General features: G+C 35.7%; 51 protein-coding genes (2 of these 51 cut by a window edge). 31 read left to right on the top strand and 20 right to left on the bottom strand.

Features of this window, described 5'->3' with window-relative positions:
* Positions 1–645, bottom strand: the 5' end (the start) of a protein-coding gene (gene pta, locus KHA98_RS05205; RefSeq protein WP_213255977.1) for a phosphate acetyltransferase. The gene continues 1449 nt to the left of window position 1, outside the view; only the first 645 of its 2094 coding nucleotides appear in the window; its start codon is at positions 643–645; its stop codon lies beyond the left edge, outside the window.
* Between the two features lie 36 nt (positions 646–681).
* On the bottom strand, positions 682–1752 hold the full coding sequence (gene corA, locus KHA98_RS05200) for a magnesium/cobalt transporter CorA (RefSeq protein WP_213255975.1): 1071 nt from the start codon (positions 1750–1752) through the stop codon (positions 682–684).
* A 166-nt stretch (positions 1753–1918) separates the two neighbouring features.
* On the opposite strand from corA, the gene KHA98_RS05195 reads away from it, so the two are divergent.
* Positions 1919–2521 (top strand): hypothetical protein, encoded by a 603-nt coding sequence (locus KHA98_RS05195; protein WP_213255972.1) that lies wholly within the window; start codon positions 1919–1921, stop codon positions 2519–2521.
* A 527-nt stretch (positions 2522–3048) separates the two neighbouring features.
* Here the strand turns inward: KHA98_RS05195 and KHA98_RS05190 are convergent.
* The 4 genes from KHA98_RS05190 to KHA98_RS05175 all read right to left on the bottom strand — a co-directional run bounded on the left by KHA98_RS05190 (position 3049) and on the right by KHA98_RS05175 (position 9688).
* Complete coding sequence (locus KHA98_RS05190) at positions 3049–5286, bottom strand: S8 family peptidase (RefSeq protein WP_213255970.1); 2238 nt, start codon at positions 5284–5286, stop codon at positions 3049–3051.
* Between the two features lie 25 nt (positions 5287–5311).
* Positions 5312–6406, bottom strand: a complete 1095-nt coding sequence (locus tag KHA98_RS05185) for an AAA family ATPase (RefSeq protein ID WP_213255968.1) — start codon at positions 6404–6406, stop codon at positions 5312–5314.
* A gap of 295 nt (positions 6407–6701) precedes the next feature.
* On the bottom strand, positions 6702–7535 hold the full coding sequence (locus KHA98_RS05180) for an HNH endonuclease family protein (protein ID WP_213255966.1): 834 nt from the start codon (positions 7533–7535) through the stop codon (positions 6702–6704).
* Positions 7532–9688 (bottom strand): AAA family ATPase, encoded by a 2157-nt coding sequence (locus KHA98_RS05175; protein WP_213255964.1) that lies wholly within the window; start codon positions 9686–9688, stop codon positions 7532–7534. The genes KHA98_RS05180 and KHA98_RS05175 overlap by 4 nt, the downstream gene beginning before the upstream one ends.
* 388 nt (positions 9689–10076) lie before the next feature.
* Here KHA98_RS05175 and KHA98_RS05170 point away from each other — a divergent pair, with 388 nt between their 5' ends.
* The 4 genes from KHA98_RS05170 to KHA98_RS05155 all read left to right on the top strand — a co-directional run bounded on the left by KHA98_RS05170 (position 10077) and on the right by KHA98_RS05155 (position 14247).
* Complete coding sequence (locus KHA98_RS05170) at positions 10077–11045, top strand: hypothetical protein (RefSeq protein WP_213255962.1); 969 nt, start codon at positions 10077–10079, stop codon at positions 11043–11045.
* Positions 11046–11198: 153 nt separating this feature from the next.
* Entirely contained in the window at positions 11199–13274 is a 2076-nt protein-coding gene (locus KHA98_RS05165) for a hypothetical protein (protein ID WP_213255960.1), read from the top strand.
* 7 nt (positions 13275–13281) lie between these two features.
* Positions 13282–13740, top strand: coding sequence for a hypothetical protein (locus KHA98_RS05160; RefSeq protein WP_213255958.1), 459 nt, complete (start codon positions 13282–13284; stop codon positions 13738–13740).
* 18 nt (positions 13741–13758) lie between these two features.
* Positions 13759–14247 carry a hypothetical protein gene (locus tag KHA98_RS05155; RefSeq protein ID WP_213255956.1) on the top strand — a complete coding sequence of 163 codons (489 nt, stop codon included), beginning with the start codon at positions 13759–13761 and terminating at the stop codon, positions 14245–14247.
* Positions 14248–14305: 58 nt separating this feature from the next.
* Here the strand turns inward: KHA98_RS05155 and KHA98_RS05150 are convergent, their stop codons facing one another.
* From KHA98_RS05150 to KHA98_RS05130, 5 genes are all read right to left on the bottom strand, one after another.
* Complete coding sequence (locus KHA98_RS05150; RefSeq protein WP_213255954.1) at positions 14306–14776, bottom strand: JAB domain-containing protein; 471 nt, start codon at positions 14774–14776, stop codon at positions 14306–14308.
* Between the two features lie 230 nt (positions 14777–15006).
* Complete coding sequence (locus KHA98_RS05145) at positions 15007–16323, bottom strand: PcfJ domain-containing protein (protein ID WP_213255952.1); 1317 nt, start codon at positions 16321–16323, stop codon at positions 15007–15009.
* Complete coding sequence (locus KHA98_RS05140) at positions 16320–16700, bottom strand: PcfK-like family protein (protein ID WP_213255950.1); 381 nt, start codon at positions 16698–16700, stop codon at positions 16320–16322. The genes KHA98_RS05145 and KHA98_RS05140 overlap by 4 nt, the downstream gene beginning before the upstream one ends.
* A 29-nt stretch (positions 16701–16729) precedes the next feature.
* Complete coding sequence (locus KHA98_RS05135; protein WP_213255948.1) at positions 16730–17089, bottom strand: DUF7222 domain-containing protein; 360 nt, start codon at positions 17087–17089, stop codon at positions 16730–16732.
* Positions 17090–17124: 35 nt separating this feature from the next.
* On the bottom strand, positions 17125–17514 hold the full coding sequence (locus KHA98_RS05130; RefSeq protein WP_213255946.1) for a single-stranded DNA-binding protein: 390 nt from the start codon (positions 17512–17514) through the stop codon (positions 17125–17127).
* A gap of 353 nt (positions 17515–17867) precedes the next feature.
* Here KHA98_RS05130 and KHA98_RS05125 point away from each other — a divergent pair, with 353 nt between their 5' ends.
* Genes KHA98_RS05125 through KHA98_RS05115 form a run of 3 tightly spaced genes read left to right on the top strand, consistent with a single transcriptional unit; the run spans position 17868 to position 20368 of the window.
* Complete coding sequence (locus tag KHA98_RS05125) at positions 17868–18995, top strand: FH2 domain-containing protein (RefSeq protein ID WP_213255944.1); 1128 nt, start codon at positions 17868–17870, stop codon at positions 18993–18995.
* Between the two features lie 38 nt (positions 18996–19033).
* Positions 19034–19501 (top strand): hypothetical protein, encoded by a 468-nt coding sequence (locus tag KHA98_RS05120; protein ID WP_213255942.1) that lies wholly within the window; start codon positions 19034–19036, stop codon positions 19499–19501.
* Positions 19502–19537: 36 nt separating this feature from the next.
* Positions 19538–20368 carry a hypothetical protein gene (locus KHA98_RS05115; protein WP_213255940.1) on the top strand — a complete coding sequence of 277 codons (831 nt, stop codon included), beginning with the start codon at positions 19538–19540 and terminating at the stop codon, positions 20366–20368.
* 234 nt (positions 20369–20602) lie between these two features.
* On the opposite strand, the gene KHA98_RS05110 is transcribed toward KHA98_RS05115, so the two are convergent.
* The 4 genes from KHA98_RS05110 to KHA98_RS05095 form a co-directional block, all read right to left on the bottom strand.
* Positions 20603–21892 (bottom strand): competence protein CoiA family protein, encoded by a 1290-nt coding sequence (locus KHA98_RS05110; RefSeq protein WP_213255938.1) that lies wholly within the window; start codon positions 21890–21892, stop codon positions 20603–20605.
* Between the two features lie 202 nt (positions 21893–22094).
* A complete protein-coding gene (mobC, locus tag KHA98_RS05105; protein WP_213256688.1) occupies positions 22095–24071 on the bottom strand; it encodes a conjugal transfer protein MobC in 1977 nt (658 codons plus the stop codon).
* Between the two features lie 18 nt (positions 24072–24089).
* A complete protein-coding gene (locus KHA98_RS05100) occupies positions 24090–25382 on the bottom strand; it encodes a relaxase/mobilization nuclease domain-containing protein (RefSeq protein ID WP_213255936.1) in 1293 nt (430 codons plus the stop codon).
* Positions 25370–25759, bottom strand: coding sequence for a plasmid mobilization protein (locus KHA98_RS05095; RefSeq protein ID WP_213255934.1), 390 nt, complete (start codon positions 25757–25759; stop codon positions 25370–25372). The genes KHA98_RS05100 and KHA98_RS05095 overlap by 13 nt, the downstream gene beginning before the upstream one ends.
* A gap of 362 nt (positions 25760–26121) precedes the next feature.
* Here KHA98_RS05095 and KHA98_RS05090 point away from each other — a divergent pair, with 362 nt between their 5' ends.
* The 3 genes from KHA98_RS05090 to KHA98_RS05080 all read left to right on the top strand — a co-directional run bounded on the left by KHA98_RS05090 (position 26122) and on the right by KHA98_RS05080 (position 28571).
* Entirely contained in the window at positions 26122–26415 is a 294-nt protein-coding gene (locus KHA98_RS05090) for a hypothetical protein (protein ID WP_213255932.1), read from the top strand.
* Between the two features lie 272 nt (positions 26416–26687).
* On the top strand, positions 26688–28205 hold the full coding sequence (locus KHA98_RS05085) for a MauE/DoxX family redox-associated membrane protein (RefSeq protein ID WP_213255930.1): 1518 nt from the start codon (positions 26688–26690) through the stop codon (positions 28203–28205).
* A gap of 105 nt (positions 28206–28310) precedes the next feature.
* Positions 28311–28571 carry a hypothetical protein gene (locus KHA98_RS05080; RefSeq protein WP_213255928.1) on the top strand — a complete coding sequence of 87 codons (261 nt, stop codon included), beginning with the start codon at positions 28311–28313 and terminating at the stop codon, positions 28569–28571.
* 48 nt (positions 28572–28619) lie between these two features.
* On the opposite strand, the gene KHA98_RS05075 is transcribed toward KHA98_RS05080, so the two are convergent.
* The 3 genes from KHA98_RS05075 to KHA98_RS05065 are packed head-to-tail and all read right to left on the bottom strand — an operon-like array spanning position 28620 to position 35719.
* Complete coding sequence (locus KHA98_RS05075; RefSeq protein WP_213255926.1) at positions 28620–31280, bottom strand: S9 family peptidase; 2661 nt, start codon at positions 31278–31280, stop codon at positions 28620–28622.
* Between the two features lie 2 nt (positions 31281–31282).
* A complete protein-coding gene (locus KHA98_RS05070; RefSeq protein ID WP_246522166.1) occupies positions 31283–32686 on the bottom strand; it encodes a RagB/SusD family nutrient uptake outer membrane protein in 1404 nt (467 codons plus the stop codon).
* Between the two features lie 9 nt (positions 32687–32695).
* On the bottom strand, positions 32696–35719 hold the full coding sequence (locus KHA98_RS05065) for a SusC/RagA family TonB-linked outer membrane protein (protein ID WP_213255924.1): 3024 nt from the start codon (positions 35717–35719) through the stop codon (positions 32696–32698).
* A gap of 514 nt (positions 35720–36233) precedes the next feature.
* On the opposite strand from KHA98_RS05065, the gene KHA98_RS05060 reads away from it, so the two are divergent.
* The 9 genes from KHA98_RS05060 (at position 36234) to KHA98_RS05020 (ending at position 44702) form a co-directional block, all read left to right on the top strand.
* Complete coding sequence (locus KHA98_RS05060) at positions 36234–36641, top strand: helix-turn-helix domain-containing protein (RefSeq protein ID WP_213255923.1); 408 nt, start codon at positions 36234–36236, stop codon at positions 36639–36641.
* 302 nt (positions 36642–36943) lie between these two features.
* The gene (locus KHA98_RS05055; RefSeq protein WP_213255922.1) at positions 36944–37714 is read left to right on the top strand and encodes an abortive infection family protein; all 771 of its coding nucleotides are present in this window, start codon (positions 36944–36946) and stop codon (positions 37712–37714) included.
* Positions 37715–37904: 190 nt separating this feature from the next.
* The gene (locus tag KHA98_RS05050) at positions 37905–38735 is read left to right on the top strand and encodes a DUF4747 family protein (RefSeq protein WP_213255921.1); all 831 of its coding nucleotides are present in this window, start codon (positions 37905–37907) and stop codon (positions 38733–38735) included.
* The gene (locus KHA98_RS05045; protein ID WP_213255920.1) at positions 38732–39244 is read left to right on the top strand and encodes a hypothetical protein; all 513 of its coding nucleotides are present in this window, start codon (positions 38732–38734) and stop codon (positions 39242–39244) included. The genes KHA98_RS05050 and KHA98_RS05045 overlap by 4 nt, the downstream gene beginning before the upstream one ends.
* Positions 39245–39430: 186 nt before the next feature.
* Positions 39431–40657: a DUF4297 family anti-phage-associated protein gene (locus tag KHA98_RS05040; RefSeq protein ID WP_213255919.1), complete on the top strand. Its 1227-nt coding sequence runs from the start codon at positions 39431–39433 to the stop codon at positions 40655–40657.
* Position 40658: 1 nt separating this feature from the next.
* On the top strand, positions 40659–42410 hold the full coding sequence (locus KHA98_RS05035; RefSeq protein ID WP_213255918.1) for an ATP-binding protein: 1752 nt from the start codon (positions 40659–40661) through the stop codon (positions 42408–42410).
* A gap of 216 nt (positions 42411–42626) precedes the next feature.
* Entirely contained in the window at positions 42627–43025 is a 399-nt protein-coding gene (locus KHA98_RS05030) for a hypothetical protein (RefSeq protein WP_213255915.1), read from the top strand.
* 80 nt (positions 43026–43105) lie between these two features.
* On the top strand, positions 43106–43561 hold the full coding sequence (locus KHA98_RS05025) for a hypothetical protein (RefSeq protein WP_213255913.1): 456 nt from the start codon (positions 43106–43108) through the stop codon (positions 43559–43561).
* A 160-nt stretch (positions 43562–43721) separates the two neighbouring features.
* Complete coding sequence (locus KHA98_RS05020; RefSeq protein ID WP_213255911.1) at positions 43722–44702, top strand: DUF4238 domain-containing protein; 981 nt, start codon at positions 43722–43724, stop codon at positions 44700–44702.
* Positions 44703–45067: 365 nt separating this feature from the next.
* Here KHA98_RS05020 and KHA98_RS05015 read toward each other — a convergent pair whose 3' ends face one another.
* Complete coding sequence (locus KHA98_RS05015) at positions 45068–45244, bottom strand: histone H1 (RefSeq protein WP_133525787.1); 177 nt, start codon at positions 45242–45244, stop codon at positions 45068–45070.
* Between the two features lie 139 nt (positions 45245–45383).
* The gene (locus KHA98_RS05010) at positions 45384–47057 is read right to left on the bottom strand and encodes an AraC family transcriptional regulator (RefSeq protein ID WP_213255909.1); all 1674 of its coding nucleotides are present in this window, start codon (positions 47055–47057) and stop codon (positions 45384–45386) included.
* Positions 47058–47428: 371 nt separating this feature from the next.
* Here KHA98_RS05010 and KHA98_RS05005 point away from each other — a divergent pair, with 371 nt between their 5' ends.
* The 11 genes from KHA98_RS05005 to traJ form a co-directional block, all read left to right on the top strand.
* Complete coding sequence (locus tag KHA98_RS05005) at positions 47429–48139, top strand: hypothetical protein (protein WP_213255907.1); 711 nt, start codon at positions 47429–47431, stop codon at positions 48137–48139.
* Between the two features lie 553 nt (positions 48140–48692).
* Entirely contained in the window at positions 48693–49328 is a 636-nt protein-coding gene (locus KHA98_RS05000; protein WP_213255906.1) for a helix-turn-helix domain-containing protein, read from the top strand.
* 80 nt (positions 49329–49408) lie between these two features.
* Positions 49409–50629, top strand: a complete 1221-nt coding sequence (locus KHA98_RS04995; protein ID WP_213255904.1) for a hypothetical protein — start codon at positions 49409–49411, stop codon at positions 50627–50629.
* 281 nt (positions 50630–50910) lie between these two features.
* Positions 50911–51372 (top strand): hypothetical protein, encoded by a 462-nt coding sequence (locus KHA98_RS04990; protein ID WP_213255902.1) that lies wholly within the window; start codon positions 50911–50913, stop codon positions 51370–51372.
* A 124-nt stretch (positions 51373–51496) separates the two neighbouring features.
* Positions 51497–51835 (top strand): DUF4134 domain-containing protein, encoded by a 339-nt coding sequence (locus KHA98_RS04985; protein ID WP_213255900.1) that lies wholly within the window; start codon positions 51497–51499, stop codon positions 51833–51835.
* Positions 51836–51848: 13 nt separating this feature from the next.
* On the top strand, positions 51849–52163 hold the full coding sequence (locus KHA98_RS04980; RefSeq protein WP_213255898.1) for a DUF4133 domain-containing protein: 315 nt from the start codon (positions 51849–51851) through the stop codon (positions 52161–52163).
* Between the two features lie 33 nt (positions 52164–52196).
* Positions 52197–54665, top strand: coding sequence for a TraG family conjugative transposon ATPase (locus tag KHA98_RS04975; protein WP_213255896.1), 2469 nt, complete (start codon positions 52197–52199; stop codon positions 54663–54665).
* Positions 54666–54678: 13 nt separating this feature from the next.
* A complete protein-coding gene (locus KHA98_RS04970; RefSeq protein ID WP_213255894.1) occupies positions 54679–55362 on the top strand; it encodes a conjugal transfer protein TraI in 684 nt (227 codons plus the stop codon).
* Positions 55363–55378: 16 nt separating this feature from the next.
* A complete protein-coding gene (locus tag KHA98_RS04965) occupies positions 55379–55996 on the top strand; it encodes a hypothetical protein (RefSeq protein ID WP_213255892.1) in 618 nt (205 codons plus the stop codon).
* A gap of 11 nt (positions 55997–56007) precedes the next feature.
* Positions 56008–56643: a TerB family tellurite resistance protein gene (locus KHA98_RS04960; protein ID WP_213255890.1), complete on the top strand. Its 636-nt coding sequence runs from the start codon at positions 56008–56010 to the stop codon at positions 56641–56643.
* Between the two features lie 4 nt (positions 56644–56647).
* Positions 56648–57671: the 5' portion of a conjugative transposon protein TraJ gene (gene traJ / locus KHA98_RS04955; protein WP_213255887.1), read on the top strand. It continues 173 nt past the right edge of the window; the window shows 1024 of its 1197 coding nt (coding positions 1–1024); it begins with the start codon at positions 56648–56650; its stop codon lies off the right edge, out of view.

The raw sequence follows: 57671 nt of genomic DNA, 5'->3' as shown, positions 1-57671 counted from the left end.
CTCCTGCATTGTAGGATTGTTTAAACTTGATATTAGCGGAATCGTATTAACCAACACATTTGCAGGTAAACTTTTCTGCAGACTTTTGGTTACCAACTCGATATTTTCCGGTTGTACTTTATTAGCAAAAACCGATAAAACTTCTACTTCTTTTACTTTAAATGAATCGTAAACCAAATACAAACTATCAACCAATTCTTCTAAGGTTTTACCAACTCCAGAGCCTACAATTATAGTTGGAATTCCGAGGTTTTTGGCAATTAAAACATTCAAATCCAGTTCGATTGAAGTTCCTTCTCCTGTAAAGCTTGTTCCTTCAACCAGAACAAAATCAAAGTTTTCTTCGAGTTTTTTATATTTCTCAATAATCAGATCCAGAACCTCTCCTATTTTTCCTTTATTCTTTTTCTTGATCAATTTACTTTTGGTGATGGCATATGCATCTTCAAACTTAATATCAAGGTTAAAATAAGACAAAACAGTTTCAATATGATTGTCTTGCTCTCCGTCGACAAAATCTTCGATTATAGGTCTGAAATATCCAACTTTGGCAGTTTTACCAATCAAAATACTCATCAGACCGAGTGTAATTATCGATTTACCACTATTCTGATCACTTGTGGCTATATATATTGCTTTACTCATGATTTAGATTTTTACTATTTTATAAATTTTAAAACGTTAAAACCAACGTCTTCTTTTGAAATATATAATTAAGGCTATTACCAGAAAAAGCATAGACCCCATTACTATAAAGTAACCATTTCTTTCTTTTAATTCCGGCATATATTCAAAGTTCATACCGTAAACTCCCACAATAAAAGTAAGAGGGATGAATATGGCTGAAATTATGGTGAGCGTCTTCATAATCTCATTCATTTTTCGGCTTTGTTCCGAAAAATAAAAATTAGACGCACTTTCCAGTGAACTCATATCTGATTCTATTTGCTCTAAAAGTTCTAAGCTTTTTTGATGCAATCTGATGAAGAAATTAAAGGTATCCTTTTGAATTAGCCCATTTGCATCATCATCTTTAATCGTTTTTAGATAATATAATGAATCTCTTAGAGGAACAATAGATCGCTTTAAAAAATTAAAGTTATCGCGATGATTTTCAATTTTTTCTAATATAATTGGATCTGCTCCTTTTTTAGTCAGGTTGATTAATTCTTCAATGTTATTTTCTTCATCTTCAATCGTAATGTAAAAATTCTCCATTACAGCATCTAATAATAAATAGAGCAGATAATCGACTTTTTTTGTTCTTACAATTCCTGCATGAGTACGCAGGCGTTCGCGTATATGAGCAAAGAAATCACTTCGTTTTTCCTGAAATGAAATTAAAATTCCGTCTTTTAAAATAAAACTAAGTTGTTCTACTTTAAGATCATCCGAAGATTCTGATGGCAAAAGTGATTTTATATTAAAAAACAAAACACCTTGCTGTTCTTCCAGTTTAGTTCTTTTTGTTGTGTTTAAAATATCTGCCAGTAAAAAATCGTCTAACTTAAAATGTTCGCCGATTGTTTTTATGAGATCAATATCGTTTAATCCGTGGATGTTTAGCCAGTTGTTTCTGGTATAATCAAAACAAGAATTTAAAGCTGACGGATTAAACTTCTCGTATTCTGTTATCTCTTGGTCATTATATACAAAAAGCTGCATTTCTGTTTTAAGATCTTTATGAGATCCTGTATACTCTAAACTAGTATGTTGCAGTTTACGCCCTTTCTTGTATTTTATCTTTCTCATCCATGAAAATTTACAGTAGTAATATTACGAAAAAGAATCCAAATGGGAAATGACAATTATCAGTTTGTTAAAATGCTATCGTTTTAATTTTTGTACTATTTTTATTACTTTTAATAAAAATAAACCCGACAGGTTTTAAAAACCTGTCGGGTTCTAAATAAATACTATGCAAATCATTGAATCACTTGAAGCTGGAAAGTTTTACCATATTTATAACCGCGGAATTAACGGCGAAAACTTATTCAAAGAGAATAGAAACCATCAATATTTCCTGATGTTATACAACAAGCATATTGATCCAATTGCAGAAACATATGCGTGGTGTTTATTAAAAAATCATTTTCATTTACTGGTAAGAATTAAAACCAATGAAGAAATTATTCAAAACCAATCAAAAGACAAACTAAAAGAAATTATTCCTCCTCATCAGTCCTTTGGCAATCTATTTAATGCGTACACCAAAGCTATCAACAAAGGCTACAATAGACATGGCTCATTATTTGAACGCCCATTTAAACGAAAATTAATTGATAATGATTTCTATTTACGTTCTGCTATAAAATACATTCATAACAACCCTGTAAACCATGGCTTTTGTGAACATCCTATTGAATATCCATGGAGTTCATACCAAACATGTGTTTCTGAAAAACCAACAAAACTAAAACGCGAAAAAGTGATCTCATTATTTGAAAACATTGAAGATTTAAAAACCTTTCACAATCAAAAGGAGAACCAAAGTTACATAGAAGAATATCTGAATTTATAATCTAAATAACAAACCCGACAGGTTTTAAAAACCTGTCGGGTTTAAACTAATCGTAAAAATAACCCATAAAAAAACCGAGTCATTTCTGACTCGGTTTTCTATCTTAATACTTTGTACTAATTACTTAGTACTAAAGAATTACTTAACTTCTTCAAAAATAAAACTATTGAATATCAGCATATTACAGTTATATGGTACAAATAAGGTACAAAATAAATCCAATCTATTTATAGAAAGCTGGTACTGAGTAGAAAAAGCAAAAATATTAAATGAGAACTTTTTATCCTAATCCGACCCTTATTGGGCAAAAATTCGAACCTTTTACTGGAAGATTTGAAAATTTTAGCTGACGCTTAGATTGTATCTTATAATACAAAGATATGGTATCTTGCCCGTGGGAAAGGAGATTCAGGCGAGACACCCCTGCAATCTTTACAGCGGGAAATAAGAGATGAATTAAATATTAATTGCTGCTAAACTGCGGATAAAAACTGGCTTATTCCTCTATTATTTTAATTTAAAACTTCTTAAGTACGGACTGGAATATCTATAACAGGCTGTAGTTGCTCAAGTTGTGTAGCATATCTCCTTACCACCTGATCGTATAAGTCTTTTACTTTCGGAGCTTCAACTGTTACTACCAGTGCATAATCTAATTCCTGTACCCTTGTATCATTATGTCCTTCTGCACGAGCATTGTAATGAATATCAAAAAGAGGTTCATCAAGTGAACTTCCATGAAACCTGCCTTCGTAATGCATACAATTTTCCCATTTAAAAGCATCTGTTCTCAGATCTTCTTCTGTCTCAAAGCCTTTTCTAGCTTTAGCAAAAAAGGGTTTTGTTAAAGCATGCATCGGTTCAGCTTCTCCCTTTTCAACTTTGCGCTTCCTATTTTTATTTGGTCGAAAAAACGGCTCTAAACCACTCCGAGTATAATTATCTGGACAATGAGGATCAACGGGAGTTGCATAGCAAAGAGTAGCTTTTATTTTCACCATTCCGGCAATTGCTCCAGGTGGCAAAGGAATCGGTGCTCGTAGATATTTTGCAGCACTAATTTTGCCCTGATATACCACCCTCATTACATGGTCTTCACATACCACTATGCTTTCTAAATCTCTTGCAACTCGACCCCATCCAACTTCAAATTTCGGAAGTTCAGAAGCTTCAGAACTGTGAATAAGCAAGGTTCTAATTGCCAATGCATTTAAAGAACTGCCAAAATGAGCTTTAATTCCTGATGCAAGTCTTAATGTACTTGGAGCTGCAAAACTAGTTCCACCCGTCTGCAATAGATTGATTCCATCCAAATCAGTCACAAGAAAAGGCCTGCCAACAGATCCTCCGAAATCAACTAGGTCTGGTTTAATAAGCCCTGGGCTTCTACCTGGTCCTATTGAACTATAGGAAGCTCTTGCCCAAAATTGATCAGGAGTATCGCATGCTCCTATAGCTAATGCATTTACACAGTCTGAAGGAACTTGAACTCTATTAGCATTAATAGTAGGATCTCCTTCTCCGTCATTACCAACAGCAACTGTAGCAAGTATAGAACCCTTTGAAAGAAATTCATCAAGTACTGCAGTCCATGCATGTACTTCATCATCATCAATTGGTAAACTTGGCCCCAAACTTAAATTTATAAAATCATACTCTGCAGTTGATAAAACGTCGATAATTCGGTCCAGTACATCATACAGTTCATACGGATTTTGACCAGGTAGCTTATCAAGTACCCGGTAATGATCAACATAAGAATATGGTCTAGGTAATACTTTACCAGGAATAATGTGCCCAAAAAGATAGGCAGACGTTACACTTACTCCATGTTCTTCTAATTCAGGATCCGAGGGGCCACAGCCATTGGTATCATGAGGTGTAGCCCATTTACAAATAGGATGATCTTCAGGAATACCTCCATCAAAAATTGCAGTTTTTGTAGTCGAATCCAAAGGAGTCAAATCATGATAAAGCACTTTTCCACTACTTATACCTGAGGATCTAAAAATTGGCTTTAGCAACCTTAAAGAAGGCATTGTGCGCACAACTCTAACTAAGCTAAATTTTGCAATTTCATTTGCCAATGAAGAAGGAGCTTTTAACTCAACAAAAATCAATTTACCGGCAAAGAACCTTTTATCAAAAGAAGCTTCAACACCTAACGAATATAGGTATTTTTTGAACGCTATTAGATATGCATTTTCTAAATGATCTTCGACGCCATGAAGAACAATTTCAAATACAGATTCGTCCTTACCAGAAGAAATACTTTTTAACTTATCTTCAGAATCCAAGAAATTAATTTGTTCAATTTCTACAATTTGATTAGCACCAGGCATGGTTTGATCCCAAGTATTAAATTGGCTTGCCCATCGTATAAAAGTTGCTTTTTGACCTACAACGAATAACTCTGTAGTACTAGCTGATAAAGGTTCTCTATTCTTACTTTTCTTTTCCGGAATTATATTCCTTTTCCTGCTACCAATTGACGTGAGACCTACCGAACGTAATAATTCCGAAGGATGGTATGACTTAGCTATGTATTCAGGATTTAAAGTTATTGTTGCTACTGTCAATCCTCCCGGACAGATTTCATCAGGCAAAGATCTTACTTTATCAGCTAAATTATCAAGCATAGGTTGTAAGCGCTCTTTTGCCTCATAAAAAGTGTAAGGACTCTCTTTTGCCGCTCCGCCTGACGGGACAATTACTGGCTCGGTTAGCCGTTCACCTTTACCTAATAAAAAATTTCTTTTGCTCATGATTTTCTGTTTTTAAGATAACTATTTATTTTGCCATTTTCTTTCTTATTGTTTCTCTTGCTATACCTGTTAATTCATGCGCTTGTCTTTGTGAAAACCCACCTTTGGTAATTAATTCTACTGCTAATAATAATTTCTTGGCATGGTGCAAATCACCCGAAAAAAGTTGCTTTTTAAGCTCATCAACTAATAAAGAATCATTTATTGCCGATGCTTTCCTGGCAAGATTAATCAATCTCTCAACTTCACTAAATGACTTACCACTATAGGCTATTCCAAAAATCTTAAACCATTCTTGTGATATACTAGAATCATTTTTCAATAAAATACTGACCATAGAAGCAATCTGCTCTTCTGTTGGATTTTCAAAAGTTAATATCATTTCGAAACGTCTCCAAACAGCAGGATCAAGTAAGTCAGCATGATTTGTAGCAGCTATTAGCAACCCTGAAGATGGCCAATCATCAATTTCTTGCAACAGAACCGTAACTAATCTTTTTAATTCTCCTACTTCACTATTATCGTCCCTCCTTTTTGCTATTGCATCAACTTCATCTAATAGCAATACACAATCCGTATTCTTAGCATAATCTAAAACAAATCTTATGTTATTACCAGTCCGACCTAAAAAACTACTCATTACTGCTGTTAGATCAAGAATTAACAATGGTAAACCTAATTGATCTGCAAGCCATTTAGCCGCCATAGTTTTACCTACTCCCGGAGGACCAGTAAACAACATTGATTTAGTCGGATGTAATCCATGCTTAAGTAAAGCTTTAACTTTTTTTCTTTCACCAATAATCTGGTTTAAAGAATTCTGTAGAGTTTCACTTAGTATTATCTCATGATCTAACGTACCTTTTTCTACACGCAGCAATTGCAATCTTGAATCCAGATCTACCGGCAAAGGACTTTCAGCTTTTTTTCTTAGAGGCGTAGCTCTTGTAGGAGATTCATTCAGCAACGAAACTAAATTCTCCGCCAAATCAGGAAAATCCCCTTTTAAATTCTTAGTAGCACGATGAATCAGTAAATGTATATCCTGAGCTCTTCCTGTTAAAGCAATTCTTGCCAATTGAAGAAAATCATTAGACAATTTATCTATACTTTCCGCCATAATATTCTATATGTTTGTTTTTTTTCTTCCACAAATATATAAAATTCAACTATATCAGTATCAAATATTGGAAGATTTTTTTAAACAAAAATAAAAAATCTTCCACTAGTCTATTTTTTTTTATAATTATAACTTATAAACACTCCAATAAAGAGACTCTTATAACAGAAAAGTAGTGCTGAAAAAATAATTGAAAATCGCAATTTAACTAAATACAATCGCACCTACCCATACTCAAGAAGCCTATTTTTCCATTATTTTATTAATCCATTTTGGACTAACCATAAATATTAAACTATAATAAATTATTATCTTCTAGAAATTTATTGATAAAAAACTGGCACATACCCGCATACACAGCCTTATCATCTGAATATTCCATAAGTCTATTGAACTCTTCTGTAAAAATGTCTTTTTGAATTTGATCATTAATATCTCTATTAAGTCTTTCTAACTCTCTTGTTACACATTTTATTTGACCAAAAAGCTTAAGCATATGTTTCTTACGTTCTTTTACAAGTAAAGGCCGCTGTAAAACATATATATTGATAGAAAATATTCCTTTTTCACTCAAAGGAACTATGACTGCTTCTGTATTTTCGTAATGGAAGTGAATACTCGGATCATCTCTACAAGGATCAATAAGAAGTCTGGAATCTTCTTCAGTTTTAAATACTAAATCATTATGTTGATGATCGATAAGACGATCTGCTTCAGAAATCAATGGGAATTGGTCCAGTTTGCCATAACCGCTTTCATCAGTTTGTCCATAAAGTATATGCTTTCTTCTTTGATTACAATGTTGGCATGCCAAAAAAAGATTATCCCAATTATTGGCCAGCCAATAGTAACCTGGTGTAGCAGGATTTTTTTCCTTTATACGTCCCTTTGGCCTGAAATGTTCTACATCGCCGTCATATACAGCACCATAAGAACTTTCGCAATAAGCACATTTTACAAATATTTTCTTTAATTCATCCTTAACTTTTTTATCATTATAAAGGCTAAATTCAAAAGAACCTTCATTTTTATTATTATAATGTTCAATTGCTCTTTCTGTTTCCTTAAACCATTTCCCGTTTTGGTCCACCAAAAAATCTGGTGCCGGGGTTCTTACAATACTAATCATAAAAGGTCCTTATAATCGTTTTGAATCAAATTTTTTACGTAGGCCACTGTTTCATCTTTTATAATCTCCTTTGCCTTAAATCCTTCTTCCCTCATTTTCTTGGCAATTGTTGAATCAATTGCTTCAAACAACACCTGCTCTCTTAGATTATTCCCAAGAAGCCCTTTGGTATTGAGTTCTGTACGTAGTATTTCAATCTTTGCTTGATCATCATCACTAATGTTATCACTTCGTTTACTTAGGAGATCATAATACTCCTCAAAACTTTTCTCAGCATCACTATCCATTCCATCTATCAGTCCGAACAAATCAGATGTTAGTAATTGCTCTACACTCATCAAACTATGATCCGGAAGCATTGTTTTATCCAGACATTGCACCTGGTGTTTCTTGTCTCTTACCATGACAACTACCTCCCCATGCGAAAGTCCTCTAAGACATAAAGGCTCGTGTGAAGTGACAATGAATTGCAAATTTGGAAATGCATTTCTAAGCGCACCGGCAATTCTGGCTCGCCAACGCGGATGCAAATGATTTCCAATCTCATCAATAAAAACAATGCCATTTGTATTATGATAACCTGCCAAATCCGAAGAAAGAGTCTGCATAATATCCGAAACGAGTGCAACTATTGTCTTATAACCGTCACTACTGTCTTCTAATTCATTTTCATTTTTATAGTGACTTATGTTAATTGTCCCATCCTTTCTATATAGCTTGTCATCTCCTTTTAAAGCCAGTACATCATAAAAAGCTGGAACGACCCTATTTAAAAATTCATCTTCGGCAAGATTACCAAGCCATAAATTAGGATCTTCTAAGGAAACAGTATAATCAAATAGATTTCTTACATTGGTAAATGGCTCCTTTTCAGAATCAGGAACAATACCTTTTTTAGGAAGTAGCCTTGTTGAACCGTATGACATAATGTAAGTAGGCGGTACATCAATATTACAATCAAAACCGTTTGCACTTAAACTAAGTTTTATTTGATTGTCACTTTCATAACTTTGAATAGTTACACTACCACTTGATTCTCCTCTTCTTAAAAAATCTGCCACGTCTAGATCCAGTTTTAGTAGCTGCTTCCTGCCACATAGTGCTAAACTCAAAGCCTGAAGTATAGAGCTTTTACCTATACCGTTATCCCCCAAGATAAGTAACCAAGCTTCTCTTTGTAATTCTTCGTTTTTAGTTCCATTGGGAAGGATATCTATCGTAAGCTCTTTAATAGATTTAAAATTTATTATAGTAAACGATTTTATCGAAAACCTTTTAAATTCATTAAACGTTTCACTGATCTCGGCGAGTTGCTGGTCACTGGCTGTTTTTTGAATTATAGAACGAGTCACTTGAGAGCTATTATTTTCTACTTTTGCTTTTAGGACCTTCCACTTGTGGCCATTTTCCTCATACCATCTACCAAAGGCTGCTTTTTGAACAGCAATGTATTCAATCCCTTCACCAGAATACAAATCATTCACATATCCGACTAAAGACAAAGTAAGCTTATAATCAAAACGTTTAGATTTAAGAAGGTTTAGCTTAAAGACTAATTCTTGCGCTGCATTTTTTCTTTTTTCCTGAAGAGGTTGTCGGTTAAGCCCTAAAACTTCTATTGTAACCTGTCCTTTAGGAGTCAGAGCATTAACTGCGCCATCTTGAGAAAATGATAAATGTTCTTCAGGATCTTCTTGACAAGGATCAATAAGCAGTGCCCTTTCATTCAATAATTCAGCTCCCTTCGCTCCAGTTCGAGCTCTCAAATTCTCATCTTCTAATGGAAAAAAATCTCTTTTATATTTAACCCCGCAAGTACTGCAACTTAACATCATATTATCCCACTCGTGATACAACCACCAATAATGCGATGGGGCGTATTTAGCTTTATCAAGCCCCCTGGCACCACTTTTTGGACGAAATGAATCCAATATCCCAGAATCAGAAACACCTAATTTTGTCTCACAGTAAACACATTTCTCGTGAAAAGTGTACATAAGATACTTTTTAATTTCTCGATTAAATTTATCATCAAACCGAACTCGTTCTTGTCTGTTATTTTTATGAAAATTTTCTTGTAGTTCAGCTTTAGCCTCAGCAAATCTTGAGCTCAAAAATAAGTCAGGAGCTACAGCTCTATTTAGTTTTATCATTTATTTTTTTTTATAAGGGAAAACCAAGGTTTCATTATATCTGGAAATTTAACTACTTCAATTTTAAATCTAATATAAGTTACTAATTTCTATTCTATTTTACTGGTAGTTCGAAACATTTTTTAAAGCATAACTCGCAAATAGAATTCCATTTATTTCCAGTATGACTGCTTTATATATTCATAATAGTGAATTTCAAATTTACATTTATTCCAACAACCAGCACGCGTATAAATACGCATTTTTACTACTAGATTTGCGACAAAATTCTAAAAAAAAGCAGGCTTCTTAAATTTTAAAGTTATGAGGCAATCGTACACAAAAATGCTATGATAATTTTTTAATGTCTTTAATTACTTTTTTATTCATCAAACTATCTGAAATTAAAATGAAAATACTTAAAAATGCGGTGGAAGCAATACAAATTGGCCTTGAAGATTTTAAAAGTGAAGATCCGCGGAGAGCACAATCCGCTATAAGAAATATTTTTGCAGGAATGTTGCTTCTCTTTAAAGAACAATTAAGACGCAAGTCTCCTGGAAATAGTGATGAAGTACTAATAAAACAAATGATCTTTCCTATGTTTGATTGCGACGGGCAACTAACTTTTCAAGGAAAAGGAAAAAAAACTGTGGACGTTCAACAAATAAAAGAACGCTTTAAGGGGTTAGGAATTATAGTTGACTGGAAAGTATTTGATGAGATAAACGACCTCCGCAATAACATCGAACACTATTATACAGAAAAGCCCTCATCAGTTATCAATGAAGTCGTATCAAAATCTTTTGGTATCATAAGAGATTTTTGCATACATTATCTAAAAGAAGAGCCTATTATCCTTTTGGGACAAGTCGAGTGGGATATTTTTCTAGAAACAGAAGAGGTTTATGAAAAAGAAAAGTTGCAGAGTGAACAATCTCTTTTGAAAGTGGATTGGACCTACTCTGTCCTTAGTGAGGCAAAGAATACCATTCGTTGCCCTTCCTGTAAATCAGATCTAATACATGCCTTTGATGTCCAAAAATATAAACCGAGCGAAGATTTGCCATTATGCTGCAAAAAATGCAATAAGGAATTCGACTTCTCTGATGTAATTGAGGAATGTGTTAATGAAGAACTTGCTGCAGAGGCATATTTAGCTGCTACGGATGGGGGCGATGACCCGTATACAGATTGTCCAGAATGCGGACTATCGACATTTGTCTTTTCTGAGGAATGCTGTGTTGCTTGTGGTTATGAACAAGAGAGCAAGACATGCGCAGTTTGTGGAACTTCTTTAGATATTGAAGAAGCATATGATGGAGAAATATGTTCCTATCACAGGTGGTCAATGGAAAAGGCAGATAGTGATAAGTAGAATTAAATGAATTGCATAACGCTGTACAAAATGGCTAGTCGAACCATAATCAAAATTTTTTACCAATTTGATGTATCGCATTGATAACGTTTTTACCGTAGACATTTACATCACCATCCATCCTTATCTTATCAATAACATATTCAAAAAAACATGCATAATTACCTGGGAATATTAAGTTCTGATTCAGTGAACAGAGACGGAACAGTAATTACATTTGAGGCTCTCGAAGGAGGTATTGCACAAACAGCAGTTAAAGGCATGCCTTCTTTAATTGATCATGATTTTCACAGACCGCTGGGATGGATTTTTCCCTTTGGCATATTAATAGAACCAAAAATCAGCAAAACAGTCGGGAATTTTAATATGTGCAGCAATACTGAAGATAGGGATTTAATTTATCCCAAAATACAAGACTATTGGCAATATGTTAATTATAATTCCTGCAAAGAGTACATTGATGAATTTAAAATACTGCTGGGCGAAAATTTTTCACCAGAAGGGAAATTTATTCACAAAGGAACTGTATCTTATAACCTGCCGGACATCACTTCTAAAATATTTCCAGATCTTTTTTCCAATCCAGATAAATCAGGTCTGGTTTATCTGGATGATATCCTAGCTCATTTTGAATATAAAGGTTCGGGAATTTTCAAAAGTAAAAGTTCAGATTTCTGTATTTTCTGCCATCAATTTTTCAGTAGAAATCTTTCCCTGTTGAACAACTTTAACACCTATTTCATTGATGAATTCATACGTTTAAATTCAAATAAAGAGATAAAACTCAGAATTTCCATTGACCCCGATTTAATCGGATTATCAAAAACCTATATGGGGTTTCTCGAACATGACTACTGGTGGGGGCCAAAATTCAATGATGATATATCCAGTCTTCCTGATCAGGTTACCAGATATGAATCCAATGAAGAGCAAAAGTTCTATAATAATATATTAGGAACTGAATTCTGGTGGAAAACGGATGCATCTGAAAAGACCCTTGAAATTGAAGAAATCAGAGAAAAACCTTCTTTGGGTCTAGATAAAGAATTATATGGGTGCCGATACATACATTCCATATACGATAATGAAAAAAAAGAATTCAATCATTTCGACGGAGCAGTCAGAGTATACACCGAGGAACAAATTTTACAGCGTTGGGAAACCAATATCAAAAAAGCGGGAAAAAATACCGATTACAAAAAGCTTTTCAGGATAGACGGAAAACTTAAGCTTTCTGACTGGAAAAAATTATGCATCCTTTATTACAAAGGAAATCCTTTACTATTTGAGTATTTTGGTGCTAAAGAAGAATATGAAAACGTTCAAAATCCAGTCAAAATTCAAGACGGGGTTTTAAAATATCTGCCTGCTAAAATTAAACCAGAAGACGGCATAAGATTATTTACCTCTTATCATCCCAAGCAGAGTGATTATAATTCTTTCGAAAGAAAGGTAATTCGTCCCGATATTATTGGACGTGAAAACGGTGACTCCATCAGCGTTTTAGAATATGATATTATTGAAATTGAAAAATATTTAAAAAGAAACGGCAGTAAAATAGACTATCCAGATGAAATTAATTTCATCAAACCATTCGATTTTTATACCAACTACCCTATTATTCTGCACAGTTCGGACAATACACCATTCTTAGTGCACAAAACCATTAAGGCATTTAAAACAATTTTTCAAATCCAAAATAAAACATTAAACAAAACCATTTCTTTCACCATCGGATGGGAGATGCAGGATTTTGAAGTCAGGCTTTCAGTTTTTGGAAAATCCTCTGAAATTGTAAAATGGCTGAACACTTTTGATACAATTCCAGCCGATTATGTAAATTTCAGGTTATGGCTGATCAAGCAGAGAAAATGGATTTATGATAATTATGCTTATCATGAAAAGGATTTTACGCATTTATTAAAAGATGACGGAGTATTTTATATTAACCGGAAACTTATTAATCATGAAATGATTTCTTTTCCTGATGAGTATAATGAAAATTATTTCGAAATAAAAACGACTGGAGATGCAGAATTAACTAAATTTATTGATGAAAAGACTGTTTCTGCATCTTACATGGGAATCATAAATAAAGCAGTGTGCACTAGAACCGGCCTGGATTATTTAACCTCTGATACTTCAAAATATCTTGATGATGATGTGAGAATGTCCATAGAAAAAATTGAACTGGCATTTTTTTTCTGGACAGATCAAAAATACTTTTAAAAAAAATATGGAAAACACCCCTCTATGGTTCAAAGTTTTGTGCCACTTTTACGATAATAATTATTTTGAAAATGGTTTGACAATTCCTTTTCTTCTCGGTGCGTCCTCAGTAATTGATCCTGATAATGAAATTTTATCTGTTGAAGATTTTGTTCTTCAGGCGGCTGATGAATCACTGCCGAAAAAAATATCACTTCAGAAATGCGGTTCAATTAGGGAGTATGTTTTCGGAATTATTGACCATGAAACAATAAGTTATCCTTACGGGAAAGCAATTGGTAAACAGTTTGGAAATATCTGCTTAACTGACAATTCTTTCTCAGACATTCATGACATTGATGACTTAAAAAGAATACTTAGTGATACATCACAAAATCTGCTGAATTCTAATATGTACTCTAAAAATCAAGGGAATTGGGGACAATATTCTGAAGACGAAATAGTAAGAATTAGAGAATTTAAATAGGAATCTCATAACAATTAAATGACACGACACGACTTAAAAATAATTGACAATCTCTTAAAACGGACAGATAATCTTCCTGAAATACTGCATTTGAGAGCTGCAGAAATAGGCTACGAATTTACTGAAGAAGACAAAGCGTTACTGCTCGAAACTTATCAAGAATTAGATGATATACTCAAAGAGGCAGCAGCATTTATTAATGTAAAATTTCAAGGCAGAGAAGATTATATTCATGGATGGAATAAAATTGATTTTGATACCAAAATTGGTGATTTTAAAATTGCAACTACCGATCGTGAGCATATAAAGCGAGCATGGAAAAATGGAGTATTTGATTTAAAGGGGTTATTAAAATCTTTACGAAATGAAGTTGTACTATTGATCGAACCTGAAAAAGAAAAAGAAAAAAAACAGCTGATTCCAAAAACACTTTCCTTCATAGAAATACTTTCATGGGTAGCCGGCATCATTGGGACTATAATAGCTTTGTACGCATTATTCAAATAGCTCTTCTTAAATATAGCTATCCTTATGCCACTTTCTAGTATTAATTATTATGAAGGAGCTAAAAAGCTCCTTCATCTGCAAAGGAATAGTAGGTTTCAGGGGTAATGATGATATGATCCAGCAGTGTAATATTGAGAATGCTGCCGGCCTCTTTGACTTTTCTGGTTATCTGTATATCAGCTTCCGAAGGTTTAATCTGTCCTGAGGGATGGTTATGAATCATAATCAGCGATACTGCATTTGCTTTAAGTACTGCTGCAAATATTAGTCTGAGGTCAACCACAGTGCCGGAAATACCTCCAGAAGACACTTCGTAAATGCCAAGCACTTTATTGGACTGATTTAAAAGCATGATTTTAAACTGCTCGAAAAATTCTATTGTATCAGGATTCCAGGACTGGAGCGCCAGCTGGTAAGCCATTTTGGAAGAATTTATAAAAGGTCTTTCGGATGCTTTTACTTTTGTTTTGTAGACCAATTCAATTTCTGCTACCTGATTCCAGTTCTGAAGTGTTTTTGAAGTTTCCATGATTTCTAAAGTTTTAAGATTAATTATGGAACCTCGGCCGGGAATGAGAAAGCGAGCGAAAAAAGCAACGCAATAAAGCAGGTTTTTCACCTGCATTTATGGGGGAATTTTTTTCAGCGAACCGCCTTTCCTTCCCGAACTTTGTTCTGAAATTAAGCCTGAACCCCTGAGACAATATCCCCGCCTTTAAGTGTCTGCTCGCCGAAATTTCACATAAAAAAAGCCGAAAACTAATTTTCGGCTCGGATTGCTTTTTTATTTTTTATCCGCTTTTTAATCTGATACAGGTTCTGATTCAAAAGTTTTAGAATCTGTTTGTGATGCGGGGACTCCTTATTTTTATTTCCCCTGCACTGCACTATTTCCAGTGAGGGAAGTGCTACCTCTATAGTCTCTACAGGATTATCTTTGTATCTAGCCGAAAGGATAAGAGAGTTTTTCTTTTTATAGTATTCGTTGGTAAATAAGCAGTGGCGGAGCATATCGCCCTCTTCGAGAAAATCCTGCACGCTCTCCATGACACTTATGCTGAGATTTTCCCTAGTGAACTCGAGTCCGAAAAACTGTTTTTTCTGCTCTTCATATATCATCTGCGCCTGCTGTATTTCCGAGCGGAGTTCCTTTATTTTAAGACGTCTCTGAATCCTGCGTTTGCGCTCAACTAGCCTGTCATGCTGTTCAGCTAAGTTTTCAGGACAGACATTCTGGGGAATACTTAAATCCTTTTTGAACCATCTGAGCAGTGAGATGTAATCTTCCCAAAGGGTAAAATCTGACACCTTATAATTGTTTTTAAAACAAGTTTTAACTGCCTGCCAGTTCTCCCTGATGCACTGCGCGCGCGACAGCAGGTAATGCTTAAGAAAATCTGTCTGTCCAGTTTTAAAGAGCGTCTCGGCATACGAATCTTTCAAGAGAGCTGTAAAAAGCACCTGAGGGGCGATGCCGTAGAAACTGCCTTTGAAGCCGTTTCTTTTCAGGATGGAAACCGCCTTTGAAGACGAATAAACCTTATAAGGATTGATGCGGTATTTGGGAGAATCCTCAAAACTTTTCGGGCGGATTTCAAGGGAAGTATAATATTTCCAAGCATCATAGGCATTTGAGAAAACGTTGGTGCCGAGCGAGAGCGTTCTCACCTCCCCTTTTTCATTAATCCAATGTTGCATCACTTCCTTATGAAAATAAGTCGGCATGCAGTTCTTTTTCATGTCCTTGTGCGAACAGATGATGCGCACCACCTGAAATCCTCCGCACACATCCAAAACAGCGAAATATTCTATTTCTTTGAAATGCACCTGATTATATTGTTGCATTTTCAACTTGCCACTGCATGCTGTACAGTTGATATATTTTTGGCAGGATGCTTTCTGTGCATCAGGCTTCCAGGAGTGTGAACAGTCAAGGCAGTGGAATTTTCCCCTTGAAAGCACGCCCCATTTGATGAAAATGTTTTTTTCTGCCCAAACCTGCATCTTCTGCGAAACAGGCAAAAGGGTCTCACTAAGGGACGTTATCTGTTTTTCGATGATAGTTTTAGGTATCATAGGTCAAAGAGTGTCAAGATTTTTGATTCGGCTTTGGGAGTAATGACTTCCGTTTTTGCAACAACTGTATTCTGCGGAAGTTCGAGCATAGTAGTAAACAAATCAGCCCTTGCAGGCGGACTAGCCACTACCCTGCAATTAATGGGCTGAGGCTGTCCGATGCTGTCATCGGTGTAATATTTGACCGCCATGTCAAATATTTCCTGATTGTCAAAGGCGCACAGTCCTGTTTTTTTTACCTCGCCAAAAATGTAATTGCAACAGTTTTCCAAGTTTTTCGATTCCTTGGCGAAGTCTTTTGCAAAGACAATATCGGTAAGGGCGGTCTGATTGAGGTAATTTTCTATAGCGGTCTTAAAGTTTTGTGAAGCTTTCATAATGCATGATTTAAGATGAAACAAAAAGATTATTCAAAAGAGGTTCTGTAGATGTCATAACAATATTCTTCAAAACAGAGCCAGCACATAAAGGTGTAATGAGGTAGACCGTAGCGGTCTTTTACCGCTTCCCCATGGGAATCTTCCATTTCTTTTCTGATGTCTTCCAAATCGTCAAGGTATTCGATGTAGAACTTTTTACAGTCGGCATGATAAATAAACTGGGATATCATACCGCTGATGCATCCGCTTCTCTGCATGTCTTCAAGAAATGCTTTGAGCTGTTCTTTTTTTGTTCCGTCATAAGACTGCATTTCGAAAAGGACTATCTTTTGGAATGCATCGTGAACTTCATACTCGGCGTATATTGATTTTTTCAAGGCTTTCATAACTCATTTCTTTAGGCTTGTACATTTGATTCGGATTAAAAAGGCAGGTCGTCAGGCTGTTCCTTTTTGCTGTTTTTGGCGGGAACGGCATTAGCCTGCACAGGCTGAGTATCTGAGACAAACACCAATATTTTGATGTTGCTTGTGTGAAAAGTGAGGCTAGCTACAGCCTTGCCCTCAGAATTAATATAGGCATTCACTCCTATTCTTCCGAATAGTTCCACCAGTGCGCCTTTTTTAAGCCACTGGGCTATACCTGCAGTGAGCCAGTACGAGCAGTCAATAAAAGTGACTATTTTTTTTACCTCATTACTGTCTTTGGTTTTGTAGGTGTCATTAACTGCAATGGAGAAGTTAACAACCTGTCTGTCTTTTGCTGTTTTGACAACAACAGCATCTCTGGTTAAGCGTCCTGTAATTTCCATGATTTAAAAGTTTAGATTATTACTGCTTCTTTCCGCCTGCTCCGCAAAAATTGTTTTCAAAAGAAAAAACGGAAAAAAAGAAAGCAAAAATCCAGTGTCCGGTTAACGGGTACGGAGTGCTATAAGTCCCGAAGGGCAGCGCAGCTGTTATGCGCATGCAGTACCCGGCGGATACTAATTTGGCTGCCCTTTTAGTCCGTTTCGAATGAAAACCTGTAAACAACTTTAAAAATCCGAAATGAACGTAAATGGGACAAAATATCCGAGATAAGAGAAAAGCAGGAAAAATTGGAAATAAACCTTACTTTAGTGCCGGCCGGAAACTAGAATTCAAGTACTTATAAAGCTAGAATATGAAAGATCATATAAAAGATAAACTGGATATAATCGCAGATGTGTGGAATGATTTTATCTATGACAATAAATTCTGCCGTAACCAGATCAATTTTTCCCCTGAAGCCGAAAGCAATTACTTTGGTGATATACTCAGCTATTTTTACGATACATTCGACATTATTTATGAGAAAAAAAACGGTTCTGAACACAGTGAGAATTTTGCATCCCATATCAGCTTTCTTCAGGCGATATATGTACAGCAGGATTTCATTGAAGAAATGCTGATTCTCTTTAAGACCAATATCACTAAAGGCGACTTAAAGCTGGATATTAATTATTTCGTTAACAGGGAAATCCGCAATGAGCTTGTCGGCCACCCTTTCAGAAAAATTGACAGAAAAGTTATATCTTCAACTGTGTTTGGCTATGAGCGTTCCCCTGATAAGATTGCCTACTTGCGATACCATGCAGACAACGGTTTTAAATGCGAGATCATTAAGGTAAAAATTGAGGATATTATAAAAAGACATACTGCTTTTCTGGAAACTTATTTCATTATTATAACTGAAAAACTCAAATCAGTTCTTACCCTATACTTCGAAGAACTGGAAGCGGTCAAAGATAAAATTGGCAGAGTGTCTTTTGCTTCACTGGTAAAAATAGTATCCCAAAAATTAAAACCGTTTTTGGAAAACACATTTGTGTATGACGAAAAATCGATCATGGAAATTTATGAAAGGAGAAATGAGCACAGAAGGTATTCCCTTGTATATGATTCTTTTATCAGCGACTTAAAGAAACGCATTGCTGAACTTCAGGAGAACTGCACCTCTGTTTTCAGCAGGTTTTTTGATACGGGACACCAATTTGAAATCCCGATTTTTGATGACGAATTTAATTTGTTCAATATTCCTTTAAAAATCAAAGCAGGAAGAAAAAAAGAAAACTACCATTATGAACTCGGCAAACTTTCAACTAACAGACAGTTAAGAGAATTTGACCATTTCAGCAGTCTTCTACAGGCAAAATCAAAAAATGAAACTGTAATTTATGAGTTGGGTAGAATGAGAAATTATCTTTATAATGATGTGGAATATTTCTGCTCATACAAATTAATACGCAAGATCTTAAACCAAGATGATTAAGATTCCTGTAATCTTTACAAAAATAAAAAGTTAACGATATGAAAATAAATAAGAAGTACACCAGCCGCCATCAGCTTTTAGAGACACTTCAGAAAAGAAAGGACGAAAAATGGGCACCCGACAATATTGACATACGCGATACCGCCCTTGAATTCGATAAGCTCATAGAGAACTCAGGACTGCAGGAAACGGATGTTATCCAGCAGATCCGATATCTGATAAATGAGAAAGAAATAAATGAAACTGAATTTGAGTACAGCAGATGTTATTATTCTATTTCAGGTTCAGGCACGGCATCCTTTCATGACCGGAAACATCTTAGTAAGGGCAGAAAAGAGTATCTGGATAATATGTATGATGTATTGAAAAATGTTTCCACATTTATATTGCTTCTACTGGCTGTAATTACTTTTATCGGCAACTGGATTTCCAATTCAAAGAAAAATCAGGAAATCGAAAATATTAAAATAGAATTAAAGCATTTGAAAGACTCGCTCCACACCTAGAAATAAAAAATAAATAATTCACAAAAAATAAACGGAATGGATCAGCTAGACAGCAGAGAATACTATAAAAAACTAAACCAGCCATTGATTGATTTTTTAGTTAACATTTTTAAACTTCATGACATTATTGAAGCTTGCTGCATTGGACTGATTCGTGCCAAGGAGACACCAAGATTAATGGAAATTTTGCATCAATTGGAAAGTTCAAGCCTTGATATAGAAGAACTGACCAAGGAACCTAAAAGAGTGTCCGAGACCGCAAAAGAAGAAATAGACGCAGGGTTTCCTTTCCTCTATTCCCAGTCATTGCTTATGATGTACTCAAATCTTGAGAATACCATTAAGAACTTTATTATCGAATATTTCAAAAATAATGAAATGACGGAATTCGAGTATGCCACTGGTAAAAAAATAAATCTTACAGTCCCTAACACCTCCGATGACGAGACGATTGAATATACTTTCAAACAATATGAAAACAAATTAACTGGAGGTAAATCTCTTGGATATGGAGTTGAACGGTTTGAAGCGCTGCTTGAACCGATCGGTTTCAGCGGCGCCTTAGATTCGTTGATTATTAAGGATATTCATCACTTAAGCCAGATAAGAAATACAATCATTCATAGGGCATCGATTGCGGACAGCCATTTTGTGGAAAAATGTCCCGATCTAGGGTATAATATAGGAGATAAAGTAAATATTAATTATCTGGATTATGAAAAATATTACTGTGCAATAGGTGAATATATCCTAGAAATCGCGAGAAGATTAGGACGTGAAATGGGTGCGGATCTCACCAAACTAAATGCTGTCAAAATGAAATTTCCGGCTACCTATTTTAAATCTTACAACGTACCCAAAGATTAATTTTACAAATATTATCAGCTGGTTTACTATATAGTGATACCTTAATTTGAAGCAGAATCACTTAAGAGCCTTTATCTGTTAAGTATATTTATTTTTAATAAGATTTCTGTTTGTGGGGTCGGAACTATGAAAGAGGAATGTAAGGAGCAGCTGAAAGCCACTCTTGACAGCTGAAGACTTTTACAAGGCAATAGAATATTCCGAAGATTTTATTGCTTTGCTTATTAAATATCACTAGGTCGCAGCAGGGTTATACTTACTTATAAAATCACAAACCTTTACAATACTGACTTTATTGTCGGGATGTTTGTACAGCAGTTTACCATCACCGATGTCGAAGAAAATTGGTGCGGCAGCTGAAGCCCAGCTTTTCCTTTCGCGTTTCCAGGACAGGGTCAGTTTGTCTTTATCTATAAGAATTCTATTTCTTTGTTCATCAAAATCAGTTTCTAGCTTTTTCAAATTTGTATTGATATAATTGTCGATTGAGGTTTTTAGCTCCTGATATTCACCATCATTCTGAGCATTCTCCAACTTCAAAAACGAAATTTCTCGTTTAAGCTGGGCAATTTCAACTTCCAGATTTAGATGCTGTGCAGCGACGGATTTCAATTCCTCCTTCAGGGCTGGTTTCAGATTTTCAAGTTCAGTTAGAATCTCTTTACGCTCCTTAGAAAGTTCCTCAAGTTCTACACTATTTTCAAGAGCTGCACTCAAGAAGTGCTTGTTGCGTTTCAAGTCTCCCAATAACCTAAAAAATGTCTTTTTAGTAGGTATTGTATCGTCACTGATAATCTCTATCAGGGAGGAGTCGACAAATAAGTTTTCGCTCTGCCATATAACTATAATTTGCTCGGCAAATGTTTCTGCATTTTTATTGTAGCTTTTAAAAAGATCAGTCACAGACTGTAAATCTTCTAATGCATCTTCCCTAGATTGGATTTCAAAAGTCAAAGTATTTTGTTTTTTCTTTAAATTCTGCAGTCCAACAGAGTTGTGTTTACTTAACAGACTGCGCTGTGTCAAATATCGAAGCTCGATTTCTGCCAGTTGTTTATCTGATTTATTTTCAGTAATCAAATTATCTTTAAACGTCTGCGCATTTATAACCCAAACCATTTTTTGATAAAATTGTTCCCGCTCGACAATAGTTGATGAAGAAATCGTGGAATTTTGAAATTCTATTACAATCCCATTTGGCGTAAAAATATCAGCTATATGTTTTTCGCTGTTCTTCTCTATAATTGTTTCCTGCCAGTCAAATGGAAATTTGTTTTTCCAGGCCCTATGCCACTCGGTTTCACCTTCTTTCCATAAGTCACAATCTGCGTTATGGACATGTTGCCAATGCCAAATGTAAATTTCTCCACATTTTCCAATTACCTCTTTCTTGCAGAAGTCGCAAACAGCCCTTTGGCCGGAATAAGCAGCAGTAATTTTTTTTCCGCTAATGTCTATTGCATGCTGCATAGTCGAAATAATGACAATTAAGTTATGAATATATGATCCAAAATCACATCGCATTTATTTCCAAATTTATCATTTTTTCATTAATAAAAACTGTCCCAGTCGAGAAACGGTCGAAAATCATAATACTGGTCTTCAATCTAATATGTATATATTAACGAATATACTTATACAAATATATAATTCAGCATCTGACTGCTGACGCCTTTGAATCTGAATTGCTTTGATATACTATTCGATTTTAAGTTTAATTCTTGTACTATTTTTTTAACACTAAATAAGTCAGCGCGGGATCATTCAGCAGGCGTTCCATTTCGGAATGAATGATATCCTGAACATCCTGTTTTATCTGAAGGTAATTGCGCTGGATCATTGCATTGTCAAGTTTTCGAACTGGAGGTATTTCTTTATAATTTTCCATCTCTTTTCTCAGCGCTTCATGGTCATTTATAATTTCGTTATGAAAGGTTTTGAGTTCAATTTTACAATCCGGATCATCAGCTACCATGCCCACAAATTCGCCAGAACTTAGTCCTGAGATTTTCGAGGGCGGGACTGCAGATTCCAATTGTTTTGAACGGCTAATTGAAGTGTCGGCGCTGTTGATCGACAGGCTTTCCCTGTCCTGCATAATTTTTCCGAATCGCTCTGATAATTGTTTGGAAGTATCTCCTGTAACCTGACCGCTTATTATATTTCCAACAATATTCATAATAACATCTGCCTGTTCCCGCCCATAGTCCTTGCGGAGCTGGGTAAAGTCCTGAATACCCAGACAGGTTGCCACTTTATTGCTTCTTGCTGTAGCAATTAAACTGTCCATATTATTGAGATAGATTGTTGGAAACTCATCAAAAATCAGACTGGATTTTAACTTCCCTTTTTTGTTTACCAGTTTTACAAGCCTGTTCACGTAAAGTGACAATACGGCCCCATATATCTGTATTTTCTGGGGGTTGTTTCCCATGCAGACAATCTTAGGTTCCTGGGGATTATTGATGTCTAGAGTAAAATCATTTCCTGACAAAACATAGTATAACTGAGGAGAGGAAAGCCTCGCCATGGCGATTTTCGCCGTAGCAATCTGCCCCTCAAGCTGGTCAGTGGCTTCCTGGAGATAAGCATTAATAAATGGATTTATCAGGACTTCAATTTCTTTTTCTGTCCGAAGCAGCGTAAAGAGACTGTCGTAATCCATCTGCATGAGTTCAATTACATGAGGCAGGGTACAGAACTCCCCATCTTTATACTTTCTTAGATACCAGATTACGGCCGATAAAAAATTGATTGGCGACTCTACAAAAAAGTCTCCCTGTCTTTTTATCCACTGCCTGTTAAGCCCCATCAGAATAGTCCTGGCTGATTCCGAAGCATCGGTTATATCTTCCATGCTCTGCGGGTCCAGCGGATTGCACCTGTGCATAATATTATCAAAATTTATAAAGTAACATTTGGGCAGGATTTTATAAGCCTGTTTATTATTTTCAAAAGTATTATAGACAATTTTTGAGAGGTCATCATATTTAAAATCATAAACAAACATGCTGAAGCCTTTTTTTATATGCTGGGTAATAACGTGGCGGATCACAAAATAAGATTTACCCGATCCCGGAGTGCCCAGAACCATTAGCGCCCTGAATGGATTTATAATATTTATCCAGCTGTTTCGCAGTTTATCTTTTAGATAGTATCTGGCGGGAAGATTAATAGAATATTCATTCTCCAACAGTCTTTCTTCCTGTGGAAAAGTCTCATTGAGCTTATTGAAAATGTCCTTGCTGTTCAGCGTGTTTTTTATAATCCGAGAAAGCATTGTCCCGCCGGAAAGCATGATAAGAAATCCAGTCGAAGTAATTACAATATAAACTATTGTTTTATCTGTCTGCAATGAAAATAACAAAAGCGCAAAATAACTTATAAAATAAATGAGCATTCCAGAAATACAATAAGCACAAGCAACTTTGTAACTGATCTTTTCATTTTTTCTACCCTTTGCACCAAGAAGCGAAATCACGAGAAATCCGAGGGCAAAAAATTTCGATTTATGAAAATTATCAAATAGCCCTGCACGATAAATACCTCCTAAAATTTTATCTGTAAACGCGCTTACCAGCTGCCACTGCTTGAAGGCTGAATAACAATAATAGTAAAAGTGAATTACCAGAATGATAACCCCTATGAGCCTTGTCATATCCAATATTTTTCTCAGTGCCTGTTCATTTTCACCTGTCTGCATTCCCATGATATTAATTTTTTATTGATTGTCTGACTGCCCCTTTCTTTTTTTCTTCCTGCGTTTTGCTTTAAGCTGATTGGGCAGGTAATCCTGCGCGGATTCCATCCGGGTCAATACATCCAAAACTTTAGCCAAAGCAGTATCAAAACCATCAGTTTTACTAATTTCAAATAAATCTTTATTTGATATAGTTCCCATTAATTCAGCTTTGGATTTTATGTTTAGGGCCTTGTCGGAACCCTGTAGAGTTTTACCCATTAAATTACAGCGTTCCTGTACTGCCTTTGCGCTGTACTGCCTGCCTAAAACACTTCCATTAAATACACATTTTGTAGTATGATCCACATAGGTGATACCGTAAATCATCCCGGCAGCACTTTTTCTCGAAATAATATTAATCCCTTCTTTTTCGAGCAGTTTTCCCAGCTCGGAAAATGAAATGCTTTTATTAAAAAGCGCCAGGTCCACGGCATTCTTTATCCTGTTTTTCATCGATACACTTGCACTACCGGCGGATATAAATTTTTGCTCTAAAAATTTAAGAGTCGGTTTATTATAAAAGTCACTGGCTTTAATAGGAACCCCAATAGGTTTTCCATCACTATCAAGTATTCGGTACACTAATCCTTCTGCCTTAAAAATCCTTGAGTCTTCAGATCCCCTGTCAGCAAAAACATTGTAGAGTTGCAGCACTGCATTGAGTTCAGAAAGACTTGAATATTTGTAGGTTGAAAGCACTCCGTTAAGTACTGCTGCAATCGCTTTTTTTGACTGCATCTTTCCGTATGAAACCTTCTGAACATTGATAGGCTTAAGAACCTTATCAATATTGTTTTTACGCCCCTGTGCGGCCACTAAAGAGAACATTTTCTCTATTTCTTTGCGGGCTGTTTCAGACTGGTTCCTGCCAATATTGTGCATGCCGATCCTGCTTCCATCCTGCTTTACCTTTATAGACACCAGATGAATATGCGGGTGTCCAGCATCATGGTGGCGGTATACCAGATAAGGCTGCTCGCCAAAACCAATTTTCTGCATATAAGCATCTGCGATCTGCATCAATTTTTCATTGGTTAATGAGTTTTCAGAGGGATCAAAATTCAGCGAAATATGCACGCTATTGCGCTTTACATTCTCATTTAAAGTATTTTGATTAAGCAGTCTGCTGAGTTTCATTGTGATGCTCATTTTATCCACTTCAAGAGGATAATTCCCCTCGCCTATGCATTCCGCTACACCTTGTTTTACCTTATTTTCATTATAGTTGAAAATGTTGTGCAGTGAATTTCCAGTCTTAATTACTGCAACCATTTTCGGGAGATTTTCTCAATATATTTATTTATCTCTTCTACCTTATTAAAAAGTATCCTTCGCTCCAGTTCATGATTGATGATCCAGGTTTTAAATTCCGGAATCTGCTGCAGTGTATGCAGCTTTTTTACTGCCTGATTAAAGTTGTTTCCCAAGACTTTAAGTTCAGCTCTGAGTCTGATAATCTCGAACATAAATTCATCCAGGGACTGATTGCGGTAATTGGTTGTGATGGGTTTATCAAACAAATATTTACGAATATATTCACTTAATTTGCGACAGGTTGTAGCCTTCCATTTACGTTCAATTCTTGCATATTCTGCAGGCGTAAAACGCAAGCCTACAATACGCGTTCTGTTTGCATTTTCCTTTTCCATTTTCTCTCATTTTCATTAATTTCAAACTCTTTTTCTTCTTTCAGTTTCACTGCTCACGAGTTCCGAGTAAAGAGCAGCCAGATTCGGTTGTTTAACAACCGGACATCTGGCCGATTGCAGGAAACTGGCAATCTTTAAGCCATTTTAAATATCATTTTAGAATTTCAACATTTCTGCATATCACTTAAATCAAATCGCATTAGAAACAGTATTAGAAAACATCTAAGGATTGTTTCTAAAACTATACGAAGTTAAGTAAGCTCCGTCTATTCAGCCCATCATGGACATATTATGTCCATGATAATTAAAAAGTCTATTTATACTTTTGCATTAATAAATATTAATTTAAAAACGTGAAAATTATGATGACAACAAATGATGTGGCAAGGGTTTTTGATACTATTCTTAGTATTCCTGGGATGAATGAGACGGTAAAGATTGATTTGAAAATTTCACGCAAAAATGTACTGCTCCTAAACCATGTGATTGAACGTGGGCTGACGGCGCCGGATGATGAAAAATCAGCTATTTTGGTTTCTGCAATCCCTGAGGAAAACCTTTCGGATTTAAAACAACTTGCAGAGGAGTGCCTTCAAAAAGCAGGTCTGGCAGAACTTCGTGAAAAGCTGCAGACCCTAAACCAATCCGGAAAATAAACTGATTTAAAATTTACCGCACTTAATGCCAATAAAGAGAAATCTTATTGGCATTTTTTTTAGCCCCTTTTATATCAAAAATTCTGCTTCTTTTGTTTTTAACTCACAATTGATTGTTTTTGAAAAATACCGGCTTGTTTTAGGTAACAATCAAAATTACAGGCTGTTGTAATTTTGTATCAGTTCTATTAAGTTAAATATTTATCCTAATCAAATAAATTCGAATTCCTGCAGAAATGTCCCAACAATCGTTTTAAATACCTACATAAATCATGAAGTTAAACAGCAACATAGGCACTATTGCCAAAGAAATAATCTGCCTCCTGTATGTAATGCTATTTGTATACGCGGCTGTGAGCAAATTACTGGATTTTGATAATTTTCAAGTGCAGCTTGGACAGTCTCCATTACTGAGTGTTTATGCATCTTTTGTATCATGGATTGTTCCAACTCTAGAGCTCTTAATTGCGTGCCTGCTCTTTATTCCGAAACTCCGCGATTACGGTCTGTATGCCTGCCTGTGTCTGATGACTATGTTTACGGCATATATTTATATTGTCCTGCATTACAGTTCTTTCGTTCCCTGTTCCTGCGGCGGAATTTTAGAGAAAATGAGCTGGGATGTTCATTTAATTTTTAATATTTTCTTTGTTGGTTTAGCAGTTTTAGCAATCTGTCTGAGTTATAGATCTCAAATTAAAAAAAACAAAATAGGAAACAGATTCTCACCAATTAAATCTATCCCTGTTTCTATACTCTCAAGTACAGTAGTGATTATAGCTTTATTCCTTTCTTCAGAAGAAATGATGGAGCACAAAAATCCATTTATCAGACGCTATATCAAACGAACTGTGCAGCTTGTCCATTCCAAAGATTTAATTTATAATTCTTATTATTTCTCAGGAAGCAGTCCAGATAAACTTTATCTAGGAAATTACACAACGCCTTTGCAGATCATATCGATTGACACCTCCTTCAAGTTTCAGGACACACACAATATAGAAAATAGTGATCCTAAAATTCACTATCGTTCCATCAAGATTTTAGTTAGGGGAAAATATTTTTATTTAATGGATGGTAGTGTTCCAAGCATATCAGCAGGCAGCACTGAAGACTGGAAGATTTCTAGTAAACTAAATGGGCTTCCTTATTTTACGGCGGCGGAACCCATTGACACATCATCTTTTATCTTCCGCAACAACAATGGGATAAAATCGGCCAACATTCTCGGCATTTATACTGCAAATAATGACAGGAAAATTCAGTATAAGCCACATCTGCTGAAAAAGCAGATTGACGGAATTTTCGACACCGATGGCATACTACATTACAGTAGAAAAATGAAAAGGTCTGTCTATGTTTATTTTTATCGTAATGAAATTATAGTGACAGATAATAATGGAAATTTAACTCATCGCAGCAAAACAATTGATACTTTTTCAAGAGCAAAAATCAAGGTATCCTATCTCAAAAATGAGACTGTACGTAAGATGTCCGCACCACCACTTACTGTTAATTCACTTAGTACGCTTCATAATAATCTATTGTTTATAGAATCGAAAATTCCAGGTCAATATGAAGATCCTGCTCTCTGGAAACACGCTTCGATAATAGATGTTTATGACATTTCAAAGAACAGTTATGTTCTGAGTTTCCCAATATTTATGATAGGAGATGACAAGCTTAAATCCTTGTATTTAACCGATAGGCATCTTTATGTTTTAATTGGCACAAAAGTTTTGATGTACGAATTGAAAGAAAACCTTAAAAATGCTATACAAACCGATTAATAGAACTCCACTAAATAATTAATAAAAATATACCGGCCGGTGCCAGGAAATAAGATCGAACACCTGTAGAAAATAGTAGATCAAATAACCTTAATACATATTATTATGAAAACCACATTTTTAAAATCGACAATGCCATTTGCACTTGTTGCATTAATGGGAATTACAGGCGCTTTTTTAACCACTTCGATGCAGAGTGCATCAAAGCCGCCAATTGTGGGATATATTAACAGCGCTACAAAGCCTTGTGATGTTCCTGTAAGTTGTGACAGTACGCCTAGTCCATTTCTATGTGAAGCAAGTGGCCAACAGGCTTTTGGGAAAGCCAACAATTGTCAACAGTTGCGTTATCGCCCTGTTAATTAATAAACATTAAATGCAATGCAGTTCTCCACAAGAACTGCATTGTTTTTTTTAGTTAACGGCCTCTTTTGCCCACGTAACTGATTGGTCATTTTTAAGATAGTAATCAAACCACTGATTAATTCTCAAACTCAAATCTTTTTGATTTTTTTCTTTCATTAGGGTATGTTTTTCATCCGGATACAGCAGCATAGTTGCTGGTTTGCCCAGCCTTCTAAGCGCCATATAAAACTCTACACTCTGATTCCAGTTTACGTGCCAGTCTGATTTTCCTGCCCATATTAAAATTGGTGTATTAATCGAGGTAGCATTCGCTACAGGGGAGTTCTTCGAATACAAAACTGGATCGTCAAAAGGACTTTTTCCCAATCGCCACTGCTCGCTTTGAAAGCGGGTCATATCCGAAATATTAAGATCCCAGCCGACAGTGAGATAAAAACTGGTCAAATCAGAAATAGAAGCCCCTGAAACAGCTGCTGCAAAAAGGTCTGTCTGCGTGATTATGAAATTTGTCTCATATCCTCCAAAGGACTCTCCCATTAAACCTATCCTCAATGGATCTACGAAGTTTTTGCTTACTATATGATTGGTCGCGCTAACAACACAATCAACCGTATTTTCTCCCACTGTACCAGTTTCATGTTCAATATCCGGACATAAAATAACATAGTCTTTTGTTGTCATTACAGATTCATTAAAGCCATTTCCATAAAACAAGGTGGGGTTGATATATCTATGTAAGTTATGCGATTGCTTTTCATAAATATAGACAATCATGGGATATTTTTTATTGGGATCGAAATTTGAAGGAAAGTACAATATGCCTTTTAATTCTTTACCTGCGGCATTGCGGTATGTAATAAGTTCTGATTTACCCGTTTGGAATTTTTCATAATGGGAATTGCTCTGAAAAATGATTTTTTCCATATAGGAATCGTTCTTTAAAACGATACGCGGAGGCAGATCAAATCTTTGTTCCTTGCAGATATAAAGCCCAGACTTTTTTATGTAATGCATATTATCAAAAAAACTGCTGCGGCTTAAGATCTGTTTTAGCATGCCCGTTTTCTCCAAACTGCAATATCCAGTCTTGCCATCATCATATTCCGTGCGAAGAATGAGTTTATCGTTTAAATCAACAGCAATGCTTTTAAAGCCGTCAAAATTTCGCAAAAGGAGATCATAATCTCCAAGTGTATTAATTCGATATATCGTTTTATCTTCTCTTCCTTTGGTGAGTCTTCTGGCTACTGTGCCGTCGTTCTTTATCGCCCAAATATCATATTGGTCATACAATAGAATTTCCTTGTCATCCGGAGTCCATCCCGGATTTCCGTATGCTGCATCACCTCCTAATCCATGCACCCTGCCAAAAAAAGGAATTTTAATATTTTGAGTAATATTCATATGAGTTTTACTCTTAATATCATAAATCCACCAGTTGCTGTCTTTGTAATACGCAACAAACTTGCCAGAGGGTGACGGCAAAAGATCTGTATGGAATTCGCTTTGTTTTTTAACCATAATTTCTTTTTGACCGGTATCAAGATTCACCAAATAATAGTCCCTTGGAGCTACATTTTCAAACTGGGGCTCGTATTGTTTTGGGTTGGATATTATCGCCAAAGTTTTATTGCCATTGAGCATTACACTGGGAAATTCCACAGAGGAAATCTGGACTACTCGTCCAGATGACGGGTGCCATACCGCGAGATTAGCTTTTTCATAAAAACGTCCCGAATCTTGTTCCCGCGGATAAATCCATTTATCTGCGGTATTCCAAACTTCAACCGTGTCCTTGGCTTTTTGTTCAACAGGTTTAGTTTTTTGAGAAAGGCCGAAAAAGACTTTATCCAAATCCGACGATATAGTCAGGCGATAACTATCCGTTTTATCAAAAATTTTATCAGATAAAAAATTGTTAAGTTCCTTTTGATTAAGCCTGAATATTTTTTTGGTCTTCAGTTTATATAAGCAAAGATTGGTGCCGCTAGCTATTGAATCTGTTGAACTGTAAAAAGCAACTGCTTTGCCATTCTCTTCCCATGCGAAGTTATAAAACTCCCCATTTCCCTGCTTGGCGATCCATTCTATTGTCGAATTCCGAAGATTCAGAATTCCCACGGAATACTTTTCTTTTTCTTTTATTGAAATAATAATTTCTTTTTGAATTGGGCTCATTGAAAAATCTACTACATCCTTCACTATACTGATCACACCGGTTGACAGTTTTTGCTGCTGCAGGCATTTTTCTTTTCTTAAGAGTGTAATAATCTGGCCCGTTTCCATGGAATATTCGATATGCGTATCCAACGGGTAAGAATGCCGTAATCCAGTTTTCAAATTTAAGGACTGGATGCTTTTTTTGTCGTTGAAGATAAGGTGTTCATTTCCTGCAAAACGTGGAAAAACTCCACCAGGCAAATTAAAGGTTTCGCCGTTTATTGTATTTCGCACAAAGAGCGTATCGCTTCCGCTTTCATAACGCATTCGATAACTGATCCATTGGCCATCTGGAGATGGATTTTCCATCAGTAGCTCACCCCAATTCTTATAATCAGATTCGGTCAGCTGTTTTTTTTGCACCACCTGCCCCCATAAGGGGCAGGCTACTAATGGCAAAATAAATAATAAAAATAAAGCCAGTGTAAGCTTCATACACAGAGATTCCTGTTTCTTGCTTCCGTAGGGAAAATTATAATGAGATTTCATATTTAATAACCGCTATTCTGCGGGCGTATATTAGGATTAATGCTTAGTTCGTTTTCAGGCAGAGGAAACAGAACATCTGTTGAATTCCAGCCAGTCTTTACAGGATCAAGGACATTATCAATTTGTCCGGAACGTTTGAGGTCAAAAAAGCGATGTCCGAATTCTGTAAACAGTTCCCATCTCCTCTCGCTCAAAACGGCATTAACAAGCTGCTGGGCAGAAACAGCATCTGTATCCAAAAGCCCCGCACGTTTCCTAATTCTGTTCAAATCTTCTTTAGCGCCTATTAAATCTCCCTGATGCGCCCTTGCTTCTGCCCTTATAAGGTACTGTTCGGCAAGGCGGAAAATTACCGAGTACTCCATTGAAGTGGCAGTATTTTCAAACTCCTTGTATTTGTATGCATGATACCATGTATCAGTCCCGTCCCTGACAGCCTTTGTCCAGTTTACTTTTCGAAGGTCACTTTTATCAAAGGATTCAATCAGATTATTAGTTAATGCCACATAGGGCGGAGGACCAGAAGAAAATATGAAAATACTGGCCTCATCTGTGTTTTTTCCGGCCACAGAGGGCTGAAACTGCCATATGGTTTCCTTGGAATCTTTTAGAAATACCAGAGAAACATTATCCTCGATGGCATAAAGATTTAATGCATTTAATACCGCTGATGCCGCATTAGATGCTTCTGCCCATGACTCGTTATACAGATATACCCTTGCTAATAATGCTTTTGCCACAAATTGGTTGGGACGCACTCGCTCGATATTTATATAATCCTTCGGCAGCAGGGCTGCCGCGTTTTCCAAATCCACAATAATATTGTTGTAAATATCTTTTACCGGAATCTTCGAAGCTTCATTATTTATATTACGGTCTGTAGATACAATATAAGGGATATCCCCGTAGAGATTAGACAGATGAAAATGTACGATGGCCCGTATAAACAGGGCTTCCCCTCTTAGCAGTTCTTTTTCCTTTATAGTGAGTTTATGACTTGACTCCACTCCTTCCATCACGGCATTAGCAGCATAAATCTGATTATAACTGAGATTCCAGGAATCTGTAATAGTTGAATTTGCAGGCAGCAGCGCATTGGTGTAAAAAGGGATTGTTGGATCGCCCGGACTTGCAAGGCAATACAGCTCATCTGCATAATTACCCAACATATTGGAAACGCCTGATGCCGAACCGGAAAGCAAGCCCTGCTCTCTCATTTTAGAATAAATATCCGATAATGCTGCGTTTGCAGTGGAATAGTTATCAAAAACTGAAACTGTAGTAAGTTGTGATTTGGGAAGATCAACTTCTACAAAAGAATCACAAGAGGTCAACAGCACCATTGTTATTACCTGAAAAAGCAATAAATGGTGTATAGAATTATTTTTAAGAGATAGTGTTTTCATAACAGAGAATTAAAAAGTGAGCTGGATTCCAGCAGTAATAATTTTCAATGGCGGCAGAGACCTGGAACCAATAGATTCAGGATCCCCATCCTTGTATTTTGTAAAGGTTAGCAGATTTTGTCCCTGCAGGATTAGCTGGCACTGCGTGCTTTTCATATTTAAAGGCAGTTCATAGGAAAGGGCTATATTCTTCAATCGGATAAAAGACCCGTCTGTTATGGAACCTGTACTCTGCCTAAATAGATAGTCGGCTGTGACTGCATCCCCGTTATAACCGCTGGTATAAATCTGCTGAGCAGCATTATCTCCAGGCTTAGTCCAGCTTACTGCTGCGCTTTGCGGTTGATTAGACATCTGTCCTGTGACACCATTATAATAACTTCTGGTATCCTGTTTAACAAACTGAAAAAGAAAATCAAGTTTCAATCTTCTGTAGGATAGTATATTTTGCAGTCCTCCAAAATACTGCGGGTTAAAATCTACAACACTCTGCCTGTCTTCGGGAAATGAAATGATACCGTCTTTGTTTATGTCTTCAAAAAGATAAACACCACTTTGATTATCAATTCCTGTATAGTTGTAATTCAGTTCAATATTCAAGGGCTCGCCAATACGATATTGCTCTTTGTAGGGTGAGGCAGAAAGTCCGGGAAAACTAATAAGCTTATTTCTGGCAAAAGTAAGATTCAGACTGGTCGTCCACTTAAAGTTCTGAGTATTGAAGTTTTGGGTCCTTAAAGTGAATTCTAGTCCTGTGTTTTGCACAACAGCATCTAAATTGGCCAGCATGGACTGAAATCCTGTAGTTCCAGCCAAAGGTATGCCAACAAGCTGGTTTGATGAGCGGTTCTGATACCACGCGGCTGTTAGAAATATTTTATCCTGCAGGAATCCCAGTTCCAGAGCAGCTTCTATTTTTTTATTTGTTTCCCATCCAAAATCAGGATTATAGAGCCGTGATGGCTGCAATCCCACGTTTGAATCATAATTAAATCCCGATGAGGTATAAGTATCCAAAAACTGGTAATCCCCGATCTGGTCATTTCCGGTTGTTCCATAACTGCCGCGAAGTTTGCCAAAACTCAGCCATGAAATATCTTTTAAAAATCCTTCTTTGGTAAAAATCCATGCCACGCCCACGGCTCCGAAATTGGCAAACTGATTACCCGGACCAAACCGGCTTGAGCCGTCCCGTCTTCCTGTAAGGTTTACAATATAACGGTCCTGCCAGTTATAGTTGATCCTTCCGAAGAAAGCCTGATATTTATACAGGGCGTCATCACTATATAAGACGCGCACTGTAGATGCAGACGCAAGATCATATATCAAGTCATTTGATGTGAAACCACTTCCGAATTGATACAGCCTCCCAGTGGTCTGGCTCTGGAAAGTTCCCCCAGCCAGAATATTGACTTTACCAAAAGTCATTTCTTTTTCCCAACTTATCTGGGGCTCCACTATCCAGGACTGTCTGTCTGTATTATTTAAATAAATACCTGAAAAGGCGCTTGTCAGCTGATAAGCGGGATTATATATAGTAGAGGGAGAGGTTCGTGTTTCCTGGTGTCGCAAGTCGGTAAAACCAAAATTACTTTTTAGAACTAAATTATCAAGCAAATCATAAGATAATACGGCACTGGTCACAAGATCATTTGTTTTTGATCTGAACTCTGCATCTCTGTAACGAAGCGGATTCTGCCAGGTTCCATTTTCCCAATTTAAATTGCCGGAGGCATCATAGAGCGCAGGAGCATTTGGCGCCAGATATCTGGAGCTTGCTGTCAGATCATACGCAGGCTGATCATTATCCTGAATATTGTATCCTGCTGAAAAAGTGAGTTTGAACCTATTATCTTCTGAGCGGTGGCTCATGCTGAACTGCGTCCCTCCTTTCTTGTACATATACTGGCCGGGGAATACAGTAGATTCTGTGTGGTAACTACTGCTTAATAAAAACTGTGTTTTATCAGAGCCGCCAGAGAGCGTAGCCTGCAGATCAGTTATCTGCGATGTGCCACCCAAAAATTCTTTCTGCCAGTCCGTTTCACGGTTCTGGTCCCATGTCCCGTTTATATCATAGTCCCATGGATTGTACTGCGTCAGTCCATCATTGATAAAAGCTTGTTTTCTCATTGCAAGATACTGCTCGGTACCCATCAGTTTCATAAATTTAGTTACAGTGCCGGCTCCTGTTGTCGCTTTAACCCTCACAACCGTTTTTCCGCCTTTACCTTTTTTAGTAGTGATTAGCACTACTCCATTGGCACCTCTTGAACCATAAATTGAGGTGGCATCAGCATCTTTGAGTATCTCGATACTTTCGATTGTATCTGGATTTATACTGTTTAAAGGACTTGTAACGGTTGGAAATGTAGAGGCTGTCTGATTATAGCCAATTGGATCCGAGGAGTACGGAACTCCATCAATAATGTAAAGTGGATTATTCCCATCACTTCTAATACTGTTCTGTCCACGGATTTTAATATCGAATCCTCCACCGGGAACCCCTGTGGTCTGTGTAATACTCACACCGGCCATTCTCCCCTGCATAGCTGCAAGCACATTTGTTACAGGCTGCGTTTGAATATCTTTTGCGGTGATCCGAGCAATGCTTCCTGTACGCTCGCTTTCCTTAATTGAATAGTAGCCTGCATTAACCTTCACTTCCTTTAGAGTTGTGGTATCGTATTCTAATAGAATATCTATTGTTTTACGATTCTGAATAGGGACAAATGCTGTTTTGAATCCTATAAAGGAAACTATTAGGGTATCCGATGGAGAAGCAGAAAGATTATACTGCCCGTTATAATCGGAAATAGTTGCGGAATTGCGCTTATTTTTAATGGCGATGGTCACACCAGGAAGTGGATTAGATCCGTCGCTAATAGTTCCCTGAACCTGAAACTGTTGAGGAAATGAAATGCTATGCCTGATGAAATTCTTGGCATAAACAGATGGAAAAGAAAAACATAGCCATATAAAAAATAGGCAATAAAGAGCTTTCCCATCCTTGTAAAATGAAAAAATATTCATAATATTGGGATTGGTTAGTTAAATGGTATTTGATTAGCTACGGTCCTCTGCTATAGTTTAGTCGCTGCTGCAGAGGGCCATTTTTTATGTATTAAGTAACGGCTTAATGATCATAAAGTTTTTTTTAATTCACAGGCAAGAATATTTTTAAGATTTGACTTAGTATAATCGAAACTTTAAAAAGAAACTGAGATGACGCTAAGAAAATATAAGTGAGTTATAAAAAAGCGTGGAACTCAGCTTATACGTTTCAGAGGTACTGGTATACCCTACACACGAATAAGTGAGCCCACGCCAATGACGTGAGCATCTTACTTATCTTCTCGTGTGTTAAAAATTACCAGTTTTCTGAAACGAGATTCTAAGCGAATGCTTCAAATATCTTATATGAAGAATCGCAAATTTAGTATTCATAAAATGAATACAAAACAAATATAGACAAATTATTTCACATACTTATGTGTATGTGTTAAATATTTTATTAATCCTTTAATTACTGGATTAAATAAAACTCATGGTCATAGAAATTATAATATCAGAATTAGATTTTCATTTAATCGAAAAAGTTAGAGAATTAAGAATTAAATCTAAGTTATCTCAAGTTGCCTTAGCACACAAAATTGGAGTATCAGAAGGATACATAGGTAACATAGAAAATCATAAGCAAAATCACAAATTAAATATTAGATTATTAAACAGGATCGCTTTAGCGTTGGAATTAAAATCTTACATAGATTTATTCCCTTCAAAAATTTGTTCAAATGACTTAGTCAAAATAAGATTAAGCTTAATTGACAAAGAAAAAAATAAGAATGAAAACACCTCTCCTGAAAAAATTGAAAGATTTAGTAATGTATCGATTACCCCATTATCAGAAAACGAGATTATCGAATATGAAACAGTTAAGAGAAGTAAAAAATAATATTGCATAAAAAGGATGCTAATTTAAGCATCTTTTTTTATGTTTAATATAAAGTTAAAATAGGTATTTATACGGTATTCTTTTCATTATTAAAAGATTATTTTGCAACTTATTATTGATCCATATTATGGAAAACCGTAAAATAAAACAAAAGCGGTTTTGTATGTTTGATTTTGAAATTTAGAGGATGGAATAAAGCCTTACACAATTAGCGGTTATTTAAGCAATTTTATCGCCTAAATAAGTAAGTTAGGGGATATTATACAACACTAGATTTATAATGAGGGAATTATATTTAACAAATGGAAGACATAGATATTAAAAAAATAAGACGAATTTTAGAATATAAAAAGCGTCAAGATTTATCTGATTTACTAATTAATTCAACATCATATTTGGATGTATCAAGTACTTATGGTAGTCGTTCATTTTCCCTTATTAGTACTTTTGAAATCAAATCACATCCGAAAATTCAAACCAAAATAGATCAACTTTCTGAAGCAGATAAAAATGAAATTTTTGATGCAGTCATAAAAGTTTATCCTATAAAAAATGAAGAACCAGAAATAAGAGAAGTTACTTATTTTCCTGATTTTGATATTGAAAATACTGAGTTAGTCGAAACAAAAGAATTGGAAAGAATCTCTTTTGATTATATACATGATCAAATAAAAAAATGCAATTCAAAAATAGCAGAAAAAGATTTTGAAGGCTCAATAACTAATGCTAGAACTTTAATTGAATCTATTTGCCTATTTATTCTTGAAACAAAAACGAAAGAAAAACATGAATATGACGGCAATTTATTAAGACTCTATAAAACCGTTGCAAGTTTATTAAATATGTCACCAGCAAATCATGAAAATGAATTTATAAAGCAAATCTTGTCAGGTGTTTTTAGTATAATAAATGGTGTTTCGGGATTAAGAAACTCATATAGTGATTCTCATGGAAATGGACCTTCAAAATCATCTCATAAAATTGACGAAAGGCATGCAGTTTTTACTGTAAATTTAGCTAAAATAGTTTCTGAATATTTATTTGTAAGTTTTGAAAAATCGGAAGAATTGTAACATCATATAACAGCCACTAAAACGGATTTGGGTATTTGGCTTAATGGAAAGTTATTTTGTATTTAGGATGATTTGACAAATATAAAGAATGGGATCTATTTAGTCCAAACTATTGTAATAAAAGAAGGTTGGTGCCAATTTTACCAAAAACTAAAATTTAACAACATAAAATATAATAAATTAAAAACTTATGCCTAAAATGTATTTCAACAGGTTACATCTAAATGTTACCGAAAATGAACGTAAAGATCTTTTTATATTAGATGGAATTCGAAGTGAAGCATCAGCCGGATTTAATGATTACTCTTATAAAATTGTTGATGTTGTCACGTATGAAAATTACATAATGGGATATTTAATTAAGTATGACCCATATGGTCGTGGTGAAGTACTTGACGAAACTACAGGAACGGTTAGAAGAGGGGGTACAATTAATAATATTGTTGGAAAATCTCTTTTCATAATTAACACCACAGAAATGATTATTGCTTTTGAAGAAATAAAGAATGTAATTTCAAAAATAATGTTTGAAAGAATGTTTTTAAATCTTTTTAAAACAAATCATCAAGGGAAAACATTTGAATTTTTTATTTCCACTATCAGTGAAAAATATTCATTTATTGAAAAAGTTAAAAAATTACATAATATTAATCGTGTTTCTATAATGTTAGTTCCTTCTAATCCTAATAATGCAGATTTATGGAGAGATACTGATGAAAGAATGCAAGAAAATAATATAACCAAATATAAAGAAATTCAAGAATCTTCAAATGATGAAGGAATTATTATTGATGATGAAACTATTGCGAAAATGGCTATGTCTGAGGATGGTTATGGCGTTGCATCAGCCCAAGGAAAGGACGCGGATGGCAATCCACTAACAATTACAACAACCTCAAAAGAGCAAGAAATAACTCAGGTTTTACCAGAAAACGTAGAACGAGGTGGGTTACCGGGTATAATTAATTATCTTAGTCGTACTTTTGAAAGAATTAGAATTAGAACAAGTCATCAAGAATGAGAAGATTTAAAGCATTAATTCTTAGTTTGGATTTTGGGATTACACTTTTAAGTGTTTTCGCAACATATTTATTTTTACCTGAATATATCAATATGAATTTTGCTCTTTCATTTTATAATGTAGCAATGACAGTTCTTTCAATAATTTTTTCTTTATTTTTTACAGCTATGGCTATAATAATGTCATCTTCTGACAATGATTTTATTGAATTTTTAGAAGAAAATAACACATTTACAGAACTACTTTGGTCTTTTAAATTCACATTATTTATTTTATTTTTAAGTTTAATTTTGTCAATAATTTTATATTCAGGTACTTCATTTTGGATTGAAACAAATCACAATGAAACTTGGATACAAAATACTAGCCTACTTTTAATTTTACAATTTTTCTTTTTATACGGTATGCTTGCAACATGGTTTTCTATAATGGATACAGTTAAGTTTTCTAAATATCGTTCAGCATTTCTAAAAAAACAGAAAACAGAAAAGCAAAAATTGGAAAAATAAAAAACAGCCCCCAACAGCTGCATCTGATTTGGGCAATTGGCTTGATTAATATTTCGTCTCCTAATTATGATGATTTGGCAAATCCGAAAATGGGCCTTAATTTAGTCCCAAACCCGGTAGTGCCAGAACATTACTTGCAAGCCTAACAGAAGATTCCGGAAAATAATAAAAATCATAACCTAAGAAATGGCAACAAGAAGCGCAGAAGCAACAATAAAAGGTTATTACTATCAATTTGACACATCAATTTTAAAATTATTAGAATTAACTAAAGATGAAGATGAAATCACTATTGAAGGTATAGAAGATATTGATATTAATTCTACAGATGAAACAACGATACAATGTAAATACTTATCAAAACCTAATTTTATAAATTCAGCAGTTCGAGAACCCATAATTTTAATGCTTGACCACTTTGTTAATCCAACCACTAGCAACAGTTATAATTATGTTCTATATGCTCACTTTGAAAATGAAACTCCAGGAAATGAACCAAAAATAGATTTAAAGAAAATTAAGGAAATACTAACTTATAAAGAAAAAAAAATTGAAAAACATTATGAAATTGAAAAGAGCATCTCCGATGCTCAATTAAATTCATTTTTACTTCAATTCAACTTTTTATTTGGAATAGAATTTTACAAACAACAAATGTTAGTAATTAATAAACTGAAGGTTTTATTCAGTTGTTCTGAATTTGAAGCAGACTCTTTGTTTTACAATAATGCATTAAGGATTGTAATTGACAAAGCGATACAAAAAGGAATAACAAATAGAAAAATCAATAAAAAAGATTTTTTGTCTAAAATTAATTGTAGTCAACTATTGTTTAATGAATGGTTTATAAAATTACGTTCAAAAAATGAGTATTTTAAATTAGTTTCCCAAAATCTAAAATATACAAAGTCATTAACTTCAAGTAAAACAAAATATATTTACATTGGAAATGATATTTTGGATTCAGATAATTCAGAATTACCCTTGTTTAATTTCATTGAAAATTTAATTTCAAAATTTTATAAATTGAATACGTCATTACGTGATGCAAAACCATTAACGTTCATACTTGATTATGATTCTCAAAAGTTGAAAACAATAAAAAAAGAATTAATTGATAATGAAATTTTGTTTAATGATGGTTATGAAGAAATAAAGTATTCAAATTTTATATTTAATAAAGAGCCTATTATAAACACAACAAAAAATGGAATAAAGTTATCAAAAAGCTCTTATGTTGTTAAGATAATTTCAAAAGAAACTTTTGAAAATAATATAACTTTTATAAATCCACCAAGTGTTTATTTATATTTTTCAAAAGAAAATAATTTATTAAAATTCCCTAATGGTCAATATTTTGACATTAAGCATTGTAACAATCTTAAGGAAATTCATAAACTTTTAACGATATAAAATGGCAACAACAAACTCGGATATTTTTCGTATTTTAACTGTATCTCCAAATCTTATTCAAGTTGAAGTCTTGGATGCTGAAAAATTCAAGCAAGATACTTCTGATTTTACAATTGGAAGTTATTTAAAAATTTCAGATGATTCAAATACTGCAATAATAGCCTTGGTTCAAAGCTTCAAAATCAAGGAAACCAATTTAATTGGAGAAACCACTAATATAACTACTCCTACATTTGTTTTAGACTCACAACCTATAGGTTTTTTAGACGACAAAGGTAAATTTAGAAGAGGTGGACAACAAATTGCAATCCCACCGAATAATGTGGAAATAGCAGATGAAGCATTATTGAAGAGTATTTATAATTCTATTGAAGAAAGTAAACAGTTTTGCTTTTCAACTTTAGCTCAAAATCCACATATTGAAATTGGTATTGATGGGGATAAGTTTTTCAGCAAACACATAGCAGTAGTTGGTTCTACCGGTTCGGGTAAGTCAGGAACAGTTGCAAGAATTTTACAAGAAGGCATAAAGTCAAGTGAAGAACAAATTGGAAAAGGAATTTTAAATAATACGCATATTCTGCTTTTTGATTTACACGGAGAATATCCAAAAGCATTTCCTAAATCAAAAAAATTGAATGTGTCAAATCTGATTTTACCTTATTGGTTGATGAATTCAGAAGAACTTGAAGAAATGTTTATTGAAAGTAGAGAAAGTAATTCTCATAATCAAGTATCTCAATTTAAAACAGCTGTCACATTAAATAAAAAAAGACATAATCCGAAATTGTCTAGAGTTAACTATGATACACCTGTGTATTTTAGTATTGAAGAAGTTTTTAGATATATTTCAAACCAAAATATTGCGACAAAGGATGCGAAAACAGGAGAACTAAAAATTAAAGCCAAAATTTCAGGAGTTCAAGATGAATACCAACTTTTTGAAGAAATTGAATTTGAAGAAAAAGCAACAGGCAAAGTAAATGGGGGACCTTATGCAAACGAATTTGATAGATTTGTACCAAGGCTTGAAACGAAAATTAATGACGAAAGATTATCTTTTTTATTAAAACCAAGAAAAGAAGATTTAACAGAGTTTAAAACAGATGAGCTTTCTGAAATTCTAAAACAGTTCATTGGATATTCAGATAGTTCGAATGAAAATATCACAATAATTGATTTAAGTGGAATTCCGTTTGAAGTCTTAAGCATTGTAGTTTCATTAATAAGTCGCTTAGTTTTTGATTTTTGTTTCTACTATAAAACTCTAAAAAAAGATTTAGAAGAAGTTCCTTTTCTTTTAGTTTTAGAAGAGGCTCACAATTACATCCCACAAAGTGAAGGTGCAAAATATCATTCAGTTAAAAAATCAATTGAAAGAATAGCAAAAGAAGGAAGAAAGTATGGTTTATCATTAATGATTGTTAGTCAAAGACCTTCTGAAATATCTGAAACAATTTTTTCTCAATGCAATAATTTTGTAGCAATGAGATTAACAAATCCTTCTGACCAACAATACGTTAAACGCTTAATGCCAGATAGCGTTAGTGCAATCACAGATACTTTACCTGTTCTTGAAAGACAAGAAGCTTTAATTATCGGAGATTGTATTCCTATTCCAACAATAGTAAGAATTAAAGACTTGTCGGATAAACCTGACTCAAATGACATTAACTTTAGGACTGAATGGAAAAAGGATTGGATTAATATTGCATTTGAAGATTTGGTAAAAAAGCTAAAAAAAGAAAGCTAACAAAAAGGCCAGCAGGTAACACACGCTACAGGCAATTTGGCCATTTGGCTTAATGGAAAAATGGTTTGTATTTGGAAGATTTACTTCGTCTGTTCGCTACGCTTGGGTGGCAAGTCCGCATAATGGGCTTAATTTAGTCCAAAGCGCTTGTAGCTCGAGAACGGAAGTTGCAAGCACAAAAAAATGGAGACTTAATCAAAATTTATATATATAAAAATGGCAAAAATAAATCTAAAACTTCCTGAAGAAATACAAAAAGTTGAATATCTTAATAGTCTAGTGCTTAAAACGATTGATTATAGGGAAGATTTCGAACCATTTGTTGAAACGCTAATTGTGAATGTTGAATTTATAATATCTTCATCTATTAAAGAACAAGTGGCTAATTCTCTTACCGAAAAAAACGGAGTATTTGAATTAACTATTCCAATCAAAAGATATTGGATAAGTCCAACTAAACTAGCACCACCTCCAAGTCCTAAAGATGTTTATAATTCTGTTGTATTTGCGTTAGATAGTACTTTAAAAGATTTTAACGAGAATAATATCCTAAATAATTTTGAAGATGATTCTGAAGATGATTCTGAAAACGAAACGAGAAATAAAAATATCTAAATAAATAAAGCGCATGCAACTAAAAAACCTTATTTGCAGGTGCAAGGCACCAGAACTCTAAAAAACATGAAAAATCAAATATGACCGCAAGAAATGCGAATGTAAATTATAATACAAACTTAGCGTCTGAATATTTAATGATGAGTTTGTTATGTCGTGCAGGTAAAGATGCATATTTATCTCTAGGAAATAAAAAAGGAGTTGACATTATTGTTAAAACCAAAAAAGGCGCGATTTGTATAGTTGAAGTTAAGGGTGTAAATAAAAAGGACGATTGGATAATCGGTAATTCAGGCAAACTTACTATTGTTCCAAATATGCTTTATGCTTTAATTTGCTTTAATGGAAAAATAAATGATTTAAACACTTCCGCCGATTTTTGGATTATTCCTTCATTTAAACTTGCTGAACTAACGGAACATAAAGTCTCCAAAAACCAAAAAACTGTATATATTTCAAATAAATATGTTAGAGAAAATTATGAAGATTATAAAAATTCTTTCAAATGGTTAGACGAATATTTGTCCGCATTTTGAATTAATTTAAAAAGCGCAGCTACTACAATGCATTTCGACAATAGGCTTAATGTAAAGTTGGTTTAGTATTTATGATGATTAGACAAATCTGAAGAATTGGCTTAATTTACTCCAAACCCACTTTAATACTAGAACGTTATTCACAATAATTCCAGAACTTATGGCAGATTTAGTTAAAAGACAGCATTTTGTTCCAAGAACATATCTCAAACATTTCTCTGAACATAGCGGTGACAAATACTTTATACACGCTTTACCATCCCAAGCTACTGAGGCAGACAAAATTTTTTATTCTAATATTACAAATGTAGCATTCGAAAGACATCTTTATACTTTACCTGGAGAAACTATTGAACAGCAAATGGCTGTGGAAAAACTATATTCAGAAGAATTAGAAGTGCATTATGATTCAATCTATGAAATTCTAACAGACCCAAACAAAACAGAAATCTCATCCGAGGAACGAGAATTAATTATCTCAACAGTTGTAACAATGTACTATCGAACAACGAAATGGGTAAATGCAAGCCGCAATTTAATGGCAAGAGCTTTTGAAAGTGCTTATCAATTATGTGAGCAAACAGGAGTTGACTATATCAACTTTGAAGGCGAAAAAATTTCAATAGCTGGAAAAACTTTGCAAGAATTCACAAGAGAATTCAACAAAGAACGTCAGCCAGGAATGATTCTTATTCAATTAGAAACAGCATTTAAATTAATTGCATTGAGAATTCTTAATGATTCGATTTGCGTTAACAAAATTGACGGTGAAAATTTAGAGTTCGTAACAAGTGATAATCCAGTTGTTGCAAGTAATAACACGCCTGAAAGATTTGCTCCTTTTGATCCAACCAATATTTTAGAATTACCGATTGATTCTAAACACAAATTAATGCTAATACCAGAATGTCCGAAGGAATTAAGGAATAGGATTTTCCGCAGAACTTCAACAGCACCTTTTTCAGAAATAGAAAAACTAACAACCAACTATTCTCAAATGCTAAATTCTGAGCAATTTATATTTGGTTCAAAAAAGGCTTTGGAATCTTATTTGGCAACTAAGCAAGAGTCGGAAAGACCAATTAAAGATGGGGAAAGCGCTGCGGATATATTTAAAAAATTAAAGGAGTTAGGTTTATAAAATACGCTTTATAACAGCTACTAAATAAGATTTGGGAAAAGCGGGAACGTTTATATACACTTCTTTCAATAAACCTCAGCCCTATTATCCGTATTTTTAAATGCTTATAAAAAAGCAGAACGCTTCTCTCCAGCCCCGATTGCAGCGGAAATCCTTTTCTGCCGGGGTTCGGCATAAAAGATTAGAGCGCAAAGCGGGATAGGCTGCCTGCTGAAAAAGCCTTATGATCCTGCTCCAAAAAAGCAATGCTATTGTGCTCTTTAAAAAGGATAAACCCACAGAATCAACATAAAAAAATAGACATAAAAAAATGGGGCTTAAAAACCCCATTCTCTTCTTTTAAAAGTAAGTAAGACTGCCAAAAATTATTTCTTAGACTCCTCGATAGAAACTTTTCTAAACTCTTTCAACAATTTTTCAATTTCCAATGTTGACTTACGGGCTCTTGCCCCTGCTGCCTTAACACCTTTTTCAATTAAAGACTCAGATTCTGTTTTAAATGTTTCGATTTCGGCGTTTATTTTTGCTACTAAATCTTTCATGACACTATTATTTAAGTTAAGGCAGCAAAAATAAAATTTTGCTTATTATATACAACAACTTCGAACAGATAATTAAAAAAGCTTTTTAATTATATATCGGGACAAAATCATCTAGTGAATTGATTAGCAAAAATATATTTTACTCCGATATCTTATTAAGCTCTTCAATAAAATAAGAAGTTGGACATCCGGCCTTAGCATGGAAAGCAGTTGCAAATCTTTGTGTACTGCTAAAACCTGCCTCATCCGCCAATGCCCTGTTGGAATACTTCCTGACTTTTGGATCTTCTTTCAATAAAGAAATTATATAGTCGATTTTAAGGTCGGCTATATATGTTGGGAATTTTTTCCCTCTGAAATGATATATTATTTTTGACAAATATTTTGGGTTGGATTTGAAAATTGCAGCAAGCTTTATGGAAGTCAAATCTTTTTCAAGAAATTTTTTGTCCCTTTCAAATTTTTCAAGCTGCTTGAGTATAAGTGCAACTGTATCTTTATGAATATCATCAATTCTGTTATGTCCATTCCTGACATCTTCTTTAGCTGTAGAACCGTTTTGTTTCATGAGCTCTTCAAACTTCTGCCTGTAGATATTCTTATTCCTAATATGTCTGTAAGCAATGAAAAGTACGATTAAAAAAAATAGGACTAATATCGCTGTAAAAATGAGGTCGTTGTGTTTTCTTTTGTTAAATGATTCTTCAATCTCCTGCTTATCTTTTAGCAATACTTTGGTATCATATACTTTTCGCACCCTTCCTGAAAGGTATCTAAACCTATTATCCAGCACGCTGTCTGCTTTAAGCAATTTCTCAATGTAAAAGAGCTGCTTTTCAAGGTCGCCTTTGGATTTATAGTATTTTATTATCAGTTCATAGCTCTCCCGCAGATCAGGTCTAATGTACTCTTTATCATCAAAAATCTGGTCAACCTTCTTAAAATATATCAGCGCCATTTCCTGGTTTCGCAGATCCCAGTAACTTTTACCTATATAAAAGTACCCAACAGACTCATTTGCAAAATCCTTGTTTTTGTTTATGGCTGGAAGTGATTGGGTAATTTTTTTAATAGCTGCCGCATAATTATTTTTGAAATACTGATTGATTCCTTCTGAATGATTAAAGTAATCCCGCATTTCATTATTTTCTAACCGTACTCCTTCCTGAATACCTTTCTCGTTTATTTCAGAACATAAACCGTAATTGCCAATTTTGTTATAGCATAAGCCAATCAAATGCAGTGAATTGAGGTATGCCCTGTCGTTTTTACCTTTAAAAAAATCTCGGCACTCCACAAAAAGAGAAATTGCCTCATCATAAAACCCCAGATAGTATTTTATATTGCCAATATTGTACTTAACCTTGTATATCAGGTATTTATCATCTGTATTGGAAATATAATTATCTGCTATCAGATAATTATCTAAAGCATATTTAAGCTTTTTCTGTCCGTAGTACACTATTCCTTTGGAGAGATAAGCAGAACCTATTAGTGCATTATCCTTGGATATTTTTGCAGCATAGACCATACTGTCAGCATAAATCAGCTTTAATTTTTCCGTTGAGTAGTATAAATAGTTTTTATATCCATTTACAATATCTTGTGAATTTTTACCCGCTTTGGCTTTCTTTAAAAAGTATTCCAGATAAAGTTTTTGTTTTATACCATCCTCCTGGGTGGCTTCAATGCGTTCAAACAGGTACTCATAGTTCTTATTTTGAAGTGTATCGGTACTGGCCGAATTTCGATTGTGAGCGTAAAACTGCATTCCAAAGCAAAGGGATACTACTAATAGATACTTTTTAATCATATGATAAATTAAAATTAGAAACTATTTGAATTGAAAATGCATTTTCACAGGGAGAAAATGCAAATAACTGAGAATAATGTAGCTATCTTAAGAAAAGACCTTCAAATATAACATAATATATTGATAATTAGCACATGTAACATTGAAAAAAGGTGTGTGGATTTCCGGTAAATCCATACACGAAATACGGGAAATCCACATGCGATGTTTTGCAAGAGTGGATTTCTGCTTCTAGATTTGCCTTGAATTCAAAAGCAAAAATATTTGGCATCGTGCCGAATTAAAGTTCTGCTGACCCGGGTGAAATGAACTGACTGAAATACAACAGTCTTTACATTTTAACACATTAAATCATGAAAAATCTTTTAGTAATGTTAGTGATAATTGTTTCACTACTAGTTTCCTGTACCAATGAAAACATTGACGAAAATACCACTTTAGCAGAAAACAGCTTAAGTAAGAAGAAGTCCAAACATTCAGGCAAAATGACACAAACAACAAGTCCTGAGAATCCGGATAACCCATACGATATAGCTGGTAAAATACACAATGACATTCTTGATTCCTATTTGACAGCGAGTTATCCCTTTACAACAATCGTTCAGATCAGCCATACCGTTGATTCCATCTCAGCGTTGAATAATGATTTTACGAATTTAGCAGCAACCCTGCCCCTGAATTTTGGAGAAATTCAGGAAACCGTGGATAGCCCGCAATTAAAATTAGAGCAGGCAATAGCAAACTCTGGAATGACAAATGCGGCCAAAATCTGCCTTGCCGACTTTATGGCTTCAATCGTCTTATGGGAAACCGGTGAATATGAGGTAATTCACCCATCGATTATTTCATTCGAAACATCGGTGATAAACAATACACAGTTTACCAATGAGGATAAAAGGATAATCCTCACCACTTCCTCTATAGCCAGATATTCAATCTACTACGCGAAGGAAATCAAAGACAAAGACTGGGAAACTTCAGTTGGCAATCGTGTTGGTGCTTTGCAAGGCGCTATCGCAAATTCCTCCACTGCGGTTAACAGATCCGTTTTGACCGGAATTATTATTCAAAATCTTCAATAGATAAGCCATGTATATAACTGAGCAGTTTGAAAAACAAATACAATACGTGTATTGTGTGTTTTTGATTCTTTTCAATGTTGTCTGCCTTTATTTCATCATAGATATATTATGCTATGATGAAATATTAGGCTACCTAGTCAACGGCGAGATACAAACAGAATCTCCCAGAAATCTTGCATTTCTATTTTTTGTAAACGGCATTTCCAATTTATTTTTTGTCTGCGTTTCAATAATGGCGAGATTTTTCAACAAGTAATACGATCTCTTTATTTACATAAGAGTTAAGTATACTGCATTACACAATTATAAAAACTTTAAAGAATTTATTGTGGCATCCAGAAAATCAAAATATTATCCTTTAGGCCTGCAAGTCTATATTTTTGAAACATATACCTCACGTAATGCTGTCATGGATTTACTAATTGTGGATCGATTTAGTGTTCTATTTATAATTACAGGGGCATTGGGGATCCAAATTAACAATCAAAAAATCCATTTATTTATCAATGAACTAATTGTAATTCCAAAGAGGTCCATTTGTGAAATTTTCATAATGAGCAGTCAGATACAAATCTGCCTGCTGTCGTTTAGCTCTGAGTTCGCTTTTGATAATAGTATCAAATGGCCGCATATTGGATACTTTGAATATTTTACCACTCAGCATGTTTCGAAAATTTTCCTGAAAAAGAAAGATATGGTTCCGCTGACAGATTTGCTAAAATTGGTGGACAGCAAAGCAAAAAGTTCAAACAAGCATATCTATAAAAAAGAAACATTGCTTTTGAGCTTTAATCTTTTTCTTTACGAACTGGCAAGGGCCTACTATATATCATCCTGGTATAGCAATGTTAAACATACCAGTACTGAAAAGCTTGTAATACACTTTTTCAGACTCTTAGAACTCAACAGCAGAAAACAGCATAGTGTACAATTCTATGCAGATGCGCTGCACGTTTCTTCCGGGCATCTTACCAAAATTGTAAAGCATGTGACAGAGATAACTGCAAAACAATGTATAGAAAACGCCATTATCCTCGAGGCTAAAATACTGCTTCAAAATAATGATCTGACCATCTTGTATATTTCAGAAGAACTGAAATTTGCCAACACTTCATTTTTTAGCAACTTCTTTAAAAAACATACTGCATTGTCTCCCTCTGAATATCGCTTAAAATTAAATTCTCAATAAAGTTTAACCGGGTCAGAGTGCTTGCATCCATTGATTTGAAGTACTCTCAATTTACGATTGAGAGCAGTATTTACTTAAAAATGAAAGACATGACTCAAACCTATCTTTTAGAATGGCTGGATTCGGTAGTGACACTAAACTTTAATCCGAAAAAAAATGATGCTGATCAGCTTACAACACTACAGTGCAAGGCTATTGTTGAAAAGGCAATTGAAGAAACGCAATTAATCCAGACTCAGCTTACCATCCAGGTTTTCTCCCTTAATAAAGAGAAACAAATAAAAGTGCTTGTGAAAAATTATCATTCGGCGTTAATAAGTCTTTGGGACCAGCTAATAGCCATAAATACTGAAATGCATTTACAGCGGGAAGACTTGAGAGAGGCAGTCACTGCTTTGCTTGCTTCACTGGATGAGCTGCTTACTTTCATAGAGTCCCGGTTTACCCGATTCTTAAGTCTGGATTCCCGAATACCTGTATCCTATCTGGGTGTTTCAAGTAAGAAGATGAGACAAAGACTTGACAAACTTAGAAGCAGTCCGTTTTTTGAAACAGAAGAAAAACTATTGGTTGATATTGTTTTTAATTCTCTGTACTGTTTTGTTCATTCAAAGAAGAAAAGGAAGGTTACTTTCCGTGAAATGCTTTACCAAAAATCTTTGATAAAGGAATTGGAATCTTTGACCCATAATCAGAATAAAAACAAAACCCATGTGAGCCTGATAGAATTACTAATTTATATGAATTTCAACAGCAAGATTTTTATCAACTATTATACGCAGAAAATTTCAAGAAAAATTGATGAGCCGCTTCAAATGCCAGATAAAATGGAATGCCTGCTTTTCTATTTCAAAGAATTCAGTCAAATTACTATCAGAGAAGATATCGCTTTGCATTCAAATTATCAAAATCTAAAAAAAATACTGCGGGAATGGTTTGAGCAGGAAATAATCTTTCAGGAAAAAAAACAGCAGCTCACAAAAACTGTTTCCCTTACTTCATCTGCTGTTGTAAAACAGCCTGAACCCAGTACAATAGCAAAGAAAAACGAAAGGGTGGTCTGCCAATTATCGACCGATCAGACGGCGCTGATTCTCAGGGCTTCCAGTGAGCTGGAGATATTAATTTCAAAATCAATGAATCACCTCTTTAAGACAATTGTGCCCTTTTTATCTACGCCAAACAAGGATATTCTCTCCTATGATTCCATGCGCAGCAAAGCTTACTCGGCAGAAGACCGGGATAAAGAAATAGCCATTGAGACACTTGAGCGAATGATAAAAAAAATAAAAGAATATTAACTTAAGGACTATAATTATAGTTGCGACAATCTTTCAAACACTTTACCTAAATTTAAATCAGCCTCCCCATGGGAGGCTGTATTTTTTTTCAAAAATTTTTCATTTTTTTTCTTCCCATTTTACGGCGGGTCCAGCGGAGTCCAGCTGGGGTACAACTAAAAGCTGGACTTGTAGCACGATCATTACTATTGTTCCTTTGACTTGTAAAATAAATCATATCCAAATTAAATGGTCATGATTTTTTTAGAAGAGCTAAATGTTGAACGATAAAATGAAAAACTATGTTTACAAATATTCCATGGAGCAGTTACCTGACTCTCGCGGGCATACTGGTAATAATCTGGTATCTGGTCATAATATTTAAATTTTACAGTACCGATTTAAAGAAAATGGTATCAGGGGAAAAGAAACTAAAAATTCCCTCTTTTAAAAGCAACAGCCAAAATTCAAAAGAGCCAAAATCTATCTCAACCTCTTTTTCGGAATCATTCGATACCCTTAATGATGCTGAAGAGCTTGCCACAAGAATTATCCAAGCTGCGCAGGAAAGTGCTGAAAAAAAATTATCAAAAGAGCAGTTTCAAAATTACCTGACGATGGTGCTCGAAGAGTATCCTTATGTAAAGATTTCTTCCCTGCGTGAAAGCATCAATAAACTGATAGTCTCGGAATCTGAAAAACACCCGTCACTGCTTTTAACTTTAAGCGAGGCTGACAGTCTGTGGGACGGAGGAGTTTTCTAAAATTCAGCGGAGGAATCATCCCTGTTCTCTCTGGTGCGGTATGGCTTTATGTGACAAGAAATAGAGCTGCAACGGCGGTGTTCCTCTGCTTTTTATAATAATCAAAACTTTAAAATGATGTATGATGAGAAAATGTAAAAGAGATTTAAAGCGTATTTGGAAAAAGAACAAAGTGCTGGCCACTTCATTTCTTATGTTATTAGTAATTAATGGAGCAGGCTACGCACAGGATGGTGTTGCCGGGATTAATGAGGCAAACCAGAAAGTCAGAAGCTATTTTGATGCGGGGACAGAACTGATGTATGCCGTTGGGGCCATACTGGGGCTTATCGGCGCGGTAAAAGTCTACCAGAAATGGAATGCCGGGGATCCTGATACGGGAAAAGTGGCGGCAGCCTGGTTCGGCAGCTGTGTTTTTCTGGTTGTTGTGGCAACGGTAATTAAATCCTTTTTCGGGGTTTAAAGACAAAGAGGCAATGCACAGCAGCGTTTACCAGATCAACAAGGGAATCAACCAAAGCATAGAATTCAAGGGATTAAAAGCGCAGTACATCTGGTATTTAGGAGGCGGGGTTGTCGCCCTTATGATCCTTTTTGCCATTCTGTACATTATCGGCCTTCCTTCCCTCCTATGTGTTGGTTTGATAGCAGCAGCAGGAGCCTTTCTTGTACTGAAGATTTACAGAATGAGTAATAAGTACGGAGAGCACGGCATGATGAAGGCACTGGCGAAAAAGCAGATTCCAAAATGTATTAAGGTTTACAGCAGGTCTGTTTTCATCAAGATATAGTTACAGAACGTTAGAAATTAAAATGAAGGAGAAATGGAGAAAAGGATCGAAAACGTATTGCCTGTTATGGCAGTGGAACATGACTGTATTGTATCAAAACAGGGTGATATCACGGTAGTATTCAAGGCAGAGCTTCCTGAGATTTTTACTTTATCGGATCAGGAATATGAAGCTTTCCACCAGTCGTGGATCAAAGCTGTCAAGATACTTCCAAAGTTTTGTGTTTTTCACAAACAGGACTGGTTTTTAGAAAAAAACTATAAGGCTGATTTTACAAGTGACGACAGCAGTTTTCTCACCCGCAGCAGTGAGCGGTTTTTCAATGAAAGACCTTTTCTGGATCATTCCTGCTATATCATGCTGACCAAGAAACCCAGCGGCAGAAAAAGTTCAAGCTCTCTTTTTTCTAATCTTTTGAGAAGTTCCATCGTCCCGGAAGAAACTTTAAATACGCAGCTGTTGCAGGATTTTATTGACTGCACGGGACAGTTCAAAAGAATTATGGAGGACAGCGGTTTTGTAAAACTAACCCGTCTGAAGAATAACGCCCTTAAAAGCGACAGTAGAAAAAAAGGTCTTATTGAGCAGTACTGTTTCTTGTCCGAGAGTGAAGATTCCTTTGTCTTTAATGACATTACCTTTGATAAGGGCCTGGAGGTAGGTGATAAACACTGCCAGCTTTTTACCCTTGGCGACGCGGCTGATCTTCCGGCGCTGTGCGGTTCAAGGATTAATTTTGACCGGTATTCCACTGATAAAACCAAGTTCAGTATCGGTTTTGCATCCACACTCGGACAGCTTTTATCCTGTAATCATATCTATAATCAATATTTATTTATTGAAGATGCGCAGAAGACCATCCAGAAACTGGAAAGCAAAAGATTACGCCTGCAGTCATTATCGGCCTACAGCAGGGGGAATATGATTGCCAGGGATGCCACTAATGATTTTCTCAATGAGGCGGTTTCCCAGCAGCGGCTGCCGGTTAAAGCGCATTTTAATGTGCTGGCGTGGAGCACCGATACAGAAGAGCTAAAGGAAATTAAGAACAAAGTATCCTCGGCATTGGCCCAGATGGATGCGGCCGCCAAGCAGGAAACAACAGGAGGTCCCCAGATTTACTGGGCGGGCATCCCGGGAAACGAGGCGGATTTCCCTATGAATGACACTTTTGATACTTTCACTGAGCAGGCAGTTTGTTTTCTGAATATGGAAACAGGCTACAGATCCTCCCTTAGCCCCACAGGCATCAGACTTGGAGACCGCCTAACGGGAAAACCTGTTCATGTCGATATCAGTGATGAGCCTGTGAAAATGGGAATCTGCACCAACCGTAACAAATTTATTTTGGGTCCTTCAGGGAGCGGTAAATCATTTTTCACCAATCATATGGTCCGAAGTTATTATGAGCAAGGGACGCATATTGTGCTGGTAGATGTCGGCCACAGTTATAAAGGGCTTTGCGATATGGTAAAGGGGTATTATTTCACTTACGATGAAAAGAACCCGATCCGTTTTAATCCCTTTTATATCTCGGAAGGCGATAATCTGGATACCGAGAAAAAGGAAAGCATCAAAACCCTGCTGCTGGCGCTGTGGAAAAAAGACGACGAAACCTTTAATCGGAGCGAGTATGTAGCCTTATCCAATGCACTTCAGCTGTATTATGAAAAGCTGGAGAGCAATTCCAATCTCTTTCCATGTTTCAACAGCTTCTACGAGTTTTTGAAAGAAGATTTTGTATCGATTTTGGAAAGTGACAAGGTGAAAGAAAAAGACTTTGATATCAATAATTTTCTATACGTGCTGCGTCCATACTATCAGGGAGGCGAGTTTGATTACCTGCTCAATTCCACAGAGAATCTGGAACTTCTAAAAGAACGCTTTATTGTATTTGAGCTTGACAATATCAAAGACCACCCTATTTTATTTCCTGTGGTGACGATCATTATCATGGAAGTTTTTATCAGCAAGATGAGAAAACTCAAAGGCATCCGTAAAATGATATTGATTGAAGAGGCCTGGAAAGCCATTGCTAAGGAAGGAATGGCGGAATATTTACGGTATTTATTTAAGACTGTTCGTAAATTCTTCGGGGAGGCCATAGTGGTTACTCAGGAGGTGGAAGATATTATTTCCTCACCAGTTGTCAAGCAGGCCATTATCAATAACAGCGACTGCAAGATCCTACTGGACCAAAGCAAATACCAAAATAAATTTGACCAGATACAGGAACTGCTGGGCCTCACGGAAAAAGAAAAAGCGCTCGTGCTTTCTGTCAATAAGGCCAATGATCCCCAGAAGAAATACAAGGAAGTCTTTATTTCCCTGGGCGGAATGTCATCAAAAGTATACAGGACCGAAGTTTCTTTAGAAGAGTATCTGGCTTACACCACCGAGGAAAGCGAGAAGGTGAAAATGAATGCTTACGCGGCAAAGTTCGGCGGTGATATAAAAAAAGGTATTGCAGCACTGGCCGGGGAGATGAGAAACGGAATTTAAATGAAAAGGAACAATGAAAAAGAAACTAATTACCTGCCTGATTTTACTGCTGCTTGTTGGCACTCCGGCAAGACCTGCTGAAAAAACCGCGGCACTGCCGATACTGGAAATCGTAAAGGCAGTTACCAAAAAGGTCATCAAAGCCATTGACCTGAGGATCCAAAAACTGCAGAACAAAACTATCTGGCTTCAGAATGCCCAGAAACAAGTTGAAAATGTGCTCTCGAAACTAAAACTTGATGAAATCTCGGACTGGACACAGAAACAGAAAGACCTTTATAAAGGCTACTACGAAGAACTGGCCAAAGTAAAATCTATTATTACGTATTACCAGAGGATCAAAGATATAACCCGAAAGCAGACAAAACTTGTGCAGGAATACGAAAGGGCGTGGAACCTGCTCAGACAGGATACCCATTTCAAAGACAGCGAGATACAGTATATGGAACGTGTTTACTCGGGCATTTTGGAGCAAAGCATCAAGAACATTGACCAGATCTTTTTAATACTGGATTCCTTTACCACACAGATGAGTGATCTCAAAAGACTTGAAATCATCAATAGGGCCGCTGACCAGGTGGACGCCAGCTATGATGACCTTAGGCTGTTTAATGAGCAGAATATGCTGCTGAGCCTCCAAAGAGCCAAAACTGAAGCAGATGCAACCAGGGTGAAACAATTTTACGGAATTCCGTAATGCAAAGAAAAAAATCATGAAAAAAGTGTTTTTACTGCTCTTGGCGGTACTATTAGTAACCCAGCAAGGAATCCATGGACAGGCAAAGCAGCGAAAGGAACTCCTGCTTCAGATTGCGGCACTTCAGGTGTATATCGACTATGCCAAAAAAGGGTATTCAGCCGTATCAAAGGGACTTAATTTTATCGGCGATGCTAAAAGAGGTGAAGTGAATCTGCACAGTGCTTATTTTACCTCACTCTTGAAGATTAATCCAAAAGTCAGGAATTATTACAAGGCTGCAGAAATTATTGCCATGCAGATTAAAATAATGAAACTCTATAAAAAGACCTATGCCGATCTTAAGGCAGGCGACCTTTTTCACGGCAGTGAAATGGATTATATAGAACGTTCTTTTAAAAGACTGCTTGAGAATTGCAGCGATACCCTGGACCAACTTTTAGTTCTCACTACTGACTCGAAGCTGGAGCTTAAGGATGACCAGAGAATTCAGAGGATTGATGAGCTGCATAAAACCATGTTGGAGGATTACAATTTCTGCATTTCTTTCAGCGGTGATGTCAAACTGCTTGCACTTTCAAAGGCGGCAGATCAAAAAGAGGCTAAAAATAGTAATGCTCATTACGGGCTATAAATTTATAAGTGATGAAAAAGATATTGATTTTAGCGCTGCTTATCTGCCTGTCTGTGATGCCCGGCAAAGCCCGTGCACAGTCAGCAGAAATACAGCAGCTGATCCTGAACATTGAAAAACTCTCCCAGTTTAAAAAGATCCTCAGTGATATGAAAAAGGGTTATGAACTGCTCTCGGGAGGTTATAAAACGGTGAAGGATATGTCGCAGGGCAATTTCAGCCTTCATAAAACTTTTTTAGACGCCCTTATGCAGGTAAGCCCTGCGGTAAAGAATTACAAAAGAGTGGGTGAAATTGTAAATTTTCAAATACTGCTGGTAAAGGAAAGCAGAAACGGGCTGAAGCGGTTTGCGCAAAACGGCAGCTTCAGCCCGCAGGAAATTGGATATTTTGAAAAGGTTTACGCAAATCTTCTCAGCCAGAGCCTGCGTAATCTTGATGAACTCACTATTATCATGACAGCTGATAAACTCAGGATGTCCGATGATGAAAGACTCCAGGGGGTGGATATGATCTATCTACAGATGCAGGATAAGCTTCTTTTTCTTCGAAATTTTAATGCATCGTCCAATATTCTGGCACTGCAGCGGGCAAAAGAAAAAAATGATGTTTATGCTTCCAAAGAACTGCAGGAACTTAAAAAATAAAACGATGAAACTGCCAATAAAACACAAAATTGTTCTCACAGCCCTGCTGCTGCCCTTTTTATGCCAGGCCCAGGGTCTGGGCGATAACATGCAGAGCCTGCACTTGGTGCTGGACCAGCTTTATGATGAGATGATGCCCCTGTGCGGCAACCTGCTGGCTGTAGGACAGGGAATTGCAGGATTTGGCACCATCTGGTACATCTCCTCACGTGTCTGGAGGCATATCGCGGCAGCAGAGCCGATTGATTTTTATCCGCTGTTCAGGCCTTTTGTAATCGGATTCTGCATCATGATTTTCCCATCGGTGCTGGCCCTTATCAACGGCGTTATGAAACCCACAGTAACCGCAACGGCTGCTATGGTCACAGGATCCAATAATGCGGTCGCGGTTCTTTTAAAAGAAAAAGAAAAGGCAGTGAGGCAGACCGATTCCTGGAAAATGTATGTAGGTATGGCAGGCACGGGAGACCGTGATAAATGGTACAAGTACACCCATGAGGACGCCGACCCATCTGATGAAGGCGTGCTGGCAGGCATCGGAAACGATGTGAAATTTGCCATGGAAAAGGCTTCCTATAGTTTTAGGAATTCCGTTAAGCAGTGGATGAGCGAGGTGCTGAGGATTTTATTTGAATCGGCGGCCCTCTGCATCGATACACTCAGGACTTTTCAACTGGTGGTACTTTCCATTCTCGGACCGCTTGTTTTCGGCATTGCTGTTTTTGACGGATTCCAGCATACACTGACGGTCTGGCTCGCGAGATACATCAACATATACCTCTGGCTTCCTGTTGCTAATATTTTTGGAAGCATAATCGGCAAAATACAGGAACTGATGCTCAAGCTGGATTTGTCCCAGGTGCAGTCCACCGGCGATACGTTTTTCAGTACTACTGATATGTCTTATCTGATATTTATGATTATCGGCATTATTGGCTACTTCACTGTGCCTTCAGTGGCTAACTACATCGTTCATGCAGGCGGCGGAGGAGCCCTTGCCCAGAAAACCACAACCCTATTCAGCACCT

The sequence above is a fragment of the Flavobacterium branchiicola genome, from assembly GCF_018383905.1.
GTDB classification, from domain to species: domain Bacteria; phylum Bacteroidota; class Bacteroidia; order Flavobacteriales; family Flavobacteriaceae; genus Flavobacterium; species Flavobacterium branchiicola.
The sequence above is the reverse complement of the archived record's forward strand: the minus strand, read 5'-3'. Positions and strand labels throughout refer to the sequence as shown.

Excerpts from the sequence above, each read along its gene's own strand:
- KHA98_RS05160 (WP_213255958.1), top strand. The coding sequence starts at position 13,282 with ATGGAAAACACCCCTCTATGGTTCAAAGTTTTGTGCCACTTTTACGAT.
- KHA98_RS05075 (WP_213255926.1), bottom strand. The coding sequence starts at position 31,280 with ATGAAATCTCATTATAATTTTCCCTACGGAAGCAAGAAACAGGAATCT.
- KHA98_RS05130 (WP_213255946.1), bottom strand. The coding sequence starts at position 17,514 with ATGGAAATTACAGGACGCTTAACCAGAGATGCTGTTGTTGTCAAAACA.
- KHA98_RS05085 (WP_213255930.1), top strand. The coding sequence starts at position 26,688 with ATGAAGTTAAACAGCAACATAGGCACTATTGCCAAAGAAATAATCTGC.
- KHA98_RS04995 (WP_213255904.1), top strand. The coding sequence starts at position 49,409 with ATGAAAGACATGACTCAAACCTATCTTTTAGAATGGCTGGATTCGGTA.
- KHA98_RS05195 (WP_213255972.1), top strand. The coding sequence starts at position 1,919 with ATGCAAATCATTGAATCACTTGAAGCTGGAAAGTTTTACCATATTTAT.
- KHA98_RS05100 (WP_213255936.1), bottom strand. The coding sequence starts at position 25,382 with ATGGTTGCAGTAATTAAGACTGGAAATTCACTGCACAACATTTTCAAC.
- KHA98_RS05170 (WP_213255962.1), top strand. The coding sequence starts at position 10,077 with ATGAAAATACTTAAAAATGCGGTGGAAGCAATACAAATTGGCCTTGAA.
- KHA98_RS05035 (WP_213255918.1), top strand. The coding sequence starts at position 40,659 with ATGGCAACAACAAACTCGGATATTTTTCGTATTTTAACTGTATCTCCA.
- KHA98_RS05150 (WP_213255954.1), bottom strand. The coding sequence starts at position 14,776 with ATGGAAACTTCAAAAACACTTCAGAACTGGAATCAGGTAGCAGAAATT.
- KHA98_RS05185 (WP_213255968.1), bottom strand. The coding sequence starts at position 6,406 with ATGGCGGAAAGTATAGATAAATTGTCTAATGATTTTCTTCAATTGGCA.
- KHA98_RS04990 (WP_213255902.1), top strand. The coding sequence starts at position 50,911 with ATGTTTACAAATATTCCATGGAGCAGTTACCTGACTCTCGCGGGCATA.
- corA (WP_213255975.1), bottom strand. The coding sequence starts at position 1,752 with ATGAGAAAGATAAAATACAAGAAAGGGCGTAAACTGCAACATACTAGT.
- KHA98_RS05120 (WP_213255942.1), top strand. The coding sequence starts at position 19,034 with ATGAAAATAAATAAGAAGTACACCAGCCGCCATCAGCTTTTAGAGACA.
- KHA98_RS05090 (WP_213255932.1), top strand. The coding sequence starts at position 26,122 with ATGATGACAACAAATGATGTGGCAAGGGTTTTTGATACTATTCTTAGT.
- KHA98_RS05125 (WP_213255944.1), top strand. The coding sequence starts at position 17,868 with ATGAAAGATCATATAAAAGATAAACTGGATATAATCGCAGATGTGTGG.
- KHA98_RS05095 (WP_213255934.1), bottom strand. The coding sequence starts at position 25,759 with ATGGAAAAGGAAAATGCAAACAGAACGCGTATTGTAGGCTTGCGTTTT.
- KHA98_RS04965 (WP_213255892.1), top strand. The coding sequence starts at position 55,379 with ATGAAAAAAGTGTTTTTACTGCTCTTGGCGGTACTATTAGTAACCCAG.
- KHA98_RS05010 (WP_213255909.1), bottom strand. The coding sequence starts at position 47,057 with ATGATTAAAAAGTATCTATTAGTAGTATCCCTTTGCTTTGGAATGCAG.
- KHA98_RS05145 (WP_213255952.1), bottom strand. The coding sequence starts at position 16,323 with ATGATACCTAAAACTATCATCGAAAAACAGATAACGTCCCTTAGTGAG.
- KHA98_RS05060 (WP_213255923.1), top strand. The coding sequence starts at position 36,234 with ATGGTCATAGAAATTATAATATCAGAATTAGATTTTCATTTAATCGAA.
- KHA98_RS04960 (WP_213255890.1), top strand. The coding sequence starts at position 56,008 with ATGAAAAAGATATTGATTTTAGCGCTGCTTATCTGCCTGTCTGTGATG.
- KHA98_RS05155 (WP_213255956.1), top strand. The coding sequence starts at position 13,759 with ATGACACGACACGACTTAAAAATAATTGACAATCTCTTAAAACGGACA.
- KHA98_RS04980 (WP_213255898.1), top strand. The coding sequence starts at position 51,849 with ATGCACAGCAGCGTTTACCAGATCAACAAGGGAATCAACCAAAGCATA.
- KHA98_RS05020 (WP_213255911.1), top strand. The coding sequence starts at position 43,722 with ATGGCAGATTTAGTTAAAAGACAGCATTTTGTTCCAAGAACATATCTC.
- KHA98_RS05005 (WP_213255907.1), top strand. The coding sequence starts at position 47,429 with ATGTTAGTGATAATTGTTTCACTACTAGTTTCCTGTACCAATGAAAAC.
- KHA98_RS05190 (WP_213255970.1), bottom strand. The coding sequence starts at position 5,286 with ATGAGCAAAAGAAATTTTTTATTAGGTAAAGGTGAACGGCTAACCGAG.
- KHA98_RS04985 (WP_213255900.1), top strand. The coding sequence starts at position 51,497 with ATGAGAAAATGTAAAAGAGATTTAAAGCGTATTTGGAAAAAGAACAAA.
- KHA98_RS05050 (WP_213255921.1), top strand. The coding sequence starts at position 37,905 with ATGCCTAAAATGTATTTCAACAGGTTACATCTAAATGTTACCGAAAAT.
- KHA98_RS05045 (WP_213255920.1), top strand. The coding sequence starts at position 38,732 with ATGAGAAGATTTAAAGCATTAATTCTTAGTTTGGATTTTGGGATTACA.
- KHA98_RS05015 (WP_133525787.1), bottom strand. The coding sequence starts at position 45,244 with ATGAAAGATTTAGTAGCAAAAATAAACGCCGAAATCGAAACATTTAAA.
- KHA98_RS05080 (WP_213255928.1), top strand. The coding sequence starts at position 28,311 with ATGAAAACCACATTTTTAAAATCGACAATGCCATTTGCACTTGTTGCA.
- KHA98_RS05135 (WP_213255948.1), bottom strand. The coding sequence starts at position 17,089 with ATGAAAGCCTTGAAAAAATCAATATACGCCGAGTATGAAGTTCACGAT.
- KHA98_RS05055 (WP_213255922.1), top strand. The coding sequence starts at position 36,944 with ATGGAAGACATAGATATTAAAAAAATAAGACGAATTTTAGAATATAAA.
- mobC (WP_213256688.1), bottom strand. The coding sequence starts at position 24,071 with ATGCAGACAGGTGAAAATGAACAGGCACTGAGAAAAATATTGGATATG.
- KHA98_RS05175 (WP_213255964.1), bottom strand. The coding sequence starts at position 9,688 with ATGATAAAACTAAATAGAGCTGTAGCTCCTGACTTATTTTTGAGCTCA.
- KHA98_RS05115 (WP_213255940.1), top strand. The coding sequence starts at position 19,538 with ATGGATCAGCTAGACAGCAGAGAATACTATAAAAAACTAAACCAGCCA.
- KHA98_RS05065 (WP_213255924.1), bottom strand. The coding sequence starts at position 35,719 with ATGAATATTTTTTCATTTTACAAGGATGGGAAAGCTCTTTATTGCCTA.
- KHA98_RS05180 (WP_213255966.1), bottom strand. The coding sequence starts at position 7,535 with ATGATTAGTATTGTAAGAACCCCGGCACCAGATTTTTTGGTGGACCAA.
- KHA98_RS04970 (WP_213255894.1), top strand. The coding sequence starts at position 54,679 with ATGAAAAAGAAACTAATTACCTGCCTGATTTTACTGCTGCTTGTTGGC.
- KHA98_RS05040 (WP_213255919.1), top strand. The coding sequence starts at position 39,431 with ATGGCAACAAGAAGCGCAGAAGCAACAATAAAAGGTTATTACTATCAA.
- KHA98_RS05025 (WP_213255913.1), top strand. The coding sequence starts at position 43,106 with ATGACCGCAAGAAATGCGAATGTAAATTATAATACAAACTTAGCGTCT.
- KHA98_RS05030 (WP_213255915.1), top strand. The coding sequence starts at position 42,627 with ATGGCAAAAATAAATCTAAAACTTCCTGAAGAAATACAAAAAGTTGAA.
- KHA98_RS05110 (WP_213255938.1), bottom strand. The coding sequence starts at position 21,892 with ATGCGATGTGATTTTGGATCATATATTCATAACTTAATTGTCATTATT.
- KHA98_RS04975 (WP_213255896.1), top strand. The coding sequence starts at position 52,197 with ATGGAGAAAAGGATCGAAAACGTATTGCCTGTTATGGCAGTGGAACAT.
- KHA98_RS05140 (WP_213255950.1), bottom strand. The coding sequence starts at position 16,700 with ATGAAAGCTTCACAAAACTTTAAGACCGCTATAGAAAATTACCTCAAT.
- KHA98_RS05000 (WP_213255906.1), top strand. The coding sequence starts at position 48,693 with ATGAGCAGTCAGATACAAATCTGCCTGCTGTCGTTTAGCTCTGAGTTC.
- KHA98_RS05165 (WP_213255960.1), top strand. The coding sequence starts at position 11,199 with ATGCATAATTACCTGGGAATATTAAGTTCTGATTCAGTGAACAGAGAC.
- KHA98_RS05070 (WP_246522166.1), bottom strand. The coding sequence starts at position 32,686 with ATGAAAACACTATCTCTTAAAAATAATTCTATACACCATTTATTGCTT.